General features: G+C 68.8%; 44 protein-coding genes, 1 tRNA gene and 2 pseudogenes (1 of these 47 running past the window's edge). 36 read left to right on the top strand and 11 right to left on the bottom strand.

The features are described from left to right. The 4 genes from tmk to ACFU5F_RS23600 all read left to right on the top strand — a co-directional run. Nucleotides 1–527, top strand: the 3' end of a protein-coding gene (gene tmk / locus ACFU5F_RS23615; RefSeq protein ID WP_383890572.1) for a dTMP kinase. Its footprint begins 2,854 nt before the window's first position; only the last 527 of its 3,381 coding nucleotides appear in the window; the start codon falls outside the window, past its left edge; its stop codon occupies nucleotides 525–527. A 112-nt stretch (nucleotides 528–639) separates the two neighbouring features. After that, nucleotides 640–1,845, top strand: coding sequence for a DNA polymerase III subunit delta' (locus ACFU5F_RS23610; protein ID WP_383890569.1), 1,206 nt, complete (start codon nucleotides 640–642; stop codon nucleotides 1,843–1,845). Nucleotides 1,846–1,986: 141 nt separating this feature from the next. After that, nucleotides 1,987–3,573, top strand: a complete 1,587-nt coding sequence (locus ACFU5F_RS23605) for an alpha/beta hydrolase (protein WP_383890566.1) — start codon at nucleotides 1,987–1,989, stop codon at nucleotides 3,571–3,573. 123 nt (nucleotides 3,574–3,696) lie between these two features. Continuing rightward, nucleotides 3,697–3,770, top strand: a tRNA-Thr gene (locus ACFU5F_RS23600). 128 nt (nucleotides 3,771–3,898) lie between these two features. Here ACFU5F_RS23600 and ACFU5F_RS23595 read toward each other — a convergent pair. Together ACFU5F_RS23595 and ACFU5F_RS23590 are read right to left on the bottom strand one after the other, a co-directional pair. Further along, a complete protein-coding gene (locus ACFU5F_RS23595) occupies nucleotides 3,899–5,503 on the bottom strand; it encodes a tyrosine-type recombinase/integrase (protein WP_383890564.1) in 1,605 nt (534 codons plus the stop codon). Further along, nucleotides 5,500–6,180, bottom strand: coding sequence for a helix-turn-helix domain-containing protein (locus ACFU5F_RS23590; protein ID WP_383890561.1), 681 nt, complete (start codon nucleotides 6,178–6,180; stop codon nucleotides 5,500–5,502). Before ACFU5F_RS23590 ends, ACFU5F_RS23595 begins: the two co-directional genes overlap by 4 nt. A 94-nt stretch (nucleotides 6,181–6,274) precedes the next feature. On the opposite strand from ACFU5F_RS23590, the gene ACFU5F_RS23585 reads away from it, so the two are divergent. The 5 genes from ACFU5F_RS23585 (at nucleotide 6,275) to ACFU5F_RS23565 (ending at nucleotide 11,883) form a co-directional block, all read left to right on the top strand. Continuing rightward, nucleotides 6,275–6,505, top strand: coding sequence for a hypothetical protein (locus ACFU5F_RS23585; protein ID WP_383890558.1), 231 nt, complete (start codon nucleotides 6,275–6,277; stop codon nucleotides 6,503–6,505). 227 nt (nucleotides 6,506–6,732) lie between these two features. Then, nucleotides 6,733–8,016 (top strand): DUF3631 domain-containing protein, encoded by a 1,284-nt coding sequence (locus ACFU5F_RS23580; RefSeq protein WP_383890555.1) that lies wholly within the window; start codon nucleotides 6,733–6,735, stop codon nucleotides 8,014–8,016. 391 nt (nucleotides 8,017–8,407) lie between these two features. Then, entirely contained in the window at nucleotides 8,408–9,265 is an 858-nt protein-coding gene (locus ACFU5F_RS23575; protein ID WP_383890553.1) for a DUF2637 domain-containing protein, read from the top strand. Between the two features lie 345 nt (nucleotides 9,266–9,610). Further along, on the top strand, nucleotides 9,611–10,171 hold the full coding sequence (locus tag ACFU5F_RS23570) for a MobC family plasmid mobilization relaxosome protein (RefSeq protein WP_383890551.1): 561 nt from the start codon (nucleotides 9,611–9,613) through the stop codon (nucleotides 10,169–10,171). After that, the gene (locus ACFU5F_RS23565; RefSeq protein WP_383890548.1) at nucleotides 10,168–11,883 is read left to right on the top strand and encodes a relaxase/mobilization nuclease domain-containing protein; all 1,716 of its coding nucleotides are present in this window, start codon (nucleotides 10,168–10,170) and stop codon (nucleotides 11,881–11,883) included. Before ACFU5F_RS23570 ends, ACFU5F_RS23565 begins: the two co-directional genes overlap by 4 nt. Before the next feature lie 199 nt (nucleotides 11,884–12,082). Here the strand turns inward: ACFU5F_RS23565 and ACFU5F_RS23560 are convergent, their stop codons facing one another. From ACFU5F_RS23560 to ACFU5F_RS23545, 4 genes are read right to left on the bottom strand one after another with little or no spacing between them, the layout of a single operon-like run. After that, nucleotides 12,083–12,265 (bottom strand): DUF397 domain-containing protein, encoded by a 183-nt coding sequence (locus tag ACFU5F_RS23560; RefSeq protein ID WP_383890545.1) that lies wholly within the window; start codon nucleotides 12,263–12,265, stop codon nucleotides 12,083–12,085. Between the two features lie 9 nt (nucleotides 12,266–12,274). Beyond that, entirely contained in the window at nucleotides 12,275–13,129 is an 855-nt protein-coding gene (locus tag ACFU5F_RS23555; protein ID WP_162948188.1) for a helix-turn-helix transcriptional regulator, read from the bottom strand. 7 nt (nucleotides 13,130–13,136) lie between these two features. Further along, nucleotides 13,137–13,661 carry a DUF6879 family protein gene (locus ACFU5F_RS23550; RefSeq protein WP_383890542.1) on the bottom strand — a complete coding sequence of 175 codons (525 nt, stop codon included), beginning with the start codon at nucleotides 13,659–13,661 and terminating at the stop codon, nucleotides 13,137–13,139. Then, nucleotides 13,633–14,040 carry a hypothetical protein gene (locus ACFU5F_RS23545; RefSeq protein WP_383890539.1) on the bottom strand — a complete coding sequence of 136 codons (408 nt, stop codon included), beginning with the start codon at nucleotides 14,038–14,040 and terminating at the stop codon, nucleotides 13,633–13,635. The genes ACFU5F_RS23550 and ACFU5F_RS23545 overlap by 29 nt, the downstream gene beginning before the upstream one ends. A gap of 363 nt (nucleotides 14,041–14,403) precedes the next feature. Here ACFU5F_RS23545 and ACFU5F_RS23540 point away from each other — a divergent pair, with 363 nt between their 5' ends. Together ACFU5F_RS23540 and ACFU5F_RS23535 are read left to right on the top strand one after the other, a co-directional pair. Then, the gene (locus ACFU5F_RS23540) at nucleotides 14,404–15,129 is read left to right on the top strand and encodes an ATP-binding protein (RefSeq protein WP_383890537.1); all 726 of its coding nucleotides are present in this window, start codon (nucleotides 14,404–14,406) and stop codon (nucleotides 15,127–15,129) included. 289 nt (nucleotides 15,130–15,418) lie between these two features. After that, nucleotides 15,419–15,835, top strand: coding sequence for a hypothetical protein (locus ACFU5F_RS23535; RefSeq protein ID WP_383890534.1), 417 nt, complete (start codon nucleotides 15,419–15,421; stop codon nucleotides 15,833–15,835). Here ACFU5F_RS23535 and ACFU5F_RS23530 read toward each other — a convergent pair. The 3 genes from ACFU5F_RS23530 to ACFU5F_RS23520 are packed head-to-tail and all read right to left on the bottom strand — an operon-like array spanning nucleotide 15,818 to nucleotide 17,603. Then, nucleotides 15,818–16,162: a glycosyltransferase family A protein gene (locus ACFU5F_RS23530; RefSeq protein WP_383890531.1), complete on the bottom strand. Its 345-nt coding sequence runs from the start codon at nucleotides 16,160–16,162 to the stop codon at nucleotides 15,818–15,820. The genes ACFU5F_RS23535 and ACFU5F_RS23530 overlap by 18 nt on opposite strands. Then, a complete protein-coding gene (locus tag ACFU5F_RS23525) occupies nucleotides 16,150–16,320 on the bottom strand; it encodes a glycosyltransferase (RefSeq protein WP_383890528.1) in 171 nt (56 codons plus the stop codon). The genes ACFU5F_RS23530 and ACFU5F_RS23525 overlap by 13 nt, the downstream gene beginning before the upstream one ends. 8 nt (nucleotides 16,321–16,328) lie before the next feature. Continuing rightward, nucleotides 16,329–17,603 (bottom strand): hypothetical protein, encoded by a 1,275-nt coding sequence (locus ACFU5F_RS23520; RefSeq protein ID WP_383890526.1) that lies wholly within the window; start codon nucleotides 17,601–17,603, stop codon nucleotides 16,329–16,331. A gap of 530 nt (nucleotides 17,604–18,133) precedes the next feature. Between ACFU5F_RS23520 and ACFU5F_RS23515 the strand changes: the two are divergent. Continuing rightward, a pseudogene (locus ACFU5F_RS23515) lies at nucleotides 18,134–18,418 on the top strand (transposase family protein); the annotation flags it as partial. Between the two features lie 281 nt (nucleotides 18,419–18,699). Here the strand turns inward: ACFU5F_RS23515 and ACFU5F_RS23510 are convergent. Next, nucleotides 18,700–19,452: pseudogene (locus ACFU5F_RS23510) on the bottom strand (transposase family protein); the annotation flags it as partial. A gap of 357 nt (nucleotides 19,453–19,809) precedes the next feature. Between ACFU5F_RS23510 and ACFU5F_RS23505 the strand changes: the two are divergent. From ACFU5F_RS23505 to ACFU5F_RS23475, 7 genes are all read left to right on the top strand, one after another. After that, nucleotides 19,810–21,654: an AMP-binding protein gene (locus ACFU5F_RS23505; protein ID WP_383890523.1), complete on the top strand. Its 1,845-nt coding sequence runs from the start codon at nucleotides 19,810–19,812 to the stop codon at nucleotides 21,652–21,654. 52 nt (nucleotides 21,655–21,706) lie between these two features. Next, nucleotides 21,707–28,828, top strand: a complete 7,122-nt coding sequence (locus ACFU5F_RS23500; RefSeq protein WP_383890520.1) for a condensation domain-containing protein — start codon at nucleotides 21,707–21,709, stop codon at nucleotides 28,826–28,828. Continuing rightward, nucleotides 28,825–32,484, top strand: a complete 3,660-nt coding sequence (locus ACFU5F_RS23495) for a beta-ketoacyl synthase N-terminal-like domain-containing protein (RefSeq protein WP_383890518.1) — start codon at nucleotides 28,825–28,827, stop codon at nucleotides 32,482–32,484. The genes ACFU5F_RS23500 and ACFU5F_RS23495 overlap by 4 nt, the downstream gene beginning before the upstream one ends. A 5-nt stretch (nucleotides 32,485–32,489) precedes the next feature. Continuing rightward, complete coding sequence (gene hppD, locus ACFU5F_RS23490) at nucleotides 32,490–33,530, top strand: 4-hydroxyphenylpyruvate dioxygenase (RefSeq protein ID WP_383890515.1); 1,041 nt, start codon at nucleotides 32,490–32,492, stop codon at nucleotides 33,528–33,530. Then, nucleotides 33,527–34,546: a methyltransferase gene (locus ACFU5F_RS23485; RefSeq protein ID WP_383890513.1), complete on the top strand. Its 1,020-nt coding sequence runs from the start codon at nucleotides 33,527–33,529 to the stop codon at nucleotides 34,544–34,546. Before hppD ends, ACFU5F_RS23485 begins: the two co-directional genes overlap by 4 nt. Next, nucleotides 34,543–35,793, top strand: coding sequence for an MFS transporter (locus tag ACFU5F_RS23480; RefSeq protein ID WP_383890510.1), 1,251 nt, complete (start codon nucleotides 34,543–34,545; stop codon nucleotides 35,791–35,793). The genes ACFU5F_RS23485 and ACFU5F_RS23480 overlap by 4 nt, the downstream gene beginning before the upstream one ends. A gap of 145 nt (nucleotides 35,794–35,938) precedes the next feature. Then, nucleotides 35,939–37,261, top strand: a complete 1,323-nt coding sequence (locus ACFU5F_RS23475; RefSeq protein WP_383890507.1) for a transposase — start codon at nucleotides 35,939–35,941, stop codon at nucleotides 37,259–37,261. Between the two features lie 907 nt (nucleotides 37,262–38,168). On the opposite strand, the gene ACFU5F_RS23470 is transcribed toward ACFU5F_RS23475, so the two are convergent. Beyond that, nucleotides 38,169–38,861: a LuxR C-terminal-related transcriptional regulator gene (locus ACFU5F_RS23470; RefSeq protein ID WP_383890504.1), complete on the bottom strand. Its 693-nt coding sequence runs from the start codon at nucleotides 38,859–38,861 to the stop codon at nucleotides 38,169–38,171. Nucleotides 38,862–39,317: 456 nt separating this feature from the next. On the opposite strand from ACFU5F_RS23470, the gene ACFU5F_RS23465 reads away from it, so the two are divergent. From ACFU5F_RS23465 to ACFU5F_RS23385, 17 genes are all read left to right on the top strand, one after another. After that, nucleotides 39,318–40,451: a sensor histidine kinase gene (locus tag ACFU5F_RS23465; protein WP_383890501.1), complete on the top strand. Its 1,134-nt coding sequence runs from the start codon at nucleotides 39,318–39,320 to the stop codon at nucleotides 40,449–40,451. Between the two features lie 101 nt (nucleotides 40,452–40,552). Beyond that, nucleotides 40,553–41,455 carry an ABC transporter ATP-binding protein gene (locus ACFU5F_RS23460; protein ID WP_383890498.1) on the top strand — a complete coding sequence of 301 codons (903 nt, stop codon included), beginning with the start codon at nucleotides 40,553–40,555 and terminating at the stop codon, nucleotides 41,453–41,455. Next, complete coding sequence (locus ACFU5F_RS23455) at nucleotides 41,448–42,200, top strand: ABC transporter permease (RefSeq protein WP_383890496.1); 753 nt, start codon at nucleotides 41,448–41,450, stop codon at nucleotides 42,198–42,200. The genes ACFU5F_RS23460 and ACFU5F_RS23455 overlap by 8 nt, the downstream gene beginning before the upstream one ends. Nucleotides 42,201–42,317: 117 nt before the next feature. Beyond that, nucleotides 42,318–42,446: an aborycin family tricyclic lasso peptide gene (locus tag ACFU5F_RS23450; protein ID WP_272173227.1), complete on the top strand. Its 129-nt coding sequence runs from the start codon at nucleotides 42,318–42,320 to the stop codon at nucleotides 42,444–42,446. A gap of 56 nt (nucleotides 42,447–42,502) precedes the next feature. Further along, complete coding sequence (locus ACFU5F_RS23445; RefSeq protein WP_383890493.1) at nucleotides 42,503–44,326, top strand: lasso peptide isopeptide bond-forming cyclase; 1,824 nt, start codon at nucleotides 42,503–42,505, stop codon at nucleotides 44,324–44,326. Then, complete coding sequence (locus tag ACFU5F_RS23440) at nucleotides 44,323–44,586, top strand: lasso peptide biosynthesis PqqD family chaperone (protein WP_383890490.1); 264 nt, start codon at nucleotides 44,323–44,325, stop codon at nucleotides 44,584–44,586. Before ACFU5F_RS23445 ends, ACFU5F_RS23440 begins: the two co-directional genes overlap by 4 nt. Next, on the top strand, nucleotides 44,583–45,014 hold the full coding sequence (locus ACFU5F_RS23435) for a lasso peptide biosynthesis B2 protein (protein WP_383890487.1): 432 nt from the start codon (nucleotides 44,583–44,585) through the stop codon (nucleotides 45,012–45,014). The genes ACFU5F_RS23440 and ACFU5F_RS23435 overlap by 4 nt, the downstream gene beginning before the upstream one ends. Continuing rightward, nucleotides 45,011–45,976: an ATP-binding cassette domain-containing protein gene (locus ACFU5F_RS23430; protein WP_383890485.1), complete on the top strand. Its 966-nt coding sequence runs from the start codon at nucleotides 45,011–45,013 to the stop codon at nucleotides 45,974–45,976. The genes ACFU5F_RS23435 and ACFU5F_RS23430 overlap by 4 nt, the downstream gene beginning before the upstream one ends. Next, nucleotides 45,973–46,848: an ABC transporter permease gene (locus ACFU5F_RS23425; protein WP_383890483.1), complete on the top strand. Its 876-nt coding sequence runs from the start codon at nucleotides 45,973–45,975 to the stop codon at nucleotides 46,846–46,848. Before ACFU5F_RS23430 ends, ACFU5F_RS23425 begins: the two co-directional genes overlap by 4 nt. Before the next feature lie 62 nt (nucleotides 46,849–46,910). Continuing rightward, on the top strand, nucleotides 46,911–47,354 hold the full coding sequence (locus ACFU5F_RS23420) for a MauE/DoxX family redox-associated membrane protein (protein ID WP_383890481.1): 444 nt from the start codon (nucleotides 46,911–46,913) through the stop codon (nucleotides 47,352–47,354). Nucleotides 47,355–47,371: 17 nt separating this feature from the next. After that, nucleotides 47,372–48,094 carry a DsbA family protein gene (locus ACFU5F_RS23415; protein ID WP_383890479.1) on the top strand — a complete coding sequence of 241 codons (723 nt, stop codon included), beginning with the start codon at nucleotides 47,372–47,374 and terminating at the stop codon, nucleotides 48,092–48,094. After that, on the top strand, nucleotides 48,091–49,428 hold the full coding sequence (mslH, locus tag ACFU5F_RS23410) for a lasso peptide C-terminal Trp epimerase (protein WP_383890476.1): 1,338 nt from the start codon (nucleotides 48,091–48,093) through the stop codon (nucleotides 49,426–49,428). The genes ACFU5F_RS23415 and mslH overlap by 4 nt, the downstream gene beginning before the upstream one ends. Before the next feature lie 70 nt (nucleotides 49,429–49,498). Continuing rightward, nucleotides 49,499–50,176 carry a response regulator gene (locus ACFU5F_RS23405; RefSeq protein ID WP_383890474.1) on the top strand — a complete coding sequence of 226 codons (678 nt, stop codon included), beginning with the start codon at nucleotides 49,499–49,501 and terminating at the stop codon, nucleotides 50,174–50,176. Between the two features lie 1,102 nt (nucleotides 50,177–51,278). Then, entirely contained in the window at nucleotides 51,279–52,532 is a 1,254-nt protein-coding gene (locus ACFU5F_RS23400; protein WP_383890471.1) for a glycosyltransferase family 2 protein, read from the top strand. A 47-nt stretch (nucleotides 52,533–52,579) separates the two neighbouring features. Beyond that, nucleotides 52,580–54,463 (top strand): right-handed parallel beta-helix repeat-containing protein, encoded by a 1,884-nt coding sequence (locus ACFU5F_RS23395; protein ID WP_383890468.1) that lies wholly within the window; start codon nucleotides 52,580–52,582, stop codon nucleotides 54,461–54,463. A 32-nt stretch (nucleotides 54,464–54,495) separates the two neighbouring features. After that, nucleotides 54,496–55,929: a right-handed parallel beta-helix repeat-containing protein gene (locus tag ACFU5F_RS23390; protein ID WP_383890466.1), complete on the top strand. Its 1,434-nt coding sequence runs from the start codon at nucleotides 54,496–54,498 to the stop codon at nucleotides 55,927–55,929. Nucleotides 55,930–55,987: 58 nt separating this feature from the next. Continuing rightward, nucleotides 55,988–57,334, top strand: coding sequence for a UDP-glucose dehydrogenase family protein (locus ACFU5F_RS23385; RefSeq protein ID WP_383890464.1), 1,347 nt, complete (start codon nucleotides 55,988–55,990; stop codon nucleotides 57,332–57,334). Nucleotides 57,335–57,671: the final 337 nt, after the last annotated feature.

Genomic DNA, 57,671 nt, shown 5'->3' with positions numbered 1-57,671 from the left:
ACGCGTCGGGCGGGCCCGTGGACGAGACGGCGGTACTGCCTCCGGTGCGCGGGGACGGTCCGGGTGGGGCCGGTTCGCCGCGGCCGGTCGGGTCTTCGCGTACGGCGGGTTCTGCGGGTTCTGCGGGCGCTGCGGGTTCGTCCGGTGGGGCGGACTCCGAGACGACGGCGAAGCTGCCGAAGCCGCCGGTGCCGCCCTCGGCTGCGGCCGCGGATGACGAGACCGCGGTGCTGCCGCCGGTGCCCTCGGGTGCGGCGGACGAGACGGCTGTGCTGCCGCCGGTGCGGGACGACCGGGTGCCGCCGGGGTACTTCCGGGACGAGCGGCCCGCGCCCGACGGGGCGGAGGGGCGTACGCGCGAGCTTCCGCAGGTCGACGAGGAGGGGGCGCCGCGGCGACGCCCCCGGTCGGACTGGGCCGAGGAGACGCCGCTGGACGATCTGCCCACGCTGGCGGACGAACTGCTCGGGTCGCACGACGAGGACGACACCGACGAGGGACGGGGCTGGCGGCGCCGGCGCCGGTGAGCCGAGCCGACGGGCCCCTGGACCCCGGCCCCGGGTGACGGCGAATCGGGCTGTCGGTGGGGTCGCGCACAATGGGGCGCGAAGCGGTGGCGTAGACGGAGGGCGGTGGGTCATGGCCGTGTGGGACGACCTGGTGGGGCAGGAGCGACTGAGCGCGCAGCTGGACGCCGCCGCCCGGGACGCGGACGCGATCGTCACGGCGGCGACGACGGGCACCGTGCCTCCGGAGGCGTCGAAGATGACGCACGCGTGGCTGTTCACCGGGCCTCCGGGCTCCGGCCGGACGACGGCGGCACGGGCGTTCGCGGCGGCGCTGCAGTGCGTGAGCCCCGACCGGGCTCTCGGGGGGAGCCCCGGGTGCGGGTTCTGCGACGGCTGCCATACGGCACTGGTGGGGACGCACGCCGATGTCAGTACCGTCGCGGCGGTGGGCACGCAGATCCTGGCCGACGACATGCGGGACACGGTGCGGAAGTCGTACACCTCGCCGGCCAACGGGCGCTGGCAGGTGATCCTCGTCGAGGACGCCGAGCGGTTGAACGAGAAGTCGGCGAACGCGGTGCTCAAGGCCGTGGAGGAGCCCGCCCCCCGGACCGTGTGGATGCTGTGCGCGCCCTCGCTGGAGGACGTGCTGCCGACCATTCGCTCGCGGTGCCGGCACGTCGGACTGCTCACCCCGTCGGTGGACGCGGTGGCGGACATGCTCGTGCGGCGGGAGGGCATCGAGCCGGAGGCGGCCGCGGTGGCCGCCCGGGCCACCCAGGGACACATCGAGCGTGCCCGTCGGCTGGCCACGGACCCGAGGGCGAGGGAGCGGCGGGCCGCCGTGCTGAAGCTGCCGTTGCGGGTCGAGGACATCGGAGGGTGCCTCAAGGCCGCGCAGGAGCTGGTGGACGCCGCGTCGGAGGAGTCCAAGCAGCTGGCCGAGGAGGTCGACACCAAGGAGACCGAGGAGCTGAAGGCGGCGCTCGGCGCCTCGCAGGGCGGGCGTATGCCGCGCGGCACGGCGGGGGTGATGAAGGATCTGGAGGACAAGCAGAAGCGGCGGCGTACGCGGGCGCAGCGGGACAGCCTGGATCTCGCGCTGACGGAGCTGACCGGGTTCTACCGGGACGTGCTGGCCCTGCAGTTGGGGTCGCGGGTCGCGCTCGCCAACGTCGAGGTGCGGGACAGCCTGGAGCGGATGGCGCGCGGCGGCACACCGGAGGCGACGCTGCGGCGGATCGACGCGATCGCGGCCTGCCGGGAGGCGCTGGAGAGGAACGTGTCGCCGCTGCTCGCCGTGGAGGCGATGACGATGGCGCTGCGGGCCGGGTGACATCGGGGGCGGGGCTGGGCGTGGCGGCGCGGCGCGCCGGGCCGGGCCGCGTCGACGTGCGTTCGGTTGACTGCGTCACTCGTACGAGGCGCATTCGTTGCCATTCGTGATCAATTGAGCGGTTCTGGTTACCCTCGCGAGATGCACACCAGGCGTACTTCCCGGCCGAACCGGTCCCTGCGGGCCGGCGGCGCGTTGCTCGCTGCCGCCGCGCTGCTCGTCGCGGGCTGCTCCTCCGGCGGTTCCCGTACGGCGGCCACGGTGGCGGACGCGGGGCCGGGCCTCGGCGCGCAGCTCCGGGAGACCCCGCCGCTACCGGCCTCGTACCACCGGCAGAAGCTGCGCTGGCGCGACTGCGAGGTCCCCGGGTTCCAGTGCGCCACGATGAAGGCGCCCCTCGACTACGCGAAGCCGGCCGAGGGCGACGTCAGGCTGGCCGTCTCGCGGCGCAAGGCGACGGGCCCCGGTGAGCGGCTCGGCTCGCTGCTGGTCAACCCCGGCGGGCCGGGCGGCTCGGCGGTCGGGTACGTGCAGGGGTACGCGGGCATCGGCTATCCGGCCGAGGTGCGGGCGCGCTACGACATGGTGGCGGTGGATCCGCGCGGCGTCGCCGGCAGCGAGCCGGTGGAATGCCTCACCGGGCGCCAGATGGACACGTACACGCAGACGGACCTCACCCCGGACAGCAGGGGCGAGACCGGCAAGCTGGTCGCGGCGTACAAGCGGTTCGCGGAAGGCTGCGGGCAGCGGGCGCCGCGGCTGCTGCGGCACGTCTCCACGGTCGAGGCGGCCCGGGACATGGACATCCTGCGGGCCGTGCTGGGCGACGAGAAGCTGACCTATGTGGGCGCCTCGTACGGGACGTTCCTCGGGGCGACGTACGCGGAGCTGTTCCCCGAGCGTGTGGGACGGCTGGTGCTGGACGGCGCGCTCGACCCCTCCCTGCCCGCCCGCCGGCTGAATCAGGAGCAGACGGCCGGGTTCGACACGGCATTCCAGGCGTTCGCGAAGGACTGCGTGGGGCGGAAGGACTGTGTGCTGGGGCGGACGCCGGCGCAGGTCGGCGAGAACCTGCGCGCGTTCTTCGCACGGCTGGACGCACGGCCGCTGCGCACCGGTGACGCCGACGGCCGACGGCTCGGCGAGTCCCTGGCCACGACGGGCGTGATCGCGGCGATGTACGACGAGGGTGCCTGGCCGAGGCTGCGCCAGGCGCTCACCGAGGCGGTCCGAAAGGGGGACGGCGCCGGTCTGCTCGCCCTTTCGGACAGCTACTTCGAGCGCGGCCCCGACGGTACCTACTCCAATCTGATGTTCGCCAACGCGGCCGTGAACTGCCTCGATCTTCCCGCCGCCTACAACAGCCCCGAGGAGGTCGAACGCGCCCTCCCGGAGTTCCGGAAGGCGTCCCCGGTGTTCGGCCGGGCCCTCGCGTGGTCCTCCCTGAACTGTGCGTACTGGCCGGTGCGGGCGACGGGCGGACCGCACCGTATCGAGGCGAAGGGCGCCGCCCCGATCGTCGTCGTCGGCACCACCCGGGACCCGGCCACCCCCTATCGCTGGGCCCGGGGCCTCGCCTCCCAGCTCTCCTCCGCCCGCCTGCTCACCTATGACGGCGACGGCCACACCGCCTACGGCCGAGGCAGCGCCTGCATCGACTCCGCGATCAACGCCTACCTGCTCCGCGGCACGCCCCCCACGGACGGAAAGCGCTGCTCAGCGGCCTGACCACCGGCCACTGCGAGGGCTCGCCCGGGCCTGCCGCGTGGTGCTCCGAGCCCTGGTTCGGAGCACCCGGGAAACTGTGTAGACTTACCGACGTTGCTGATCGCACCATAGTGCGGACAGCGCGCCGCCTTAGCTCAGATGGCCAGAGCAACGCACTCGTAATGCGTAGGTCTCGGGTTCGAATCCCGAAGGCGGCTCCGGCAAAGGCCAGGTCACATAGCCCGTGACCTGGCCTTTTGTGTTGCTCGGGGCATGACGTGTCACACGGCCGGGGTGCCGCGAGATGGCTTGCGTGAGCGATGCGTGAGCGGAGCGGTCAGGCGCCCTACTTCCTGGGCTTCTTCCGCTTGCCCTTCTTCTTGGCCCTGGCCTCGGTTTTCGCCTTGCCTGCCGCCTTCTTGGCGGCCTTGCGGGCCGCCTCCTCCGCCTCGGTCTTGCGCTGCAGCGGAACCAGCTTGGCGGTGGCCTCGGCCGCGTTCTTGCCGACCTGCGGCAGAACGCTCTGGTAAATGTCCCGCGTAATGCGGGTGTCGCTGTGCCCGAGCGTGTCCGACACGATCTTCACGTCGATGCCGGCGGCGAGCATGAGCGTGGCCGCCCCGTGCCGGAGGTCGTGCAGCCGGATCGGCGGGAGCCCGGAGGCGGCGACGAGGCGCTCGAAGAGGTCGGTCACCTTCCCGGGATGGAGCCAGGAGCCGTCTTCCTGGGTGAAGACCATGCCGGTCTCGACCCAGGCCGTTCCCCACTCCTCGCGGTCCGCGTCCTGCTGTTCGCGGTGCCGCTTCAGGACGTTGACGGTGTCGTCGTCGAGCGCGACCACGCGGAAGCCGCTGTCCGTCTTGGGTTCGGAGCTCTCGACCTCCCACCCGTCCTGGACGAGCTGGGCGGAGACAGTCAGGGAGTGGTCATCGAGGTTGGTCTCCGACCAGGGCTGGGCGCATGCCTCGCCCCGCCGCAGGCCGCGGAAGGCGATCAGGTGCCACATCGCGTACAGCCGGTCCTCCGCGAGGAAGTCGAGGAACGCGCCGGTCTGTTCGGGCGTCCAGACCATGACGGGGGAGGGCTTCTCGCCCGTCTGTTCCCACCTGGCGACCCGTGCGTCGGTCCACACCAGCGCCTTCGGCTTGCGCACGGGGTCGAGTTCGACGTGGGCCGCGGGGTTGAAGGTGAGGATCTGCTGGCCGATCGCGTCGTTCAACGCGGACCGCAGCGTGGCCTTGATGCGCAGCCGGGTAGCCGGACCGGTCACACGCCGGAACGGCGGCATGGCATCGATCGCCGTCTTCATCACCTTGCGGTGGGCGCGGTTGTCCAGGCCCTTCCACGGCACGGTGGCCAACTCCTCGACCGCGGCACGGCGCTGGGCGTTCTGCTCCAGGATCTCGGCGTTGGCGTCGGAGATGGCCGTGAACATGTCGCTGAGATGGCTCACGCGCAGGCGGTCGAGGCGGTGGTGGCCGATCCGAGGCTTCAAGTGGAAGCGGATATCGGTCTCGTAGCGGCTGAGTCCCGACTTGCGGATGCGCTTGCCGTCGAGCCACCGGTCGAGCCACTCGCCGACGGTCAGGCGGCCGATCAGGTCCTGACCGGACTTCAGGCGTCGGCGAGTCTCCTCGACATCCGGCAGCGGCGACTTCTCGTCGCCGACCTCCTCCAGCATGGCGGCGATCAGCGCCATGCCCTCGGGGTCGTCGGTGTCGGCGAGGCCGAGCAGCGCGCGTATGTGGTCGAGGTCGGCCTGGGCGGCCTTGAGGGACTCGTAGCCAGCGCGGCTGAAGGAGCGGCGAGTGCCGTCGGCGCGGGGTGGGAGCTCCTGGCGTATGGAGTACGAGCCGTGCCTGCGGCTGGAGAGCTTCGGGCACTGCTTGCCGAGCGGCTTACCGGTGTGTGGGTCGCGGCAGTAGCAGCGGCGGTGGGTGGAACCCTTCAAAGATCATTCTCCTCATCGGTGTTGCCGACGGGTGGGTCGACGTCGGCGAGTTCTGGTGGCAGGCGCGGTGGTGTGCCGCCGTCTTCGTGGATGAAGGCGCGGGCGCTGCGGAGCCGGTACTTGGCTTCCAACGCCCTTTCGGCGTAGTCGGCTTGGGCGAGTGCGGCTTCCTCGCGTTCGGCCTGGTTGGGTGCCGTCTCGGCCTTCCAGCGCTCGTGTTTCTCGCCCTTCAGAGCGGCCAGGGCGGCGCGCTGGTAGCGGACGTGGGCGCGGAAGTTGCGGAGCATGTCGTCTTCCATGCCGAAGTCCTCTCTGTCGCCGGTGAACCAGCGCATGGCATCCCATGTGGGGTCGGAGTGCTGCAGGGGAAGGCGCTGGACTCGGTCGACGTAGCCGACGGGGTAGAGCAGGCAGATGGGGTAGGTCCGCAGGGCTTCGGCGAGGACAAGGACGTCGACCAGGGGCAGGTTGGCGCGGCGGCCGGATTCCATGTTGGCGATCACATTGCGCGGGATCGGATGGCCGATCTCCTCGCAGCGGTCGGCCAGGTCCTGGGCGCTCATGCGCAGCTCCTTCCTGCGTCTGCGGACCTCGGCGGCCACCGTGGCCATCACCTGATCCACCCACTCCGGGACGTCGTCCTCGTCATCTCCAGGATCAAAACCGTGCTGTGTCATGGAGACATATTAGCTTCCCGATGATGGTTAGTGATCGCCTGGAGCCGGACGTGATGCCGCGTTCGCCGAGGGCTCACTCATGGACGGAGCATTTATGCGCGACAATGAGAGCGCGGAGCAGGCCAAGGGCATGACGCGGGAGGAGCTGCTGGCCCTGCCCGCCGCCGTTGACCTGGACACCGGCAACCGGGCGCTGGGCCTGGGGCGGAGCAAGGGTTACGAGCTGGCCAAGCGCGGCCAGTACCCGTGCAAGGTCCTGCGGCTGGGCAAGGCGTACCGCGTCGTGACCGCCGACCTGTTGAACCTGCTCGGCCTGGCCGCATGACCGCCCGAGCCCATAGCAGACGCTTCTGCGCTGAGCTGACACAGAAACGCTGGACTGTGTCGGGGCGTGGACGTACTGTCCGTGTTCCCTCGCCCCGGCCAAGGAAGCGAGAAAGCCCCCGGCGCGCCAACGCCGGAGGCTCCGCACACTCCACTGCCCGCATTCCAACGAACGACCTGCGTGAGTCGGGCCTGCATGCCCGACGTCACCGGATAAGGAGCTGCCCTGTGCAACCTACGACACCCGAGCCGCATTCCACACCCGGCAAAGCCGCATGGCCGACGGTCGCGGTGCCCGGCCGACCCGGCCACGCGCCCGAAGCCGGCCCGGAGGCCGATGAGCGGGCGCCGGATACGGTTCCGGTGGATCAGCCCGCCGAGGAGGCGGTGCCGGACCCGGAGTCGACGTACGGCTCTGAGCTGCTGAACGAACTGCGTGCCCACATAGCCCAGTTCGTTATCCTGCCCTCCCCGCAGGCGCTGGACGCGGTCACGCTGTGGGTGGCGGCGACCCACCTGCAGCCCGCGTGGCAGCACGCCCCGCGCCTGGCGGTGGTGGGGCCGGCGAAGCGGTGCGGCAAGTCACGGCTGCTGGACGTGCTGACCGAGACGGTCCACGAGCCGATGCTCACCATCAACACCACCCCAGCGGCGGTCTTCCGCTCCATCACCGACGAACCGCCCACCCTGCTGGTGGATGAGGCGGACACTATCTTCGGCACGCCGAAGCAGGCGGAGAAGAACGAGGAGATGCGTGGCCTCCTCAACGCAGGCCACCAGCGCAACCGGTATGTCACCCGGGTCGTCGGCAACGACCACACCCCGCACCGGTTCGCCACCTTCGCCATGGCTGCCCTCGCGGGGATCGGCGACCTGCCCGACACGATCATGGACCGGTCGGTCGTCATCCGGATGCGGCGCCGGGCCGAGGGCGAGAGCGTCAAGCCCTTCCGCTCCCGCCGCGACATCCCAGGACTCCACGATCTGCGGGACTGTATCGCCGCCTGGGCTCGGCCGCTGCTGGACGAGGCGGCGGATCTGGAGCCGGACATGCCGGTGGAGGACCGGGCCGCCGACACCTGGGAGCCCTTGATCATCGTCGCCGACCTGGCCGCCGGGTCCTGGCCCCGCCGGGCTCGCGAGGCGTGTGCGGGGATGGTGGCTGCGGAGGTCGAGGCGGAGGAGGACCAGCTCGGCGAGGCCCGGATCCTCGCCGACATCCGCCGGGTCTTCGTCGCCCAGCGCGAGGTCGACAGCCTCTCCACGGACGAGCTGCTGCACCTCCTGCGGCAGAACGCCGAGAGCCCGTGGGCGGAATGGGGGCGCAGCGGGCTGAGCGCCCGCGAACTGGCGGCGATGCTGCGCCGGTACGACATCAAGCCCGGCAACGTCCGTCTCGCCGACGGAACCCAGCGCAAGGGCTACATGCGCAACAAGTTCCTCGACGCCTGGCGGCGCTACTGCCCCACCGTTCACTCAGTGAACGCCGAGCCAGCCCCCTCCTCGGGCTGAGCACCGCCTCCCCCGGTGACCGTCCCAGCCGTCCCTGCCGTGATCCCGCAGGTCAAACGGCATACGACCGGGACGGATACCGGGGGGCAAGACGGCAACGCGATCATGAAGACCGCGCTGCCACCCACCGGACGCTGCCCCGATCCGTCTTGTGCCGTCCCGGGCGTCCTCGCCGTATCGCCGCAGGTCACAGCGCATGCGACCGAGACGGCAAGACGGACCCGATCCGTCCACGGCCACCGAACCGCAGCCCCGCCGCCCGTGCGTGCCCCAGACACGCCAGCGCTGCCGGGACGGGACACCGACCCTCCTGCCGTACCGGCCCTGACCTGCGCTTGCAACGGCCAAGACGGCAAAGACGGACCACGCCACCACCTCAGGAGAACCCCGCTTGACCACCCTCACCACACCCACCCACCAGGACCAGCGCCCTGACGAAGGGCAGCCGATGACGACCAAGCAGGCGGCCGAGCGGTACGCGCTCATCGCGGCGGGAGCCGTCATCGTGGCCCTCACCGCCGGCGGGTTCTGGCTGTCCTACGCACACCTCGCCGAGGTCGCCGGACAGCACGGCCTCAAGAGCTCCCCGGTCCGCCAGTGGGCCTGGCCCGCGACCCTGGACGCCTTCATCGTCGCGGGCGAACTGCTCATGCTCCGCGCGGGCCTGCGCCGGGTGACCGACGGCTGGGCCATCGCCCTCACCGCCACCGGATCGGTCGGCTCCATCGCGCTCAACGTGGCCGGGGTCAACGGCACAGGCAACGCCAGCGCCGTGCCCCTCCTCGACTACGTGGTCGCCGCGGTTCCCCCAACCGCCGCGCTACTGGCCTTCGGCGTCCTGATGCGGCAGATCCACCAACTGGTCGACCACCTGGACGCCGCGCCCGTCCAGGCGCCGGAACCACCGGTCACCGCGCCCGCCAAGCTCGCCGAGCCCGCCGAGCCACGGGCCGAGCCGGTCGGGCTCGCTGAGCGTCTGGCCGCCGGTTCCGTCCAGCCGACCGAACCACCGCCCGAGGTTTCGGAGAGCAAGCCGCGCGGTGGCCGTCCGCCCAAGGCCACGCTCACAGAACTCGTGGCGATCGGCCGGATCGCCCTCGCTGAGCACGGCACACTCAGCCGCTCCCTTCTCCGGAAGGCCGTCAAGGACAGGGACCTGACGATCGGCAGTCAGCGGCAGACCGAGGTGATGGAGATCCTCCGGCCCGAAATCGAAGCCGCCGCCAAGACCGGTCCGAACAGCGGCTGACCGGAAACCCAGGGGGGTGACCGGAACCCCTTCCGGTCACCCCGGCCAGCCGACCACCGCACCGCTCGCCGCCCGCTTATCCACACCTGTGGATGGCGCACTGGCCACCAATACTCCGCCAGTCCTTCCCTCAGTCCTTCCCGCCGACCCGCCCCTTCCGGAGAACCGCCCGTGACGCACGACCCGCACCGCTCCGACCATGCTCCCGACGAGCCGCTGCCGCTGACGAAGTCCCCTACGCTGATGGGGCGTTTGCGCCGCGCGTTCGGACGGGCTGCCCCTGGCGGAGCCAGTAGTACCCCGAGTCCGACTCAAGGCCGGACTTCGGGGATCTCCGCCCCGGGGGTGGCGGAGACGGCCCAGCACCAGGGGGCGCCGGACCAGGGGGTCAGGGCCGAGGGCGGCCCCGACCCGGACACGCTTCACTCCGTCCAGCGAGCCGTCCTGCGCCCCGCAGACGCCGCAGCCATCACCGCCGGCGAGCCTGCCGTGCAGAGCGTGCAGCCCACGATCCGCCGCTTCACCGGCACCAAGCGCAACGACCGTGTCGGCCCGCTGCGCTTCACCGGCGACCAGCGAGCCCGTCTCCAGCAGGCCGCTGCCGAGCACGGCTACAAGGGCGACTCCGGCTTCGCCGCCGACATCGTCCTCGCCTTCGTCACTGGCCGGTTCACGGCCAACCTGCCCCTGTCCGAGGACCGCCGCCGCACCCACATCTTCCGCACTCAGGTCCTGCGCCAGCTCAACCGGATCGGTGTCAACGTCAACCAGATCGCCCGCGCCCTCAACAGCGACCACACCCCACCCGACATCCGCCAGCGCCTCACCGAACTCCACCACCTGCTGGAGCTGATCGCCGAAGCCCTGCGCCGGCCCGCCGACCCGGAGGAGGCCGGGACAGCGTGATCGCCGCCATCAAGCCCGCCGGGACCAACACCCGCGGCCTGCTCGCCTACCTCTACGGCCCCGGCGACCACGACGAGCACCTCGACCCGCACATCGTGGCCGGCTTCGCGAGGCTCGGCATGCCCGACCCCGGCCGCGACGAGAACGCCACCCTCACCGCACTCGCCCACTACCTCGATGAGCCGGTCTCCTTGCGTAACAGCGAGTTCGGCAAGCCGGTCACCGACCACGTCTGGCACTGCCCCGTGCGTGCCGCCCCCGAGGACCGCTACCTCTCCGACGCCGAGTGGGACGAGATCGCCCAGCGCATCGTCCAGGCCGCCGGCATCGCTCCGGCCGGTGACGACCTGGCCTGCCGCTGGATCGCCGTACGCCACGCCGACGACCACATCCACATCCTCGCCACCACCGTCCGCGAAGACGGACGCCGCCCCAAACTCCACGACAGCGGCATCCGCGTCGGCGACGCCTGCCGCGAGATCGAGAAGGACTACGGGCTGCGCCGCCTGAAGAAGGGCGACCGCACCGGCACCCGCCGCCCCACCCAGGCCGAGATGCACAAAGCCGAACGACTCGGCTGGGAACAGCCCAGCCTCCAGTGGCTCCAGGACCACATCCGCGCCGCCATCCCCCACTCGACCAACGCCGAGGAATTCATCGCCTACCTCGAAGCCAGCGGCATCGAAGTCCAGGTCCGGCGCGGCCCGTCAGGAGACCTCCTAGGATACGCAGCCGGCCGCCCCGGCGACGTCAACGAGGCCGGCGAGCAGATCTACCACCCCGGAAGCAAGATCTCCCCCGACCTCTCCCTGCCCAAAATCAAGGCCCGCCTCGAATCCAGCCGGCCCGAAGAACACCCCACCGCCCGCCGCAACCACCCGAACACCCCGTGGCACCAAGCCACCGACGCCCTCGACACCCTCCACACCGACCTCGCCGACGACACACACGCCCAGGCCGACATCACGGCCCTCGGAGAACTGCTGGAAGCCACCGCCCAGAAGGCACCCGCCCATCTGCGCGCCGAACTCCGGGCCGCGGCGAAGGCGTTCGCCCGAGCCCAGCGGTCCCAGGTCCGGGCGGAAGACCGTGCTGCCCACGCCCTGCGCAGCGCGGCCCGCGACATCGTCCACACCGCCACCGGCCCCGAAGGCAGCGCACTGGCCGCACTCATCGCAGCCCTCGTCTGGGCCACCATCGTCGCCGGACGCTGGCACGAAGCCAAGCACCACGCCCACCAGGCCGACGCCGCCCGCCAGGCCGTCCAGCACCTCCAGACAGCCGCCGACCTGGCCCTCACCCCGACACTCGCCGAACTCACAGCCCGGCCACCCAGGGATCAAGCCCGCCGCGTTCTGGCCAGCGACGTACGAGCAGCCGTCCCCGACCACGCCGAGCGAATCCTCGCCGACCCGGCCTGGCCCGCGCTCGCCACCGTCCTCGCCGACGCCGAAGCCCGCGGCCACCAACCCCACCAGCTCCTCAAGGAAGCCGCTGCCCAGCGCGAGCTGACCACCGCACGACAGCCCGCCCGCGTACTTATCACCCGCATCCAGCACACCGGCCGAAACCCAGCGCCGAACCGCCGTGCCGAAGCCGCCCGCCTGCAGTCGACCATGGCAGGCTCGGTCCCCGCTCAGCAGACCGGAAACGGTCGGATCCCGGCGGTGACTTCGTCACCTACCGAACAGCAGCACCGACAGCGCCGGTAGGCACCAAGCGCAGTGTGCCCATCCGGCATGGCTAAATCAGACGGATGGCCTCGCCGTTCGCGGCGGCGAGGCCATCAGTTCCTACGGATTGGCTCAGCCGCACATCTTCGGCTTCGCGCGGAACGGCAGCGGGCGCGCCGGGCGGGTGGAAGACTTACGCACCTGCTCGCCTCAGAGAGCCGGCCGAACACCGCCAGCACTATCCCTGCTTGGCGTACTCCACGAATGCCGTCCAGGCCGTTCGCTGGACGGCAATGAGCCCTCGGTCGCGGGCCTTCGTGTCCCGAACCATCACGTGCTGCGCGTCGTTGTCGGCCACTTCAACGCAGTTCTCCGTCCCGGTGTAGGAGCTGGTACGCCAGTTCGGGGCCACGGGCTGCATGGTGTTCTCCTAGTCGCTCGGCATCTGATCGAAGTGGTGGATCGCCGTGAGGATGAGGTCTCGGACTGCGGTTCCATAGACCGCTGACTGCTGCAAGAGGGCGAACGCCTTGGTGTACAGCTCGATTTCGCGGGGCTGGGTGACGGAGAACTCCGCCGAGTAGGTCTCGACGAGGACGAGCTTGTCGTCGAACATCGAGAAGGAGTTGCCGGGCCAGATGCCCAGGGGTGCGGAGCGGGGGATGATGCCCAGGCTCAGCCGGGGGAGCCGCATGACCGCAAGCAGGCGGTCGAGCTGCCCCTTCATCACCTCGGGGCCACCGAAGTTGGTGTAGAGGGCCTGTTCGCCGAGGACCACGTTGAAGATCCGGTTGCCCCGGTACAGGTACTGCTGCCGTTCGAGTCGCTTGGCGGTGGCGGCTTCCGCGTCGTCGGGGATCTCGTAGTAGTCGACGACCTGTCTGAACGTCTCGGCCGCGTAGTCCGCCGTCTGGATCGTTCCCCACACGAGCGTCGGGTGCCAGATGCGGAAGACCTTGGTCTTGGCGTAGACCGGCAGGGCCTTGCGCTGGCGTCGTTCCGCCCCTGTCTGCAGCTGTCGGCGCCACTCGAGCCACAGCTCGTCGATGTGGCGCACCGTGGCTATCAAGTCATCAACGACCTCTTGCCTGTTGGTCTTGATGCACCAGACCCGGATGTCGTCTTCGCTGGGGTTCTGCTTGCCGTTCTCCAGCCGGGAGACCTTGGACTCGGCCCAACCTGTGGCCACGGCGAATGCCCGGCCGCTCGCGAACCCGGCGTCCTTCCGGAATCCGCGCAGCCGGGCACCCAGTGCCTCTCGTGCTTCTTGAGCTTGGTTATTCACTGATGGGTCAGGGCTTGTACTCGGCGTGTGGGATGGCGGCGGTCCAGAGCAGGTCACGCACGCGGACGCACTCGGCCACGGTGTCCGGGTCCTCGATGATTTCCGACCCCAGCACTCGGCCCTCGGGGTCGAAGTGGCCGACGGCGAGGAGACGGTCGTCGTACAGCCACCAGTCGTTGCCGCCGACGGGGAAGTCGATGCCTTCGGGCAGACGGTGCCGCGGAAGCCATCGGATGTCCTCGCCGGCTTCCTGGTTGAGGTGGGTCAACGAGTGTTCCCAGCCGACGTATTGGGAGTGCGGCTCGGTGATGACCCGGACGCGCCTGACGGTCTTCCCTTCGCTCGTGACGCGCTTCATGAGCGTCATCCAGGGGTCGAGCCACGCGTAGTCGTCCGGCTCACCCCTCTGCCACCGTGCGTAGGGCGTGTCCTCGATGGGAGACCCGTAGTCGTCCCTCAGCTCCAGATGGAAGGCATCGCGTTCGAAGCTGTTGAACAGCTCGTCACGCTGGGCTGGGGTGATCAGGTCCACTGTTCTCCTCCAGTAGGGCCGTGATCGAGGACTTGGGGACCTCGATGCAGGTCTCATAGTCGGGCATCCGCATCTGACTCAACGCCTCGGGATTGGTCATCTCCGGGCCGTGCAGGATGCACGTGTCCTGTTCCGTGACGAGCATGATCGGGGAGGTGAAGCTCTTGATCTCGCCGGTTGCGTGTCCGTCCTTCGTCAGGTGCTCGAACAGCTCCGGCGGAACCTCGATCACCGTCTGGCCTTCGGGCACGTCGAGCCGCATGAGCAAGTCGTTCGCGAACACCTTCCAGCCTTGGATGACGTAGCTGTCCTGGTCACTGGCGTACAGGGTGGGGCTGTCTCCGGGGGTGGAGTTCTTGCCAAGGAACCGTAGCTTCACGGCTGCTCTCCCGTCCGCTGCCTTGCGCCGGTTTGCGCGAGACGACGATGGTCCGCGAGGTACTCAACCCCGTCAATCGACTTGCTGCAAACTCGCGCAATCTTCTTGGGGGTTGAGAGACAGCCGTCCTACGGTCGTCTCCAAACCCGAGCAACCAAGGGAAGCCGGCGGACGCGCCTGAGGTGCGGCGCCGAGAGCAACCTTCCTGCCCGTGACGTGCGGAGGACAGTGATGGCTCTTGCCTTGCAGAGTGCAACCGCTCCCGAGGCGACGCGCGGGAGATTACGGAGCGCTTCCGGCGGCACAGCCAGTGCTGTTCCGCCGCAGGGAAGGGTTCCGCAGGTACACGGTCCGGGGAGAGACATGGACCAGCCAGCTCGCTTCGTCGTCTCCTGCACCCGCGCACCGCAGCGAGTAGGGCAACTGCGCCGGATCAGTGCCGCTCACCTCCGGCTGTGGGAGATCGGCTCCTGCATCGACACAGCCAACCTGCTCATCAGCGAATTGGTCACCAACGCCGTCCGGTACGGCGAGACGGAGGACGTCAGCATCTCCGTCTCGTACTGGCGGGGCGAGGTCCGCATCGAGGTGGCTGACGGAACTCCGGGCCGACCGCAGGTGAAGAGACCGGCCGCCGACGAGGAGAGCGGTCGCGGCCTGCTGATCGTCGAAGCCCTCGCCGAGGACTGGGGGACCAGCGAGGACGGCACACTCACGTGGTGCACCATCGCCGTACCGGAACCGGTGGTGCCCAAGTCGGGGTTCTGGTGCGAGTGGCACCAGGAGGACGGCAGGCAACTCTCGCTCGCGGCCATGCCCACGCCGGACCGCGCGATCCGCTGGGCTCGCATCCAGATGCGCGTCATCGCCTCAGCCATCGACGCGTCGGTGGCCGGTTACGTCTGGGACTGGCTGTCCGACGGATGGCGCGAGCCCGCCGAAGCCCTCAAGAACGGCGAGGAGTTCACACTCCCCCTCTCGGCCGGCCCGTACAAGTTCGTGTGGCACGCCCGTCCGGTGCGCTTCGTGCCCCTGGTCGGCGGAACCCCCCTGCCCCACCTCGCGGACGAGGAGCCGGAATGGGACTGAAGCCCGCCGAGCTGTGGAGCCGGTTCGACTGGCAAGGCGGGAGCCGCTTCAGGTGCGAGCGGACCGGACTTCCCGTGACGGAGATCGGCGACATCACCGTGGCAGGCGAGACCTTCGCCCTCCAAGCCTGCCAGTGGTGCGTGTTCAGGCTCGAACAGCTCCACTACACGATGAGTGAGCGAGCCGTCCGCCGCCCGCGCCCCCGGACATCCGCGCCCGCACCCCCTCGCCCCACTGGCGGGACACCCCGATCGGCTACGAGGAGACCCGGCGCGGACACGGCCGCAGTGTGCGCCGCACCATGCAGGTCCTGCCCGCACCCGCCCATCTCCCCTTCCCGCACGTCAAGCAGGTCTTCCTGCTCGAACGCTACGTCAGCGACCTGCACGGCAGGCTCATCAGCGCCGTAGCGGTCCTGGGCGTCACCAGCCTGACCGCCCAGCGGGCAGGAGCCCGCGCACTGTCACACCTGTGCTCGGGCCAGTGGTCCATCGAAACCCTGCACTTCATCCGCGACACCCTCTACGCCGAGGACGCCTCCCGCGCGCACGCTGGCACCGGCCCACGAGTTATGGCCACCCTGCGCAACCTCGCCATCGGCGCCCACCGGCTCGCCGGCCACACCGGAATCACCGAAGCCACCCGCTGGGCCGGCCGCCATATGAACCGCCCCTTCAGCATCCTCGGACTACCTCATGGATCTTGAAACGGCCGTGTCCCTGCTGTAGAGGCAGCCGACGCCGATGTAGTTGCGCACCAGCATGCGGGCGTACTGATCGCCAGACTCTGGCAGACGCTCCGCAATGACACGTGGAATGTCCTCAGTCTCTCCCTCGACCAGCATCAGCCGCCGTGGCGCGACAAGCCCCGGCCGATGCGTGTACACCTTGATCATGGACGCGACAGCCCCGGGCAATAGCATGTCATCGCAGTCGAGTTGGAGGACGAGATCGGTGCCCGCGGCTTCGACGGCGAGATGCCGTGCGTGCCATCTTCCCTTGGGCTCGCTCTTTATCACCGTCAGCGGCAGCACGCGTCCCGGCGTCTTGCCCGTTCACAGGTGTCGTCCTCCGACCCGTCGTCGACGACGACCACCTGATCGACCGGTACGGTCTGGGTCACGATCGACGCCAGGGCCTTGTCGATATGGTCGGTACCGTTACGGACGGGGATGATGACCGCAACTGCCATGGGCCGCGTCAGTCCTTTCTGGAAGCCTTGAGAACCGTTTTACGAATACCAGAGAGCAGATCTGTGACCCCCTGCTCGGAGAGCAGGTTGGTCTCCAACTGCAGTGCGACGCCTCCGGTTCTGACACAGGGATCGACAGCCAGATCGAGAGTGGCGTCCTCCGAATGGCGGACCGCCTCGGGCGCGACGGCCGGAGTGTCCGGGAATACAGGGATATCCGATGGGGGACTTGAGGAATCCTCTTCTGGCATTTCGGACAGTACGCGCCTGTCATTGAACTGCATGATCAGAGGGTTTCCGGTCCGCCAGCCTGCTGCCCGGCTGTCCATGAGGCTCACGTGGATTTCCGGAGAGAGCTGGGAATTCCAGTATGCGGTCATCGAAAAGTCCCTCATCTCGGCCGCTAGTTGCTCGAAGCTTCTCCTGCTTGGTTCGTTCCGGCAGGGGAGCAGAGTGGTCGACTTGAGGCGCGTCACAGATCTCATACGCAAGGGATCGAATCGGTTGGCGCTGTGTAGCATGATGAGGAAGTCGTTGAGATCGAGAGCCTTCGAAGATTCCAGCGCGAAAGCGGCAAGCAGGAGTGTCGACGTACTGACGGAATATCTTTTTGACAGACTTGAGAGTGCTGCTTGAGCCTCCAGGCCGAGGGAAACCCCACCGTGCCGCACGGAGCCATCGGTGAACATAGCCTTTTTTTGCTGCGGGCGTGCACCTGTGACCTGCCCGACAGTTGCGGCCCGGTAGGCGATAGCAGCCTCTTCTCGCCGTTTTCCGTGGGTGGACTGCTCCCAAGTGAACTGGTCGAGTTGCTGAAATACCTGGGCGGTATCCGCTTTTTCCTCATTCGGGTGTCGGGCCTCCCGCAGAAGTTCCCGCAGGAGGTTCTCGTATCCCCAGCCGTCGACGGCCATACGTGACACAACCACAACGACTTGCCTTACGCCCTCGGCGTCCGCGGAAAAGCCTACCCGGATCGGAGGCTCGGTCCGGGTGTCGATGCTACTGCGGGTGAGCATGGCCAGCAGCCTGTTGCCACCGCTCGGGGCCTGTGGTCCTGGGGCGGTGTCTACGAGTGCATGGATCACCACATCGGCCTGGACGTTCTGAGAGGGGGGCATTCCGTGGTCCATGACGTACAGCGTCCGCAGCGATTCGTGTCGCCGCACCACTCTGCGCACCGCCTCTGTACACGCCTCCAGGCTGAACCCAGGTATGGCTATTACCGCCTGGAGGTCCAGGTTTTCTTCCTCTCCTGTGGGCGTGATCCGTCGGTAGTTCAAGATGTCACGCTGGGCCCATGTGAGACCTCCCGATCGAGCGCTGCCCCCAGAGACGCGTAATCTCAGACGTCGAATATTGCCCCCGGTCATCCGATCCCAAACCTTTCAGCTGTAAAGAGCAGGCAAACGTAAGGCGTGATGTGCAGGAAAAAAATCAGATGCGTGAAAAGCGAGAGCTTTACATGTCCTGGATGAGCTGCACAAGTGTGCCTTCGGTTACCAGCAAAGTAGGCCGATGCGCCCGACAGGCGCAACACCCCCTGTCGAAAGTTTCGAAACTTTGAGTCGGCCTTGCGCGGCACGGCCGTTTCAAGATCGCGGGCTGGCGGCTGAGTTGAGGTGCGCGGGCGGCGTGTTGCCCTGCTGACGAGGGCGGAGCTCCAGTAGAACGAGGGTTCTCACGCCAACTCGTCCGTGCTGGAGCTCCGTTGCTGACTGAGTCTGCCATCCCACAGAACACATGTGGTTCATTCGCTGCCCTGGTGTCGTCGTTGGAGGAGTTGCCGCCGGTCGCGGTGGACCGGCAGGGCATGACGGACCTGTTGGAACGGCTGCGTGAGGTCGGGGACGGGCGCCGGGACCAGGGGCGGCTGTATCCGGTGGCGGCGGTGCTCGCCCTGGCGGCTTCGTCGGTCGTGGCGGGCATACGGTCGTTCGCCGCGATCGGCAGCTGGGTCGCGGACGTGCCGCCCGACTGGTGCCAGGACCTTTACCGCCGCTGCGAAGCCGCGCGGATCGTGGCCGGCCCGCCGTCGGCCAGCACGATCTGGAGGGTGCTGACTGGCGCGGATGCCGAGGCACTGGACGCCGCCGTCGGCGCGTGGCTGGCTGACCAGGCGGCCCTGGAAAAACCACCGGCAGACGAGGACGACGAGGAAGGCGAGGAGACAACGGCGCTGTCGGCCTGGGCGGTCGACGGCAAGGCCGTCCGCGGCGCGAAGGACACCGACGGCAAGGCCCTGCGCCTGCTCGTGGCCATGGAACACGGACGCCAACTCGTCCTGGGACAAGTGCAGATGGACACCAAGAGCAACGAGATCCCGATGTTCCGCGAACTGCTGGAGCCGCTGCCCGTGGAAGGAGTGGTGATCACCGCGGATGCCTTATGCCGACGTCGGCATAAGTCATCCGCGGTAACGACCGCCCCCGCGAGATCCGCGTCGTCGATCTGGTCGAGCAGGGGTTGGAACTCGGGGATCTCGTTGGTCTTCGCGCCGATCTCGCGGGAGGCGAGGGTGATGCCGTCGCCATGCCGGACGGCGGAGAGCACGAAGACCCGGCTGCCGTCCGGGCGCCTCGCGCCGCGCAGGCACTTGCCGTCCACCGCGATCGCCCGCCGCCGGGAGCGCACCGGTTCGGCGCGGGCGGCCGCCCGGTGGGCGCGGCGCTGTTCGCGTTCGATGCCGCCGTCGGGCATGAGCGGCTCGGGAGAGTGGGACACCGTGGACAGCAGGGGCCGCAGGTGGTCGTAGCCGGCCGCGCTGACCTCACCGGGATCGAGCCGCCCCAGAACGGTGCGCAAGGTCTTCTCGCTCGGGATCCGGTAGCGGCCGCGCAACGGATGGTAGGGCAGACCGAAAGCGGCCAGTTCCTCCGGCGTCGCACGTCGGCACCACTCCGCCGCCGCGGTGATGGAGTCATGGCCCGCCGGGGTCATCGCACAGACCACCAGGGCCAGCAGCGAGGAGACCCGGTAGCGCACCCCGCACGCCCCGCGAGGATCGGTGACCGACTCGAACTCGGCAACCAGGCCGCGGACTTGGCCTCGCGCAGCATCCGAGCCGAGGGCCTCCAGGCGGGGCGCCGGAGAGACGGGAACGACGGCAGGGGATGATGGAGGAACGAACACGGCACCTTCGTGGATCTTGCAGCGTAGAGAACTCCATGATCCACAGGTGCCGTGTTCATCTGCTTCCGGGGCCCGCCAGCATGATCAACCTGCCCAGGCCGGGGCGATCCGGGCAAACGCCGGGGCCCTGCCGGCTCGCCGGCCACACCGGAATCACCGAAGCCACCCGCTGGGCCGGCCGCCATATGAACCGCCCCTTCAGCATTCTCGGACTACCTCATGGATCTTGAAACGGCCGTGGCCTTGCGCGGTTCGTCTGCCGTGTGTTGTCATGGTCGAAATCCATGATCGGCAACGCGTGGGCAATTAACGCCTTCGTCAATTTTCTATGTTTAATCCGCTGCAAGGAGAGGGGTGATGGTGGCTTTATTGGATCGACTCGCCGTCGAGGAGGGGGAGCCGCCCGTCGGCGCCGAACTGCTTGAGATGGCTGTCATGGCGTCAGCGGCCGACGGCAATGGGGTCACCCATCGCGGGGAAACGGTCCCGTATTCCATACTCATGGACATCGCGATGGAAGTGGCCCAGTCCCTCAGAGCGCAACGCGTGGCCAAGGGAAGCGTAGTGGGCATCAGTGCCCCACCCGGGCCCGCGCTTGTCACGGCGGTCTTGGCAGCGATCTCCGCGGGAATGTGCTATGTCTACATCGACCCGGAATGGCCGGAGTCGCATCGTCTCAGAACACTCGAACTGTCCGGTGCCGTGGTGCTTTTGGAGCAGTCCGGTCATACGCGGCGTCTGCCGGAGTTCCTTGCTGTGCGGATGCTGACGGACCCGGCCCGGCGGACCGGCGAGGCAGCCCATGCGCAGGCCGCTGGCGCAGCCTGCCTCATCAGCACGTCAGGCACGACCGGGACGCCGCGGCTGGTCGGTATGACACCGCAGGCGATCGCCCATCTCGTGCGGGGCAGCGATCTGATTCGGCTACGCCGGGACGACAGGTTGCTGATGCTCGCTCACCCCGGGTTCGGAGCCTTCCTCTGGGAGTTGTGGGCGGCCCTCGACGGCGGTGCCGACCTGGTGATACCGGACGAGCGAAGGATGTCGCTGGCCAGCCTGGCCGACATTGTCGAGCGATCCGGCGCCACCGTCGTCCACCTCACCGCCGGGCTCTTCCGGCAGTTCGTCCCGCGGCATGTCTCCGCCCTCTCCGAGACGCGCCTGGTGATGTGCGGCGGCGACACCGTACCGCCGGAGCAGTTCAGTATCGCCCGTGCCGCTCTCGGCGGCGAGTTGGTGGCCTGCTACGGATGCACGGAGAACACGGTCTTCACCACGCTCTACCGAGCAGACGACGAGATCGCCCCCATGTCGCCGATTCCGCTGGGAGAGCCGCTGCGCGGAACCGAAGTCCGTGTCCTCACCGACGAGTTGAGGCCGGTGCGTCCCGGTGAGACCGGCGAACTGTACGTCTCCGGAGAGGGACTCGCCGCTGGATACGTCAACGACGCTGCTGCGACCGCCGAGCGCTTCATCATGCTGCCGGCGTCCACAGGCGTCGCAGGCGTGCGCGCATACCGTACAGGCGACTTCGCCCGCTGCCGCGATGACGGCTCCTACGTCCTCGTGGGACGCCGTGACCGACAGGTTCAGATCCGCGGATTCCGGGTCGAACTGAGTGAGGTCGAGCACCTGTGCAGATCGCTGGAGACTGTCGACGACGCTCATGCCATGTACCTGCGTGAAGAAGCGGACGATGAACTGGTCGTGCTGCTGACTGTCACGGCAGGTGCCACAGCCGACGCCGCGGACATCCTGCTCGATGTCCGCAAGCACGTGCCCGACTTCATGGTGCCTGGCAGGGCCGTCGTCGTCGATGCACTACCCCTGACCGACAGGGGCAAGATCGACCGCAAACAGGCTGCCGAACTCGCACGACCGCCGAGGTTCACGGGCTCCACCACGGCGGACTCGGCACCGGATGCTGCCGGAGGCAGCGCAACCGCCGGCCTTGAGGCGGACCAGCAGGTTGTCCTCGAGAGGGTCAGGGCGATCTGGGCAGACGTTCTGAAACTCACTGCCGTGGATCCGGACACGCACTTCACCGACCTCGGTGGCCACTCACTCCGGGCCACTCAGGTGCTGTCCCGTGTCACCGACGCGTTCGGTATCGCGGTGCCGCTCCGTCAGTTCTACGAGGATGCGACGGTGCGCGGCCTCACCGCACAGATTGAAGCGGCGTTGCGGAAGCGACGGGACTGACGTCTTCGAGAAGCGGGCCAAAGGCCTTCGACGATTCGGAGGGACGGGAACAGTGACGGCCGACTCAGTATCCGGAACCGAGGCGCCCGGGTGGATCAGGTCTGCCCAGGCCACGCCGAATCAGGCGCAGTTGTATCTCCTGCAAAGTCTGTTACCGGACAACCCCTTCTACAACGTGGCCATCAGCGTTCGCATACGCGGGCCGCTCGACGGGAGCCGTCTGAGCGACTGCCTCGGCGTTCTGGTCGACCGACATGAAGCGCTGCGCACCGGATTCCGTCTCGACGACGAGGGCTCGGTCGTCCAATGGGTCGGAGCGTCCCAGGGCTGGTCGGTCGAGCGCGTGCATGCCGACTCGGACGCGCGAGTGCGGGAGTTCGCCGAGGACGCCGCGCGTCGGGTGTTCGATCTGACACATCCGCCGCTGATCCGTGCAATCCTGATACGTCGAGGCGTCGCGGATCACACATTGATCCTGGTGTTTCACCACATTGTCATCGACGCCTGGTCGGTCGGCATTCTCTTCGACGAGTTGTCCGCCCTGTACGGTGCCGAAGGACAGCCCTCCGCAATTCAGCTCCCGCCGACGGTCTCTCCGCTGGACACAGTCACGGACGCCGGCCCCGCCACAGATCCCGCCGGCCTCCTCGAATACTGGGCCGGTCAGCTCACACCCCCGCCCGGAAATGCGGAGGTGGCTGGGCAGGATCGTTTCGTCGGAGCGGCCGGTGCCCTCCACACCTTTCATGTCCCGGAAGGGCTCGCGCTCTCGGTGCGCCGTGAGGCTGCCCGGAGGCGGTGCTCGTCGTTCATCATCATGCTGTCGGCCTTGCGCGTGGCACTGGGCCGCCGTACGTCGCAGGACGACCTGACCATAGGCTGCCCGATCGCTGGCAGAACGGATCAGCGTCTGGAGCAGGCCGTCGGCTTCTTCGCCAACACCCTGCCGATACGTACTGTGTTCCCGCCGGACGCCGGCCCGGACAGCGTCGTGGAGGCCGTGCGGGCAGCTGCGCTGGATGCTTTCGATCACCAGGCGGTGCCGTTGGCGAGCATCGTCTCGCACATCAGCCCGACGCGGGACATGCGCCGGAACCCGCTGTTCGACGTCACCTGCCAGCAACAGAACGCAGCGGACCAGCGACTCGCCCTCCCCGGTGCCGTATGCGAGTTCAGGCACGTGGACAAGGGAACTACCCAATTCACGCTGAGTCTCGACATCTACGACGATGGACAGCGATTCGAATGCACCTTTGAGTACGCCACGGAAGCACTGGATCTAGGCGCCGTTCATGAGATCGAGCGCGCGTTCCTCGATGCACTGCAAGAGGTGTGCGGAGTGGCGCCCGCCTCCGCAACCCCATTGACGGACAAGGGCGTCAGCGCTGTGGATCCCTCCCCAGCCGCCCACACGCCACGATCCAGGGGACGGGTACCCGAAGCCCTTCGTCATGCCCTGGCTCAGGATCCCGCACGGTCGGCCCTTGTCGCAGGCGGTAGGACCTGGAACTGTGCCGAATTGCTCGCCGAGGTCGACGAAGCCATGGCGGAACTGGCCGCTGCGGGTGCCCAGCCCGGCCGGAATGTAGTCGTTGCTTCTCCCCGGTCGGCCGACGGGGTCGTGCGGATGCTCGCGATCTTCCTTCTGGGCGCCGCCTACTGCCCACTCGACGAGCGCATGACCGCCGAAGGGCTCGACTCCGTGGTCCGAGGGCTCTGCCCCGCCGCGATTGTCGGCAGCGACGCCGATATCTGGCAGGACTTGGTCCGATCCCTGCCCTCAGCTGCCGGGCGGAACAACCATGGCGAGGCGGCCGAAGACACGGCTTACATCGTCCACACCTCCGGTTCAACCGGCGCACCCAAGCAAGTAGCCGTCTCCTACCGTGCTTTCGCCGCCTACCTCGACGCGGTGCGCCATGCATTCCGGCTGGGACCGGACGACCGAGTTCTGCACTTCGCGGCGACCGGCTTCGACGTGGCCGTCGAAGAGGTGGTGCCCACGTTGCTCGCCGGTGGCACTGTCGTGGTCGCCCCTCCGGAGCTCGCAGCCGAACCGGAAGGATTCATCTCCTTCGTCCGCGGCCATGGCATTACGGTGGCCAACCTTCCGTCCTCCTTCTGGCATCGGATGGCCGAGGAACTGCGTCCGCGTGCCGATGTCGCACCGGGCTCCGCGCTGCCACTGCGTCTGGTGGTACTCGGCAGCGAGCCACTGCGTCCCGCCTCTGTGCTTCGCTGGCGAAACCTCGGCTACGACGGCGTCCAACTGCTGCACGCCTATGGCGTCTCGGAAGGCACCGTGACCGTGGCCGTTCGCGATCTGACGGACTTCGCCATTACGAACGAAACGGAACGGCTGCCCATCGGCCGACCACTCGGTCACGTCGAGTTGCTCGTGCTCGACGAGGACGAGCAACCCGTGGCACCCGGTGAACCGGGACGTCTTGTGCTGGGCGGAGCGGCCGTCTCCTGGCCGGCATCGCAGCCTGGCTCGCTCCTTCGCACAGGAGACGCGGCACGGGTACTTCCTGACGGGGACGTGGTGTTGCTCGGGCGGATCGACCGGAAATTCAAGCGCCGCGGTGTCCTGGTCGACCCGGACGGCATTGAGCGGGCGCTGACCGCGCATCCCCAGGTGGCCGACGCTCTGGTCGTCCCCCGCGCCGATGGTGAGCTCGTCGCCGTACTGGAGGTGCCCGACGTAGACCGGCGGAACAGACGAGTCGGCGACGCCGCCCGAGTGCGCGACTGGTCGGCAGTCCACGACGACGAGGCGGTCAACGACTACGACGCCGACGGTGACCCGCTGCTCAACATCAGCGGATGGACCAGTGCGATCCACCGGACTCAGCTGTCGGCACGTGTGATGAGGAGCTGGGCGGACAACGCTGTCGCGGGAATCCGGCGTTTCCGGCCCCGACGCGTTCTTGAGATCGGCTGCGGCACCGGAATGCTCCTGCTCCAGTTGGCAGCCGACTGCGAGCGCTACGTGGGGCTCGACGTGTCCAAGTCGGCTCTCGATCACGTCGAGCGGACGATCAGGGACCTGCGTCCCGATCTCGCCCATGTGGAGCTCTTCCTCGGCAGTGCCGACGAACTGAGGCGCCTGGGTGTACAGGGTCGCTTCGACGCGGTCGTCATCCACTCCGTGGCCCAGTACTTCCCTTCCGTTGAGTATCTGGAAACTCTCCTGGACGCGCTGGCACCGCTGTTCGCCGAACGTGCCGTGGTTCATGTCGGTGACGTGCGCAATCCAGACCTCGTCCGGGCGTTGTACCGGGAACAGGTACTCGCCGACACCACTCCACGGGACGACGTGGAGTTGATCGCGGAGATCGAGACGCTGGTCAACCGTGAGGAGGAGCTGCTGATTCCTCCTCGCTGGTTCGCTTCCGCCGGCCGCGGGACGTCCGCCCCCGTCGGCGCGGAGACGTTCGCTCGTCCCCCCTGGCCCGAGGGCGAGCTGAACCGTTACCGGTTCGACGCACGCCTCTTCTACGGCGATTGGGAGCAGGCGGGGACCCCGGTGATCTGTCCTCCGGATGAGGCAGAGCTCGAGCGCGCCCTTGCCGCGGCACACGACCTGGTCGTCATACCCAACCGACCGCTTCCCCAACTCGGCTCAGTCTTGAGGAAATTGACACGTGATTACGCCGAGTCGGGGCTTGCTTCGCTTCTTCCGCCGGCGTCGGGCGGGCCCGTCGATGAGGTCGGCGTGTGGCGTGAGTGGTACGTGACCGCTGCACAGCACGGATACCAGGTGCTGCTGCCCTATGCCGAAGACAGCAGCCGGGTGGATGTGACCTTCGTCCGGCGTGACGCGCGCAGCGCCTCGAGCGGGGCGCTCCTGACGGAGGCGGGGTTCTTCTCACCCTGCACCGCATGGACCGCCGGCAACCGTCGGCCGAACGATCCATTGCGCCGCGAATCACTGACGGCACTGCTGGACGAGGTGGTCGGGGCCGCGGCAGCGGTACTGACAGCCGAGTCGGTGCCGACCTCCTCTCTGGTGCTCGAACGGTTTCCCCGATCCTCCGATGGCCAGCTGGCGCGCCGTCCGCTCGCGGGACTTGCGGCGCGAGGCGCCGTTACCCTCCGGTCCGACGATCCGGGGCACGGGCGACCGGACGATCCAGTGGCGGAGGCATGGTGTGCCTTGCTCGGGCAGTCCGGCGCCCGGGACACCGACAACTTCTTCGCCTGCGGCGGCGACTCAATCCTCGCTCTTCGACTCGTCGCTCGACTCGGGGCACTCGGGTACTCCATCGGTCCTGCCCTGCTCTTCCGCAACCAGACGCTCGGCGCGCTCCGGGACGCCCTGAGTGCCTCGGAACACGCCGTTCCCCGCAGTACAGACCCGGAACCGTCCGGCAGGCCCGAACCGGACCAGGAGGAAAGGAACCCGGCTGACTGGGCATCGACACCGATGGCTCAATGGTTCCGCGAGCAGAACTTTCCCGATCCCGCGCACTACCAGCAGGCCGTGCTGCTGAGCCCGGCGGCCGGATGCGACACGGTGCGTCTGTGCGAGGGGCTCAAGACGGTCCTGAGAGCGCACGGTGCTCCGGAACCACGCGTGATCAACGCGGACGACGGGGACGAGGCATGGCAGCACGCCGTGGAATCCGCACGTCAAGAGATCTCGGATCAGGATCCAACCGTGTTCCGGGTCGTCACGGGACACGACGCGACCGGCCGGGAACGAGTCGCGTTGTTCGCCCATCATCTGATCGTCGATGCGGTTTCCTGGAACATGTTGCTGGACGGGCTCGACTCCTGGCTGCACCGCCCGCACACCGCTGAGCCGCCCGGCCGTACCGTGCGGCAATGGGTGGTACGGCTACGCTCCGCTGTACGCGAGGCGCCCAGGGAACATGAGATGTGGCGTCGGCAGCTGGCCTCACCGGTGCACCCACTGTTTGCGAAGCCGACCAACGGCGACGGGCGCCTGAGATGGTTCACCGAAACCGTTCCCCGCGTACGTCCCGGTCGCACCGGCCGTACGGACGGTGCCGAGGCTTTGCTTCTCGCCGCCGTGGGTCAGGCCCTGACACGCTGGAAATCGGTCCCCGCGGTGATGGTGGACCGCGAGGTCCACGGCCGGGACGCGCTCGACGACAACGCCTCCAACCTGCTCGGCTGGCTGGCCGCGACCCATCCCGTGCTACTCGGCGAACGGTCGACCGCCGAGGACGTGCGGCACACCTTGCGCGACCTGGCGTCCGACGGCACCCGCTTCCTCGCCCACCGCTTCCTGGGCCAGGAACCGCTGCCGCCCAGTCCCGCGGAAGTCTGTTTCACGTACCTCGGCAGGCGGTCACGAGGGGGCTACGACCACTTCACCGTGGCCGATGCCGACGTGGCCTCCGAGCTGCTGGGCGAAGACGTCGCCGAGACCAACGTGTCCGCGTACGCCCTCGACCTGGTGGTGGAGGGCAATCCCTGGACCGAGGAGCTTGCAATCCGCTACGCCGTCGACAGCAGCCGCGTATCCGATGAGGAGGCGAGGGAACTCGGGCGTCTGCTGGTGTCCGCCGTGACCCGCCAGGTCAGGGACGAGCACTCGGTGGAAGACCTGAAGGTCACGCCGACCCAGGCAGCCATGGTGCTCCACACCGCGGCACGGCCCGATTCCCTGGTCGGGGTAGAGCACACGGTGATCACCCTCGGCGGACGGCTCGATCCAGAGCGCTTCCGGTCGGCGGTCGAGGCGGAGACGCAGCGCCATGAACTGCTGCGCTCCAGTTTTCACCTGGACAGCGGAGAACCGCGTCGCCGAGTGGATCCCCGGGTTCCTCCCCAGGTGTACATCGAGGACCTCACTGGTCTGCCCACACGTGAGCAGTTGCGCAGAATCGACAGGTACGCCAACGAGGATCTGGAGGCGGGCTTCGATCTGAGTCGTCCGCCGGCAGTGCGCTGGGGTCTCTTTCTCCGCTCAGCCGAACTGACCAGCCTGGTCTGGACACATCATCACGCGGTTCTGGACGGCGCCGGATCCTGGGCGCTGCTCGCGGCCGTTCTGGAACGGACCGGCACGGGGCCCACAGAGCCGGCCCGGGAGCCGCAGCGCCTCCCGTCCGCACAGCAAGTGCCGCAGCAGGCCCGTCACGACACCGCCGCCGAAAGACACTGGGCCTCCCGGGCCGGCAAGGGGGCACGTCCACTCCTCCTGTTCGGGGATCGCCCGCTGCCGAGCGCCATCGGGCGCGAGCTGGATGTCGTCAGACGCAACCTCGACACGGAGACCCTCGGCATTCTGCGCCACGCCGCGGCGGAGCACGGGATCACCGTGGGCACGATCTGCCTGGCGGCATGGTCTCTGGTGCTGATGGCCGCCTCGGGAAGGCACAACGCGGTGGTCGGCACCAGCGTGAGCCACGAACCTGAGACCGACGGGGACGGTCCAGTGGTGGGCATGCACGTGACCACGGTGCCGATGTTCTGCCGTATCGAACCCGGACACTCCGTGGCCGACTGGCTCGGCGAGTTCCAGTACGAGGTCGCGGACGGCCAGTACTTCGGGTATGTCGGCGAGACAGCGATACGCCGGTACATGGGCCTACGCGGCCGCCTGTACGACAACCACTTCGTCTTCCAGAACTACGCCAGACCTGAGCACTCCGCGGAACCCCACGCGATCCGCGTCCTCTCCGCACGGACGGTCACGCGCACTGGACAGCCGATGACCCTGGTGGTCGACGACTCCGGGCCCACGGTGTCGGTCGAGCTGGTCTTCGACCGCACTGTGGTAGGGCGCCCCACAGCGGCCACGCTGCTGACCCGCTTTGTGGAGAACCTGGGCAGACTGGCGACGGAGCCGAGGGCCTCCGCCGCAGAACTGATCGGGCCCCGAATCGCGCTCCCCGAGGCCGAAGAGGCGGCACCCCAGGAGCCTGACGCCACCGAGGACACGCGCGAGTCGAAAGTACGCAAGATACTGGCGGATCTGCTGGGCGTGCCGGATGTGCACCCAGACGCGAACTTCTTCGACATCGGCGCTCGGTCCATCCTGCTCGTCGAGGCGCGTCAAAGGCTCACCGCTGAACTGGGCCTGGCCTTCCCCATCACGCACTTCTTCGAGTTCCCCACCGTGCGTGCTCTGGTCGAGGCGCTGGAGAGCGAGTCGAACCCGATGCAGAACCGCGAATCCAGGAGGGCTGACGTGTGACGGACAAGATTGCCATTGTCGGGATGGCCTGCCGTGTGCCCGGCGCCGACACCCCAGAGGAACTGTGGGAGAACCTGCTGGCCGGCCGGGACGAGATGACCGCCGTCACACCCGAGGCGGCCATCGCGGCGGGCGCCGACGCGACCAAGGTGCATCGGCCCGACTATGTTCTCGGCACCCATGGTGTCGGAACCACCTACAAGGAGTTCGATGCCAAGCTGTTCGGGCTGACCGACCGTGAAGCCGCCCTGCTGGATCCTCAGCACCGCTTGTTCGCGGAAGTGGCCTGGGAAGCGCTAGAACGCGCGGGCTGTGCCGGGCACCCGGACGACGGACCCATCGGGGTCTTCGCGAGTGCCGGCATGAACATGTATATGACACTCCTGCTGAGAGAACTGGGGCACGAGACAGCCGCCGACGATCCGACCGTCTGGCTGCTCAACGACCCGGACTTCCTCGCCACCCGGCTGTCGTACGCCTTGGACCTACGAGGGCCGAGTCTGTCCGCACAGTCCGCCTGCTCCGGTTCTCTGGTCAGCGTCCATCTGGCGTGCCGGGCACTGCTCGCGGGGGAGTGCCGGATCGCAGTGGCCGGCGGCAGCGCCCTCGACCTGCTGGCCGAGCGCGGATACCTCTACCAGCAGGGCGGCATCGGCTCGGTTGACGGCCGCTGCCGGCCGTTCGACAGCCAGGCGTCCGGATCGGCACGGGGCGACGGGGCCGCCGCGGTGGTCCTGAAACGGCTCTCGGACGCGATCGCCGACCGGGACGAGGTCATGGCGCTCGTCCTGGGCAGCGCGGTCAACAACGACGGACACCAGAAGGCCGGCTTCACCGCCCCCAGCGTGCACGGTCACGCCTCGGTGATCCGAGACGCCCTGCGTGCGGCCGGTCTGTCCCCAGGCGACATCGAATTCGTCGAGGCACACGGAACCGGGACCGCCATCGGTGATCCCGTCGAGATCAGAGCGCTGGAACGCGTCTTCGGCGCCGACGCACGCAGCGAACCCTGCCGCATCGGGTCCATCAAGGCCAATCTGGGCCACCTGGACGCGGCTGCGGGCGTCGTGGGTCTGATCAAGGCCGCGCTTGTCGCCTCGCGGCGCAGTATCCCGCCGCAGGCCAACTTCGACTCCCCGTGCGACGCCCTCGCCGCGTCCACCGCCATCGAGGTGAGCGCCAAGACTGTACGGCTCCCGGAAAGCACACCCGTACGAGGCGGTGTGTCCTCCCTCGGGTTCGGCGGCACCAACGCACATGTCGTGGTGAGCAGTCCTCCCGACACGTTGCCGTTGGAGCGCACAAACGGTGGCCCCGTGCTGTTGCCGATATCGGCCATGAGCGGCTGGTCCCTGCGCGAACAGTGCCGACGACTGGCGGACCACCTCGACCGGAACGGTGACGGGGTCTGCCTCGACGACGTCGGATACGTTCTCCAGACCGGGCGGCGCCAACTTCCCCGCCGCTGCTATGTGATCGCGAACACCCCTCAGGCCGCCGTCACCGCCCTCGCCGACCTCGCGGAGGAACCGCAGGGTGCCACGGACGTCCTGCCCGCGCAGCTGGCCTTCGCGTGGCATCCGGCCATGGCCGACGGGTGGAACGTTCAGGAGGCGGTCGCCGCGCTTGACGGGCTACGAGCGCCCTACGACATGGCTCGTACGGAAGCCGGACTGCCCGAGGACTGGGCCTTTGGATACGCCTGGGCCCACCTGCTGCACCGGCTCGGAATCGAGCCGACGGCTGGCTCGGCGGAAGCGCGGTTGGTCTTGAGCGCCGTGGCAGGGAGCCTTGAACTGGCTGAACTCGCCGATGCGGCCAGGAGGGCCGAGGTGACCACGGCCGGCCCTTACTCGCTCGGCGGGAGAAGCCCGGCCGAGCGGGTGCTCGCTTCGATCGCTGATGCGTGGGCAGCCGGCCACGACGTCGACTGGCGGCAGCTGCACACGCGGCTGCGCCAGAAGACGGCACTGCCCACGTACCCCTTCGACCGGCTCCGGCACTGGCCGCTCACCGGATCCCGGACCAGCGAGCTGGCCACGTCGACGGCGACCGGACGTCCGCACACGATCCGGTGGACGGTCGCGCCGAAGTCCCAGGAGCCGCCCGCGACGCTCGGCGGCAGCTGCACGGTGGTGGGCCCGGCAGGGGCCATCCGTGACGCCGTGGAGCGTGCGGTCAGGCCGCTTTTCCCGAACGGGACGGAGACCTGCGACCGACTCGACACGCTCGAGGACCTGCCCGGAGCGGACGCCAGCGATCCGTCGACCGTGATCGATCTGACTACGCTGGTGGCTACGTCCGACGAGCGCTCCGAATACGTCCGGCTGTGCCGACTGCTTGGTACGGCTTCCGCCAGCCGCCCGGTGCGCTTCGTCTACGTCACGGCCGAGGGGTTCGCGGCAACCGAGGCCGACTGTCCCTCTCCCGCGCGTTCACTGGCGCTTGGTCCGCTGCTCACACTGCCCCGGGAGTCGAGGGGGACGGCGGTGACCATGCTCGACCTGCCTCGCGGGGTTGACGCGGTGGCTGTGGCCGAGGCCGTGCGGGACGAAGTGCCCTTGGTCCGGCCTCTGGTGGCCCGGCGGTCGGGTACTCGGCTGATCCCCGAGTACGTTGCGGACCTCACCCCTCCGTCACGGCCGCCCGCGCGCCTACGGTGGCTCATCACCGGTGGTCTCGGCGGGGTGGGCAGGGCGCTGGCGGAGGAGATCCTGACCACCCGCCTGAACGATGTTGTCGTCCTCACCGGGCGGAAACTCCCCGAGGACGGCGTGAGCATCGGCGGATGCCGTAGTCGACTCCTGGACGTGGCCGACATGGGGAACAGCCACAGCACAAGGCTGTGGCTGCGGAAGACCGACGTCTGCGACGCGGCGGAGGTGCAGGCCCTTCGGGACGCATGCCAACAGGTCCTGGAGGGTGTCGACATCGTCCTGCACGCGGCGGGCGCAGCCACGGGTCAGCGGCTGGACCAGTGGGATCCGGCCGTGTCGGACGAAGTCCTCGGCGCCAAGCGCGACGGCACGATCCGGCTGCTCGACAGCTTTGGCGACGGCAGCTGGCTGGTGCTGTTCTCGTCCTTGACGTCTGTCAAGCCGTACACCGCAGCAGCGGATTACACGGCAGCCAACGCCTATCTGAACATGGTGCCCATGGCTCAGCAGGCGGGGGGTCCCTCCGTCCTCACCGTGGCCTGGCCGACCTGGCGGGATCTCGGCATGTCCAAAGGCGTCCCCACCGGCATCACCGCGGCCGATGGGCTGCGGCTGATCCTCGACTCCCATCGGAGGACCGGAACAATCCTGCTTGACACCGCGGACGACCCGTTGACGCCACAGGCCCGCACGGATGACTCCGTCCGGCCGGCCCCGGTTCTCGACGACCGGACGGTGGAGTCGCTGGTGCGTCAACTGTGGGACGAAGTCCTCGGGTTCGAGGTGGCCGACCCTGCCGCCAACTTGTTCGATGCAGGCGCCGACTCGTTCAGCATGCTGCGCTTCCTCACGCTGCTGGAGGAGCGCCTCGAGATCGAGTTCTCCCTGGACGATCTGTTCGAACATCTCACGATCGGCGGACAGACGTCCTTCATCACAAGTCGCCTGTCCATGCGACAGAGCTCTCGTTCAGGCACATCGGACTCAGCGGAAGGCTGACCAACGTGACGGTGCAGACAAGCGCCACGACAGGCCACGACTCGATCCGGCGACTGGGCTACCTCGACCTCGTGGCCGCGGATGCCGCTCAGGCCGTGGCCACCCTCACCCAACGCTACGGCTTCACTCCCGCAGGCGAGAGCGACAGCGCCCGCCGAGGTGAGGTGACCCACGTCCTCCGCCGAGGCAAGGCAGTGCTCCTGGTCAGCAGCGCCCAAGAACCCGGCGCCCACGCGGACACGTTCGTGGCGGAGCATGGATCCGGCGTGCGCGACATAGCGTTCCTCGTCCACGACGCCGACCGTGCCTGGAAGAAGGCGCTCGCCCATGGCGCCGTGCCGGGCAGCGACGGCAAGTTCCGTCATTCCATCAGCGTCTTCGGGGCGTACGAGCACACTTTCGTCGAGAGCCCGCTGTTCGAGGAGACGCCGCCGGGCGCCACGAAAGAGCGCCGCGGGCATGTGGACCACCTGGCGCTCGCCGTGCCGTACGGGAAGCTCGACGAATGGACCGACTTCTACGTCGAGGTGCTGTCGTTCGAAGTCCTCATGAAGGAGACGACCGACACGGGGCGGTCCAGTATGCGCAGCACGGTCGTCCGTGAGCCGGGTTCCGGCGTGACCTTCACTCTGGTCGAGCCAGGAGCAGCCGAGGGAGACGATCAGATCAGCGAATTCCTCCGCCGCAACGCAGGGCCCGGCATACAGCACATCGCTTTCGGGACCAGGGACATAGTCGCCAGTGTGGACGACTGGACCGGCAGGGGAGCGCGGTTCCTCGCCGTTCCGGGCCGCTATTACGACACCTTGTCGAGACGAGTTCCCGCCCTGCGGGCCGAGGTCGACCGTCTGCGGAGCCGCTCGATCCTCGCCGACAAGGACGAGAAGGGGGAACTGCTGCAGATCTTCACTGCACCGGTCTTCGAACGCCCCACGCTATTCTTCGAGCTGATCGAGCGGAGGAGGCAGAGCTCCGGATTCGGGGCGGGCAATATCAAAGCCCTCTTCCAGGCGGTCGAGGACGAACAGCAGAGGCGGAACCAGTGACGGCGTCCACCGAGAGGGCCGCCTCCCAGGCGGACGTCCTCTGGCTGACCCAGCTGCACGATGTCTCGCTCTCCCGAATGCTCTATGCCGTCACCCGGCTGGGGGTGCCCGACCTCCTGGGCCGCGGTGAGGACCACGAGGCAGCGGAACTTGCCGACCGGCTTGGGGTCGACGCCGACTCCCTGAACCGGATTCTGCGGGCACTGGCGGCAGCGGGAATCCTCGAGCGCACGGCCGGGACCCGGTATCGCAACACGCCCACCAGCCTGTTGCTGTGTACCAACGGCGGCCAACTGGCCGACGAGGTCCAGCTCCAGGCCGAGTACCTGGCGTTCGGCGACATCGAGGACGTGGTACGCACGGGGCGGCCAGCCATGGCGGAACAGGGCGGCTTCTACCAGACACTGGACCGCAACGAGGACTGGGCGAACACCTTCCGACGCGCCTGCCAGAGCCGTTCGGGGCGCACGTTCAGCGCCGTGCTGCGTTCCCATGACTGGGGGCGCAGCCGTCGGATCCTGGACATCGGCGGTGGCGTCGGTCATCACCTGGAGACGGTTCTAGTCGGCCACCCCGGCAAGACGGGCACACTGATAGACCGTGCGGCCGGGATCGCCCTGGCCCGTGAGCGCGAGTGGCAGCCCGGCGTACGCGACCGGGTCGAGTTCGCCGCCCTCGACTACATGGCGGATCCCATGCCGTCCGCCGACTCCGCTCTGCTGGTCAATGTCCTGCACAACCTTCCCGACCATCAGGTACGTGAACTGCTGGCCGGGCTGCGGCAACGCTCCGCATGCGACCGGCTGGTCATCGGTGAATACGTACTACCCGAGTCCGCCGACGAACCGCACCCGGGACTCTTCGCCGATGTGTGGATGCTTGTCCTGGTCGGAGGCCGTGAGCGCCGCCGGTCCGAATTCGAGAACCTGCTCTCCGAGGCCGGCTGGAAACTCGTCGTCACGCGCGAGGACCCGGTCACACGAGGAGCCTTGATGGATTGCACGAGAGCGGAATGAGCCTGTTGAAATACAACGGAGCGGGCGCCCTGAAGCACCGCGATTTCCGGCTGCTGCTGGCCGGGGACGCCGTCAGCCAGTTCGGCAGCGCGATGTTCCCCATCGCGCTCGTCGGCCTGGTGGCTGAGCCGCACGGACCCGCCATCCTCGGCCTGTTGCTGGGAGTGCAGGGGATCGTGGTCTCACTTCTCGGGCTGCCGGCCGGCGCACTGATCAACAGATACAAGAAGAAACATGTTCTGATCGTGGCCCATACGGGCGAGCTGTTGGTGGTGCTCGGCTATGCCACGAACCCGCACTCGGTGAGCACTCTCCTCGTCCTGGCGACACTGAGCGGGGTGTTCTCCTCGGCGGTTAGACCCGCGGCGGGTTCGTTGCTGCCACTGCTGTTGCCGGCCGAGCACCTCCAGCAGGCCAACGCACTCAAAGGCATAGCCAATCGCGGTGCCGGCATCGCCGGACCCGCTGTGGCGGGTCTCCTTCTCACCCTGACGAGCGCGTCGGTCGTCTTCGTCATAGACGCGATGACCTTCCTGATGGTCATCGCGGCGCTGGCAGTGATCAGGGAGAAGCGACTGCCCCGGGACGAGACGGGCCCCCGTCACTTCCTGGCCGATCTGAAGGAAGGGCTGGCGGAGGTACGCCGACGCCCTTGGGTGGTCGCGATCATCGCCATCGCCACGGTGCAGGCTCCCCTGACCATCGCGCCGGGCTTCACCCTGCTGCCGATCGTCGCCGCCGCCGACTACAGCCCTTCCACCTACGGCCTGGCCATGTCATGCATGGCGGTCGGAGAGGTCGTCGGCGGCCTGCTGGCGACCAAGTGGACGCCCCGCAGGCCAGGTCTGGTATCCCTGGTCGGCGTGATGCCCTATCCGCTCGTGCTGCTGGCCCTTGCCGCCACGGCGCCCGTCGGAATCATCTTCACCGGATACGTCTTGATCGGCATCGGCTTCATGCTCTTCGGCGTGTACTGGTACACGGCGCTGCAGCGCGACATCCCCCCGGACCGTCTCGGAGTGGTATTCAGTATCGACCAGGTAGGCAGCTTCGGGCTCCAGCCGGTCGGCTACGCCGTGTCCGGAGCACTGGCGAACATGGTCGGCGCGAAACCCGTCCTGGTGGGCGCCGGCCTGTTCGGAGTCCTCACCACATTGATCCCGCTCGCGGTCCCCGGAGTGCCACGACTGGCCGACCAACCCTCGTCCAAGGGGCAATCGAGTGAGCTTGGCGTTCAGACTTCGTAACACGGTCACTCGACTTTCGCCGTTCTGACTAGCCGTCAGGCAGGTCGCTCGCGCGGGTGATGTGTGGCCGTCGACCCGACCGGGAGGCAGGCAGCAGAGAAGCATCGGCGGTGCTTACACCGCCTCCCGAAGAAGGGGTCCGCCGATGCTTCCGGATGCGACCGTACCCGCGTCCCTGCTCGCCGTGCTGGGTTCTTTGCGCGGCTGTTTCACATATCCCGGCTTCTCCAACTTCGCCGCGCTGGTCACCGGCTTGATCGCGAACACCGGCCGGGGCACCGTCACCGGGATGCTGCTGGGCGCGAACTTGACCCGGCACTGGTCCCACGACCGTGCGCACTCCTTCTTCACCCGCGCGAGCTGGGATGCACAGACGCTCGGTGCGGCGCTGTCCCACCTGGTGGTGCGCCACCTGGTCCCGGACGGTGCCCCGCTGACGGTCGCGGTGGACGACACGCTGTTCAAGCGCCGGGGGAAGAAGGTCTTCGGCGCGTGCTGGCAGCACGACGGCTCCGCCACCGGCCGCGACGGCATCGGCCACGGCACCTGCTTCGTCGTCCTCGGCCTCATCGTGGATCTGCCGTTCCTCACCCGGCCTGTGTGCCTGCCCATCGCCGCCCGGCTGCACCGCCCGAAGCAGGGACCGACCAAGGTCGAGCTGGCCGCCTCCATGATCCGCTTCCTGGCCGCCTGCCACTACGCCCGACACATCGACGTCGTCGCCGATGCCGCCTACCACGGACGTGCACTGCGTGACCTGCCCGGCCACGTCACGCTCACCACCCGGCTGCCGGCCTCCGCCGTCCTCTACAACCTCGCCCCGCCGCCCACCGGCCGCCGCGGACGGCCCCGCCTGAAGGGCGAACGCCTGGGCACCCCCGCCGAGCTGGCCGCCACGGCGGCGTTCACCCCGCAGGCCGTCACCCGCTACGGCCGCACCGAGCAGGTGTACCTGGCCGAGACCGTATGCCTGTGGTACGGCTCGTTGTACACCCGCACTGTCCGTGTCGTCCTGCTACGGGACGACGACACCGACACCGGCTACGACCTGGCCCTGGTCACCACCGACCTGACCGCCAAGGGCACCGACCTGGTGACCCGTTATGCCGCGCGGTGGTCGATCGAGGTGACCTTCGCCGAGGCACGCGAGATGCTCGGCGTCGGTCAGGCACGCAGCCGCACCCGGACGGTGGTCGAGCGCACCGTGCCGTTCGGCCTGTACTGCTACACCCTCACCGTCATCTGGTACACGCTGCACGGCCACCACCCCCAGGACGCGGCCGAGCACCGGGCGCGGGCCCCGTGGTACACCACCAAGGCGCACCCGGCGTTCTCCGACATGGTCGCCAAGCTCCGCCGGACGATCATCGCGGCCCGATTTATGCCCATCGACGCCGGTCAGCCCACGGATACCGAAATCCGCACCGTCCAGGAAGCATGGGCCACAGCCAGCGCAGACTTGGCATGACGGTTGGTCAGAACGACGAAATTCGAGCGGTCATGGGAGGGCCTTTTTAGCCAGGCGTTTGAAGTGGTGCGCGAGCGAGAGGGTCGGCTCGACGACGTAGAGGGGCCTGCCGAGGCCCTTGGGGAAACTGCTGGTCATCCAACGGGCGATGCGTGAGCGATGCGTGAGCGGACGGTGCGGCACAAGGTGGATTCAGCGGCAGGCACCGACGAGCCCGCAAGTCGCTGATCAGGGGAAACAGGATCCAACGTGATGGCGCGGCACCAGCCGCCACGACCCCGCGAGCCCTCGTAATGCGTAGGTCTCGGGTTCGAATCCCGAAGGCGGCTCTGTGGTGAACCCCAGGTCAATCCTTTGACCTGGGGTTTCTTGTTTCCGTTGACTTGAGATTCGGGCAAATCAGGCACTTTCGGCCTGTGTGTCGCCAATGTGCCGGTCATGGGTTCGCTCTCCGGCGTGACGGCTCGTCAGAGCCGCCTCGCCGCTCCTCGGGGAGGAGAGGGGTTGCGGGCGTCTTGGATTCGGTAGGTGGGCCGGAGTGTGGCGCGGGTGACTGCGTTGGTGGCGGACGCGGTGACGGTGCAGCGCCTGCCGGGTTGGCTGGTGCTCGACGGTGAACCGCTCGTCGTGCTCTCGGTGGCCGATGACGAACGCTTCCGCTCCCGCCCGCTCGGCCGACGGCCCCGTGGAACGCTGCTGACGAGTGGGCGACTTGACCAGATAGGCGGTGGCAGACCGACGGCACACCGAAGCTCTTTGGCGTGAAGGCGACTTGGAAAGGGCGCCACACGCAACGGAGCTTCGTTGCGTGTGGTCGCTCCTTCATCCAGCCTTGTCACGCTCCCGTGCCGCACACAGGTCGCTGCGACATCGCCGTCGCCCCGTGTGCGGGTGTGGAGCCATGGGGTCAGATGCCCTGCGGAGCCGGCACTCCCTTGTGCTCGCCGAGGCCGGCGTCGCGTGCCACCACCACCGCCGTGGCCCGGTCGTGCACCTCCAGTTTGGTGAAAATCCGCGAGACGTAGTTGCGTACTGTCTTTTCGGCCAGGAAAAGTCGCCGGGCGATCTGCTGGTTGCCCAGTCCGCGCGCGAGTAATTCCAATATCTCCAGTTCCCGGCTGGTCAGATCGGAAAATTCCGTCAGGTCCGGTCCGCTCTGCATCTTGGAGAAGTACCGGCTGAGTCGGGAAGCGATGGTCGGACTGAATGTGGCGCCACCCTCGGCGACTATTCTAATGGCATGGAGCAGTTCCTCGGACGACCTGATTCGCGTGAGGTATCCATTGACGCCGACCCGTAGAGCGGCGACGATGACGTCGTCTTCATCCTGCTGTGACACCACGATTATCTTGGATCGCGACTTCTTGCGGTGATAGTGCGAGACGATCTGCTGTACGGTCTCGCAGATGGTCCTTTTCGAGGACGGCTCGCCGAGTATGACGACGTCCGGCTGTAACTCGGTGTCTTCGAGGCAGCGTATGACGTCGGAGCTTCCTACGGCCCGTCCCGTGAGGACGAATCTCTCGTCCTGCTCGATGATGGCTTCCAGTCCCGCAAAGGTAATCGGACTTTCGCTGATGACGAACAGGTTAGTTTTCATGGATAAACGCGACCCCCGTGTCTGGTTTCCATGTCGAACAAAGAGCGCAGGAGCAGCATGCCTTTGGCGACTGCAATGAATGGGAGGCGGTGCCATCATTCGTGGTCACATGAAATCAAGGGTGCTATTGCATACTCCTGGTGCCGAGTATGCGTAGATGATCGACGGGGATGCAAGGGCGCCTCTTAAATGGAAGGATGCGGTTCCGCTTAAGGGGCGATTGTCGGCCCAGAGGCACCATGTGGCCGGTGGCCCGCGCGCGGGAGCGTCGGCCGACGTGCCGGGAAGGGCTGTGGCCGGTTCAGTTCACGGTGTTCGGGCGCCCGCCGGATAAGGGTGACGTGGCGATTCAAAGTCACAGCGAACTCTCAGCAAGGGTGAATCCGTCTCGCCGTAGAGCGGTAATCACGCCATTGCGTTGGACACACCGTGAACCGACCGAATACGTTCAACGGCATGGGTGATCTCCCACGACGGCGCTTGATCATGCTCGACGTGTCGGCCGCACTCGGGTTCGCACTGCTCCCGCAGGTGACCGTGCTGCGGCCGGACCTCGCCGACGGGGTGAGCGGCAGCACCGTGTGGCTGCTCTCTCTGAGCACCGCGCTTCCGCTGGTCGTCCGACGGCTCTGGCCCGTGCCGGTCTTCGGGTTCGTCCTGGCCGCCACCTGCGTGGCGCTGGCCGTCGGCGTCGGACCGATCCCGTTTCTCGCCACCGCGTACGCCTTGTACGTGGTGGCCACGACGAGGCGACAACGGCCGGGGCTGTCCGCGGCCTTCATCACCGGCCTTTGCGCGGTGGGCGCCGTTCTGCTCACGGCGACGGGAGGACAGAGCTACCAGGGCGGGACCAGGGTCGTGCAGGTCCTGTTCGGGCTGCTCGTCCTCGGCGCCACCTGGGCGGCGGGATCGGCCGTCAGGGAACGGCGGGAGAGCACGAGGCGCGCTATCGAGCACGCTGCCGAGCAGGCGAAGGTCGAGGAGCGCCTCCGTATCGCCCGCGACATCCACGACGTCGTCACCCACAGCGTGGGCCTGATCGCGATCAAGGCAGGAGTCGCCAACCACGTTGTCGTCACCCACCCGGAGGAAGCACAAGAGGCCCTCAAGGTGATCGAGGACGTCAGCCGCAGAGCGTTGAGCGACATGCGGGCCACCATCAGAGTGCTGCGCCGGGAGCCGGACGGCGGCGCCCAGGACCTCCGGCCGGCGCTCGGGCTGTCGGACCTGCCCACCCTGGTCCGCACGGCCGAGGCGGCCGGCGTACGTGTCGACCTGCGGTCCATGTGTCCGGAGGAACCCCCGGACGGGGTCGCGCTGTCCGCGTTCCGGATCGTGCAGGAGGCGCTGACCAACGTCGTCAAGCATGCCGCGCCGACCGGTTGCCGGGTCCATCTCACGGCAGAGCAGGGCACGTTGACGATAGATGTCACGGACGACGGTCCGGGGGCGGGACACCGGCCGCCCGTGCCCGGCGGCGGAATGGGCCTCGTCGGGATGAAGGAACGGACCGCCGCGCACGGGGGCACGCTCAGCGCTGGGCCCGCCCCGGGCAGAGGTTTCCGGGTCCTGGCCACGCTGCCGTACTGACCCGGACTCATCCGCAGGTATGGGTTCGGCGCGCGAAGGCCGTCCGGCAGTCCAGCCCCGGGACCGATGCGGTCGGCGGGACGCCCGACGAGACTCACCGTGTGATTGACGTCCAGAACCTGACCAAGCGGTACGGGCAGCACACCGTCGTCGACGGTCTCACCTTCATGGTGCGGCCGGGAACCGTCACCGGCTTCCTGGGCCCCAACGGAGCCGGGAAGTCCACGACGCTGCGGATGGTGCTCGGCCTCACCCGCCCCGACACCGGATCCGCGACGGTGGAAGGCCGCGCCTATCACGAACTGACGTACCCCGCCCGGCATGTCGGTGCCCTGCTGGAGACGTCGGCCCCGCACCGCGGCATGACCGCCGCCAGCCATCTGCTGTGGCTCGCGCAGAGCAACCGGATCGCCCGGAAACGAGTCGGCGAGGTCCTGGAGACGGTCGGCCTCACGGCGGCGGCGCGGCGGCGGATCGGCACGTTCTCCCTCGGTATGGGCCAACGGCTCGGCCTGGCCGCGGCCCTGCTGGGCGATCCGCCGGTCCTGGTGCTCGACGAGCCGGTCAACGGCCTCGACGCGGAGGGCATCCGGTGGCTGCGCGAACTGCTGCGCTCCATGGCCGCTGAGGGCCGGACCGTGCTCGTCTCCAGCCATCTGATGACCGAGATGTCCATGGTCGCGGACCGACTGGTCGTCATCAACCGCGGGCAACTCCTCGCGGAGACCGGTATGTCGGAGTTCATCCAGCGCCACGGCCGGACCTACGTACGGGTGCGGACCCCGGAGCCCCTACGGCTCAACAGTGAGCTGGAGAAGAAGGGAGCCGCGTTGAGGCTCGCACCGGACGGCAGCCTGGAGGTCGACGGCATGCCGGCGGCCGAGATCAGCCGGCTGGCCGCGGCGAGCGGGCTCCCGCTCGAAGAGCTGAGCACCCACACGGCATCCCTTGAGGACACCTTCCTCAAGCTCACCGACAGCGAAGGAAGCAACACCCATGTCTGAGACGGCCGCGGCCATCCGGGCCGAGTTCACCAAGGTGCGCGGAATCCGCGGCACGTTTGTCGCACTGCTCCTGTTCGTCCCCGTCAGCGTCTTCATCGCCGCCCTCGGCGGCTGGTCCGCGAAGGGCGCGATCGAGTCCGACAGCCCCGGGCTCCGTTCCGACTTCACCCCCGAGCAGGCCGGCCTGGACGGCATCCTCTACGGCCAGCTCGCCCTGCTCGTGTTCGGCGTCCTCATCGTCTCCAGCGAGTACGCCTCGGGCATGATGCGCGTCTCGCTGCTCGCCGTGCCCCGGCGAGGCCGGCTCTACGCGGCGAAGATGACCGTCACCGCCCTCGCCGCCGCGGCTGTAGCGGCCCCCGTCATCGTCGTCAGTTACCTGGTCACACAGGTCGCCCTCGGCTCCCACGGCTCCTCGATCGACGCGAACGGCGTCCCGCGCGCCCTGGCCGGCGCGGTGGTCTACCTGATGCTGATGAGCCTGTTCGCGGCAGGTGTGGCCGCGACGGCCCGCAGCGCCGTCCTGCCCCTGGCCGTACTGCTCCCGATGGTGCTCGCCGGAACCCAGATCCTCTCCGTCATCGGAGCGACGAAGGAGGTGGCCCGGTACTTCCCCGACCAGGCGGGCATGCGGATGCTCACCGTCCACTCGCACGACGCGTACACCGGGTTCGCGGTGCTGCTCGTGTGGACGGCGGCGGCGCTGGCCGCCGGCTATCTCCGGCACCGGCGATGGGACGCGTGACGGGACGCGCATGAGGCATCTGTCCCATGCCTGTGGGACATGCCGCCTCATAGGTTCCCAGACAGGTCACGGGCCGAACTGGTCGGCCCGAGCGACCCGACCATCTGGGAGGAAACCATGTCCGCGATCTACGAGCCCCCCGCCCTCCAGGAGATCGGCGACTTCGACGAGCTCACCAAGTGCCTCGGCGTCGGTAGCTGTGACGACTTCGCCGGCTGTGGTTACGCCATCGTCTGCTTCTGGTGATCACACCGGTGCCGGTGCGCTTCGGCGCACCGGCACCGCCCGGGGAACGAGGCGACATGGAATTCACAGTTCTTCCGGACTGCCCCGCCGCTGACCGGTCGGCCGCGGAGCTGAGGGCGACACAGCGGATCGACCACGCGTCGGGACGGCCCTGGATCGTCGGCACCTGGCCCGAGGACGAGGTCACTCTGGTCGAAGCGGGCATGCGCCGGATGGTGCTCCTCGGCCGCACCCGGCTGGACCGGGCGGCAACGACGGCCGCACTCGGCCGGATGCGCTCCCTGCACGACGTGGACACGCTCGCGTCCCGGCTGCCGGGACTCTTCCATCTGGCGGTCTCGATGGACGGCAGGACCCGCGTCCAGGGGTCCGTGGCCGGCGTACGACAGATCTTCACCACCGAGGTCCACAGGGTGACGGTCGCGGCGAGCGGCATGGAACCGCTGCTGCGCCTCACCGGTGCGGGCCTCGACGAGACGGTGCTGGCCGCCCGGCTGCTGGCGCCCGGCGGAGCACCCTGGCCGCTCTCCCTGCGTACCGTCCGTCGGGGCATCGACACGCTCGCCACCGGGCACTGGCTAGAACTGGACACCGACGGCCGGTCACGGCAGAGACGCTGGTGGCGGCTGCCGGAGGCGTCCCTGTCGCTCGCGCAGGGCGCGGAAGCCGTCCGCTCGGCGCTGTCCGAGGCGATCGCCACCCGGGTACGCCCGGACCGGACGATCAGCGCCGACCTGTCCGGCGGCCTGGACTCGACCTCGCTGTGCTTCCTCGCCGACGAGGCGGGCGCCGACCTGGTCACCTATCACGTCATGCCGCTCGACCACGCCAACGAGGACACCGCCTGGGCCCGCAAGGCAGCCGCAATGCTCCCGCAGGCCCGGCACCACATGCTGTCCGCGGACCGTGCCGAGAATCTGTTCGACGTCGGATACACCGCCGACCACACGCACCTGGCCCCGGAAGGTCCCTCGACCTGGGCCTCCGGGCTCGCGCACGTCCGGGACCTGGCGAAACGGGCCACGTCGCAGGGCTCGTCCCTGCACCTGACCGGCTTCGGCGGGGACGAGCTGTTCGGCCGGATGCCTGCCTGCGCCTGGTCCCTCGCCCGCGCGAACCCGGGCAGCGGGCTGAAGCTGGTGAACCGCTACCGGCTCGCCAACCGCTGGTCACTGGGCGCGACCGTACGGGCCCTCGCGGACCGGTCGACGTTCGCGCAGAACCTCACCGCGGTCGCCGCCCGGATCAGCACTCCGCCCGCACGGCTCGACGAACCCGACTTCGGCTGGGTGTTCGCGCCCCGCATGCCCGCCTGGGCGACACCGGACGCCACGGCCGCCGTACGGGAGCTGTTCACCACGGCCGCCACCGAGACACCGGAACCGCTGGACGCCGACCGGGCCCACCACCAGGCGCTGGCTTCGATCGTCTTCGAGGGGAAGACGGTCCGGCAGGTCAACACGGTCGTCGCCGACACGGGCACTGTCTGGGACGCGCCCTTCCTCGACGACCGCGTACTGGAGGCAGCGCTGTCCACCCGGATCGACCAGCGCCTGGCGGCCGGACGGTTCAAGCCCCTGCTGACCTCCGCCGTACGGGGCATCGTGCCCGCCGACATCCTCGACCGCCGTGACAAGGGCGAGTTCAGCGCCGAGGCGTTCCGGGGCCTCGAACGCAACCGGGCCCGGCTCCTGGAGCTCTGCGAGGATTCGCAACTCGCCCGGCTCGGGCTCATCGACCCGGCGGCGTTCCGGTCCGCTGTGCTCAACCCCGGGCCGATGTCCCATCACCTCCACCCGATCGAGACCACCGTGGCGTGCGAGAGCTGGCTCCGGACGCACTCCCAGCCACACCCCCACGACACGGGAGAACGCACGTGAAGCTGAGCCTTGCCCGCGACGTCACCCTCACCTCCGTGGAGACCGGCGCAGTCCTGCTCGACGGGCGCCGGGGCCGCTACTGGCAGTTGAACCAGTCCGGCTCCGCCATCCTGCGCAGACTCCTCGAAGGAGCGACCCCCGACGCCACCGCCGCGAGCCTGTCCGAGGTCGCCCCGGTCAGCGAGGAGCAGGCGCACAAGGACGTGATGGCCCTCATCGAGTCGCTGAGCGCGGCCAACCTCCTGGAGGTGGCGCGGTGACCACCCCCGCCGTCGCGGAACAGGCCCCGCGGCTCCCGCTGCACCGGCAGCTCGCGCCCAGATGCGCGGCCGGCGCGGCCCGTCTGCTGGTCAGGCTGTCTCCGGCCCGGCTGCAACGGGTGCTGCGCGTGATCAGCAAGGGCACCCGGCCCGCCGCGTACGGCGAGGTGGCGCGCGCCCGGCGTTCGGTCGTCTCCGTCAGCACCCGCTGCGCGGGCCTCGGTTGCCTCCAGCGCTCCGTGGCCACCCTCCTGCTCGTCCGGGCCCGGGGCAGGTGGACCGACTGGTGCACCGGGTTCCGCATCCAGCCCTTCGGCGCGCATGCCTGGGTCGAGGTCGACGGACGGCCCGTGGACGAGCCGGGCGAGTTGAGCGTGTTCCGGACCGTCCTGGCGGTGCGGTGCCCCGACCGGAGGAGCCGCTCATGACGGCGATCCGAGCCGAGGGCCTCTACGCGTACTACGGCACCTCGCCGGCGGTCAACGGCCTGAACCTGGAGGTGCCCGAAGGCGTCACGTTCGGCTTCCTGGGCCCGAACGGCGCCGGCAAGACGACCACGATCAGCATGCTGACCACGCTGCTCAAACCCACGGCGGGCCGGGCGGAAGTGGCGGGCTTCGACGTGGCGACCCGGCCCGCCGAGGTCCGCCGCCGGATCGGCATCGTCTTTCAGGAGTCGACGCTCGACATGGACCTCACCGCGGCCGAGAACCTCCGTTTCCAGGCCGACCTGTGCGGGCTCGGCCGGCGCGAGGCACGGACCGCGATCGCCGCGATGCTCGACATGATGGAACTGTCCGAGCGCGGCGACATCCCCGTACAGCGGTTCTCCACCGGCCTTCGGCGCCGTCTGGAGATCGCCCGCGGTCTGCTCGGCTCGCCCCGCGTCCTCTTCCTCGACGAACCGACCACCGGCCTCGATTCGCAGACCCGCGCGGCCGTCTGGGAGCACCTGGACAGACTGCGGCGGGAGCAGGGGATCACGGTCTTCTTCACCACGCACCAGCTGGAGGAGGCCGAGCACTGCGACCGGATCGCGATCATCGACCGGGGCAAGGTGATCACCGAGGGCACGCCTGCGGAGCTGAAGTCCATCATCGGCGCCGACCTCGTCGTCCTGCGCACGGAGGACGACTCCAGCGCCGTGCAAGCGCTGTCCGACCGCTTCGGCCTGACGGCGGAACCCGGACCGGACGGACTGCGCCTGAGGGTGTCGAACGGTGCCACCCTCGTTCCGCGCCTCTGCACCGAACTGGGGCCGAGCGTCCGCTCGGTGACCGTCACCTCACCGACGCTCGACGACGTCTTCCTGCACCACACCGGGTCCGCCATCAGGGAGAACGCGCCGAACGCGCGCACACTCAGCAACATCGGGGAGGGACGACGATGAGCCGGACCGACACGGCGCCGCTCGCACCCACGGACAGGACCACCACCCCCGACAGCCCGCCCGCCGACCGGCGGAGCAACGCATTCAGGCCGTACGCGCTGCTCTGGCGCCGCGAGATGACACGGCTGCGGCACAACCCGGTACGCCTCGCGATGGGCCTGGTGACGCCGTTGCTGTTTCTCGTGGTCCTGGGCACCGGCCTCGACGCCGCGTCCTCCACCCTCGGCAAGGCCCAGCTGAACGACTACCGGGCCTATCTGTTCCCCGGCGTGCTGGTCATGTCCGTACAGGCCCCGGCGATCGCGGTGGGCATCTCCCTCGTGTGGGACCGCAGGCTCGGCGTGCTCCGCCAGATGCTCGTCTCGCCGTTCCCACGCTCCAGCATCGTGCTCGGTCTCGCGCTCGGCGGGGCCACCACGGGCGGGATCTACGGCCTCATGGTCCTGTCGGTCGGGGGCATCGCGAGCATCAGCTACACCCCGATGCTCCTGCTGGTGCTCCTGGAGATGCTGCTCGTCTCGCTGATGTTCACGGCGTTCGGGCTGCTCGCGGCGGTCACGATCAAGCAGGTCGACACCTTCCAGATCGTGGTGAACCTCAGCATGATGCCGCTGATGTTCTTCTCCGGCGCGATGTTCCCGCCGAACGGTCTGCCGGGCTGGCTCGACGCCGTGGTCAAGCTGAACCCGCTCACGTACGGCGTCGACGCGGTCCGCCGCACCCTGCCGGGCCCCGACAGCCTTACCTCGGAACAGACCCGTCTGCTGCTCGGCGACTGGAACCCGCCGGTGCTCGCGGAGCTGGGCCTGCTGGCCGCCATCACGGCCGTGGCGCTGAGCCTGGCCACCTACCGGTTCTCCCGTACGCCGTGAGGGGGAGGGGAGTTCACGCGGTGCATGCCATGAAGGCAGGGGTGCGCAGGTCTTGGGTGGGCATGGCCGCACGGCTCCTCCTGGCGGCGGTCCTGGGCTACGCGGGCCTGGTGAAGATACGGGATCTCACGGAGTCCGGCCGCACGGTCGCCCTCTACCGGATCGTCCCCGACGACTCCGCCCAACTCGTCGGTGGCGTCCTGCCGTTCATCGAGCTGGCGCTCGCCCTGCTCCTGATCGTCGGGCTGGCGACCAGGGCGGTGGCGGTCGCCACCGCGGCCCTGATGGCCATGTACATAGCCGCCATCACCTCGGTATGGGCAAGGGGGCTGTCCATCGACTGCGGCTGCTTCAGCAGTGGGGGCACGCTGACGAGCGGTGCCGAACGCGGCTACGTCATCGACATCGCACGCGACCTGGTCTTCCTCGGCGCGGCAGCCTTCCTGGTCCGGAATCCACGAACCCGGTACGCGCTGGACCGCTGGGTCCTGGACATGAAGGAGTGAGTCAAGGAGTGACGGACATGCAGCCGACCGACGCCATGGTTCGGGAGATGGTGCGGAAGCGGCACCGCCGGCGACGCACCCTGCTGGTGTCGCTCGTGGCCGCCGTCGTGGTGGTCGCCGCCGCGCTCGTCGGCGCCGGTCTCGTCCGGGCGAACAACACCGAGCCCGGCGAGGCACCGGCCCGGGTCCCCGCCGAGGCGACCGACGACAAGGCGGGGCTGGCCGCCTCGACGGGCGCGATACGGATCGACCTCTACCTCGACTACCTCTGCCCCGAATGCCGCAACACGGAGAAGGCCCTGGCCGCCGAACTGGAGACCCTGAAGGCGGCCGGAGACGTCAGCGTCGTCTACCACCCGGTCACCTTCCTCGACGGCCGCAGCAGCCCCGAGGGTTACTCGACCCGGGCGGCGTCGGCGGCGGCCTGCGCGGCGGACCAGGGCAGATTCGAGGAGTACTCCGCGGTGCTGTTCGACCAGCAGCCCCCGGAGGGCGGGCCGGGGCTCAGCGAGGCCCAGCTGATTGCTGCCGGAGAGGAAGCCGGCATCACCGACGAGGGCTTCGCGAAGTGCGTCCAGGAGGCCCGGTACACCCCCTGGGTGACGTACGTCTCCGATGCCGCCGCGTCCCGGAAGGTCGCGCTGACCCCGACGGTCATGGTCGACGGCGACCGCATCGAGGTCACCGGACCGGACGCGGCGGCCTCGCTGACCCGCGCGGTGCGGGAGGCCAGGGGATGACACGGCTGACGGTGGCGCTTTCCGGCGACTGCATGGCGACCAGGGGAGCGCTGATCACGTCCGACCCCGCGGCAGAGGAACTCCGGGAGGTGCTGCGGGCGGCGGACTTCGCCTTCACCAACCTGGAGGTCGTCCCCGCGACCGGACACGGGCACCCCGTACACAACGCGGCGAGCGGCGGCTGCCTGATCGCGGACCCCGCGGTGATCGACGAGATCGGGGCGATGGGCTTCACGGTGCTCGGCTGCGCGAACAACCATGCGCTGGACCTGGGCGTGAACGGCGTACTCGGCACCACGGACCTCCTGAACGCGAAGAGAATCCCCTTCGCGGGGATCGGCGCCGACCTCACCGCCGCACGGCGACCGGTCTACGTCGACCGTCCCGGCGGCAGCCTGGCCCTGATCTCGTGCAGTACGACGTTCCTTCCCGGGCACGAGGCGGCACCCCCCTCACCGGACCTGCCGGGCCGTCCGGGCCTGAACCCCTTGCGGCACCGAGCGACGCTGAAGGTGACACCCGCTCAACTGGACCTGCTCAGGGAGATCGACGGCGAGACAGGGCTGAGGGCCCGCCGGGCCGAGGCTCGCACGCTGCTCGGCTTCGACCCCGCGATGCCCTCACCCGACCGGCTCACCCTGTTCGGCACCCGTTTCCAGGCCGCGGACGCCCCGGGCTTCACCACCACATGCGATCCGAAGGACCTGGACGAGATCTCCCGGTGGGTGACCGAGGCCCGACGCCGAGCGGACCTGGTCATGGTCAGCGTGCACTCCCACGAGCCGGGCCCGACCCCGCGAACGCCGGGCGAGTTCCTGCGCGAATTCGCCCACCGGGTGATCGACGAGGGAGCCGACATGGTGGTCGGACACGGCCCGCACCTCCTCCGGGGCGTCGAGCTCTACCGCAACAAACCGATCTTCTACAGCCTGGGCAACATCGTCAGCCAGATCGACCTCGCGGACCGGATTCCCGCGGAGGACTACGCGAAGGTCACCACGGCCGAACATCCCACCCCGGGCCGCTACTTCGCCGAACTGAGCGCCCACGGCCGCCGCCTCTTCGGCCCGCACCGTCAGTACTGGGAGTCGCTGGTACCGGTGCTCACCTTCGACGACGGCAAGCTGATCGAGGCCCGTCTCCACCCGATAGAACTCGGCTTCGGCCACCCGGTCCACCGCAGGGGCCGCCCGCGCATGGCGGCTCCGGCCGTAGCGAAGGAGATCCTGACGGACTTCGCCGGACTGGCGGAGCTCTACGGAGCGACGGTCGCCGTCGGGGACACGGGGACGGGGGAGCTGGTGGTCAAAGAGCAGCAGGAGAACGGCAGTTGAGCGGCCAGAACTGTTAACATCGCACAGCTCGACAGCCGATGGACAGTATGCAGGGGACGAGGAAAACGGAATGGCGGAGGCGGCGGTCCGGGTCCTGATCGCTGACGACCAGGCCCTGCTGCGCGGCAGCTTCCGCCTCCTCATCGACTCGACCCCCGGAATGAAGGCGATAGCCGAGGCGGAAGACGGCGCCAGAGCGGTGGAACTCGCCCGCGCACTCAAACCGGACGTCGTCCTGATGGACCTCCGCATGCCGGTCATGGACGGTATCGCGGCCACCCGGGAGATCTGCTCCGACCAGACGCTGACGGGTGTGCGTGTCCTGGCCCTGACGATGTTCGACATGGACGAGTACGTCTACCCGGCTCTGCAGGCCGGCGCGAGCGGCTTCATGCTGAAGGACGTCTCACCGTCGGACCTGATCGCCGGCATCCGGGTCATCGCCACGGGCGAGGGCGTGCTGGCCCCCACGGTCACCCGCCGCCTGATCGCGAACTTCTCCCGGACCGACGAAACGACACGGGCGGCCCCGCGGCTGGTCGGCCTCACCAAGCGGGAGCAGGAGGTGCTCGTGCTGATCGCGAACGGCTTGTCGAACGCGGAGATCTCGGGGCAACTGGTGATCAGCCTGCCGACGGTGAAGACCCACGTGAGCAGCCTTCTGGCGAAGCTGCATGCGCGTGATCGTGCTCAGCTGGTCATCATCGCGTACGAGAGCGGGCTGGCGGAGCGGGGAATGCCGACGTGAGGGTCGGGCGGAGAAGGCTGCTGGCCGGGGCCGGACCCGACCTGGAGGGCATGGATCAGCGCGCGTTCACCAGGTGGCTTGCCAGTCGATGACGTAAGGCAGGCAGAGGAAGAACGCGAAGTCTCGCGATGTGGTGACGCTGACTCGCGCGCCGTACGCCGTTGATGGGGAGATGAGCGCCCGACCTGCCGTAACAGAGCCGATTGCGGGGGGAGTTGTCTCGCATCGGGTCGATCCTTGACATGTGGTGCTTTGCCCTGTGTGCCCTGCGATGTGCGACAGGGGCCGGATGTTGCTGTCGGCGTCCGTGAAGTCGATGCGCCAGTTGCAGAGACCGCCGCCGCTCAGCACTCCGACGAAGACGCAGTCGGTACCGGCATCACGGGAACTGGCCCGATCGCTCCGGCCTGTGCACCCGTGGGCGTGGTGAGGGCGAGTGTTCCTGCGGTGACCAGGGTCGTGGTGCGGTGACGTGTGATGGGCGCGCGTGGGCTGACCGCAGGCAGCGCTCGGCGTGGTCCGGATTTGCTCCGCGGACTCACGGCAGGGGTTCGCCCTTCGGGCTGCCCGTCGGATCGCGGGGGTTCGTGTCCGGCGGGTCTGGTCCACGTCCCCGTTGTTGATGCCGCCGTGGCGCAGGGGGTGTTGGTGGCTCAGGTGACGGTCTGGTGAGGTGGGTGTGGCGTGTGTTCGCTTGAGCGATTATCATACGGGTGATGTGTGTCACATTCGCTTTGTTAGTGCGAAGAGTTTGGGGTGCAGGGGGCAAAGTGTCCTAGGAAGGTCGGTTCCTGTTCGGGGATGTCCTCAAGTGCTTTGCTGATGAAGATACTTGGCGATGCGTGGGGACGGTCGGACCGACCGGATGCGGGGGCGGGGCGGCGTGTGCTGTTCGCTGATGCAGATTCACTCTGTGGAGCTTTGGTGACTTCGGCAGGTGAACTCTGTGTTTCTCGTGTGTCGAGAGGGGCCGATCCGGCCCTAGATTTCCCCGCGTAGACCGCGAACGTCGCACATTTCGTCCACGCGTTTGGACAAGGCTCCGGCTGGGGGTTCTGGGTTCGTGTCGGATTTCTTCGACGATGTCTGGTCATGGATAGTCATGGCGACCGCCGAGACATCGTGGCGTGAGTTGATGCCCCTGGGCATCGCCGGCGCCTTCGTCTGGGGCCTGTGGCTCTATCGGGCCGTGCTCTCGCGGTTCGCCAAGCCCGTGGTCAACAACTACCGGACCACCGTGTCCGTGGTGGTGCCCGCCTACCGGGAGGACGCCGGCATCCTGCTGGACTGCCTCGACACCTGGCTGGAGCAGGACCCCACCGAGGTCATCATCGTCCCGGACGTGGAGGACACGGAGGTCCTGCACCGGCTGTCGCAGGTGCGGGACCCGCGGGTCCGGGTGCTGGCGTTCGAGCACCGCGGCAAGCGGTCGGCGCTGGGAGTGGGGATCCGCGCCGCGACGAGCGAGCTCGTGGTGCTCGTGGACTCGGACACCCGTTGGGAGCCGGGGCTGCTGGCCGCCGTTCAGATGCCCTTCGTCGACCCCGAGGTCGGCGGTGTCGGCACCCAGCAGAACGTCTACCAGCGCAGGACCAGCGTCTGGCGGCGTATCGCCGACTGGCTGGTCAACCTCCGCTACTACGACTACGTCCCGGCCATGGGCCGCGCCGGAGCCGTGGCCTGCCTGTCCGGCCGTACGGCGGCCTACCGCCGGGTCGCGATCGAGCCCGTGCTGGAGAACCTGGAGAACGAGTTCTTCCTCGGCCGGCGCTGTGTCGCCGGTGACGACGGGCGGCTGACCTGGCTGGTGCTGGCCTCCGGTTACAAGACCGTGCACCAGTCCTCCGCGCGGGCGATATCGATGTTCCCCTCCTCGTTCCGCGCCTTCGTCAAGCAGCGCGTGCGCTGGAGCCGGAACTCCTACCGCTGCTACCTGACCGCCCTCTACAAGGGCTGGCTCTGGCGGGTCCCCCTGGTCACCAAGATCACCGTGCTGCAGATCCTGCTGACACCCGTGACCATGGGCATGGCGCTCGGCTACCTGCTGTTCAGCCGCCTGGAGCTGACCGGCCGGGGCGTGTTCCTCGTCCTGGTCTGGCTGCTCGTCGGGCGTGGCATCCGCGGCTACTCGCATCTGCGCAAGCACCCGCAGGAGCTGCTGCTGCTGCCGCTGCTCGCCCTCGTCGTCATCATGATCTCGCTGCCGATCAAGCTGTACGCGTTCCTCACGATGAACAAGCAGGGCTGGCTGACCCGTACCAGCGACCGTATCGGTGGAGAGGGACAGGACTCCGCCTCCCTGGGGAGCTCTACGCGGGTCACCGCGTCCACGTGGCCGGAGGTTCAGCAGTCATGACGCGTCACCCGCTTTCCGCCGTCCGGCGGACACTCAGGGGCGCTGTCGTGCTGCCCCTTGCCGCCGGTCTGATACTCGCTTCGTCGGCCGCCTCCCCGGCCGCCGACGGCAACGACAAACCGCGGGTCAACGCCGCCGACGCGGAGAACGAGACCGCGCTCGTGGCCGCCGAGGACCACCGCCTCGACCAGGTCCGCGCGGTGGCCGCCGTCGCCCCCCTGAAGGGCGGTGAGTGGAAGGCGCCGTACCGGCTGGACACCGGCGACGGCTACACCCTGGTCCTCACCGAGCGCAGCAACGCCTACACCGTCTCCGATCTGCTCGAACTGGCTCCGCAGACGTTCGTCCGCCAGCCCGACGGCGCCTACCTCCTGACCGAGAACATCTATCTCAACGCGGGCGCCAAGCTGAAGCTGTCCAACCCGGGCGGACTGACGCTGCGGATGGCCAGCAGCAACAAGGGCTTCGTCAGCATCGTCTCCTTCGGCGGCCGGCTCACCCTGGAGGGCACCCCGCAGGCGCCCCTGCGGATCACCAGCTGGAACGACAAGAAGAACAAGCCGGACAAGGACGTACGGGACGGCCGGGCCTACATCCGCGCCATCGGCGGCCAGTTCTCCATGAAGTACGCCAAGGTCGGCGACCTCGGCTTCTGGAGCGGGCGCACCGGCGGCCTGAGCCTCACCGGCACCGACCGCCCCGACACCGGCAACATCAAGGACTCGACGGTGTCGCCGGGGACGAAGGCGGGCAGCGGCGGCGTCGTGGCGCAGCCCTCCGGCTCGCTGGCCACGCCGGACACCCGGTTCTCCGTGCCGAGCCTCTCCTACGTCTCCGCGGAGATCGGCCACTCCACCCTCACGGGCAACGCCTTCGGGCTGTTCCTCTCCGGCGCCAACGGCGTCAGCATCAGCGACAGCACGGTCCGGCGGAGCCTCGAACACGGCGTGGTCCTGCACCGGTTCGTCACCAACGCCGTGGTCGAGCGGACCGTCTCCAAGGAGAACGGCGGCGACGGGTTCGTGCTGGCCCGGGCCACCGAGCAGGTCCGGGTCAGCGGTTCCACCGCCGAAAGCAACGGCGGCAACGGGTTCACGCTCAGCGGTCGGCCGCTCGCCAGCGGCCCCTCCGCGTCCGGCGAGTCCATCAGCAGCTACGGCTCCAACTCCGTGTCCGACAGCATCGCCACCGACAACGGCCACTACGGCATCGAGATCTTCGGCGGCAAGGACGTCGGGGTGCAGAACAACCGGGTCGAGGGCGGCGACATGGGCATCGTGGCCCGTAAGGACGCCACCAAGGTGGCCATCACCGGGAACCGGCTGACCGGCCAGTCACGGCAGGGCATCTCGGTGCGCGACGGAGTCACCGCCGCGACGATCACCGGCAACATCGTCGAAGGCACCGAGACCGGCATCTACGTCCGGGACTCGGTCGGCGAGATCCGCGGCAACACGATCCAGGACGGCACCAACCACGGGATCACCATGGTCGGCGGGGTCTCGGAGTCGGTCATCACGTACAACGTCATCTCCGGGGTCGGCCCGAGCGCCGTGGACACCACCCGGGCCCACGGGGACATCGCCGTCCGGCAGAACCAGACGTTCGCCTGGCACGACACCAGCTCGTTCTGGGTCAAGTTCCGGCACTACGCGAGCCCGATGACGCTGCTCTGGACGTTCATCCTGCTGCTCATCCTGTTCTCGGCCGTGCTGGGCCGCCGCCAGAGCCGCAAGGGGAACCGTCGCGGCGGACGGCGCCTGGGCGTACACCCCTACGAGGACAAGAAGTCGGTGACCAACAGCGCCTCCGTCGTCGAGGTGCCGCTCCGGCAGACGCCCGAGCGCAGCTGGTTCTCCAAGGACGAGGAGACCGCCGCCCTGCGCGTCCTGGCTCCCCAGTCCGTCCCAGCCGCCCGTCCGCCCCGCTGACGACGCGTTCCCGCCAACCGGAGTTGCCGTTCATGCCTTCCGAACCTCCCACGCCGAACGAACCGTCCGAGCCGAGCGAGCCGCCCACGTCGAGCGAGCCGTCCGAGCCGAGCGCGCCACTCACGTCGGGCGAGGCGCCCACGTCGAGCGAGCCGTCCGAGCCGAACGGGCCGCCCCGGCCGGGCGAGCCCGCCAGGCCGAGCGAACCGCCTCTGCCGAGCGAACCGCCCCGGCCGAGCGTGCCGCCTCAGTCGGGCGAGCCGACCAGACCGATCGCGCAGCCGGCCGGGCTGAGCGGACCGCCCGCCCCCGAGCGCGGGTCCGCCCGGCAGCCGGCCGTCTGGCTGGCGGGAGGTGCGTTCCTGCTTGCCCTTGCGGCGCTCATCGTGGCGGTCACGCGGGACGGCGGCGGCACGGAGCCCGAGGTGACGGCCGGGGCGACCACCGCCGGGCCCAGGGAGTCCGTGGTGTCACCGACCGCGGAGGAGCCCTCGACCCTGCCGACCCGCACGGCCGCTCCCGAACCGGCCCCGACCGAGCACGCCACCAGCGGCTCGGTGCCCGAGGCCGCGGTGACCTGCCCGGCCGCCTCCGTCAAGGTGAGCGACGCCACCACGCTCGAACAGGCCCTCGCCCAGGCGCGACCGGGCGACAGCATCGCCCTGGCCAACGGCGTCTACGCGGGCAACTTCACCGCCGAGGTCTCCGGCACCGCCGAGAAGCCGATCTTCCTGTGCGGCAGTGCCGGAGCGGTCGTCGACGGCGGTGACACGGACGACGGCTACGCCTTCCACCTGGACCGGGTCAGCAACTGGCGGCTGGTGGGCTTCACCGTCCGCAACGCCCAGAAGGGCGTGATGGCGGACGGCACGGTGGGCACCGTCATCCAGGGCCTCACCGTCGAACAGATCGGTGACGAGGCCATCCACCTGCGGAACTTCAGCTCGGACAACATGGTCCGGGACAACACCATCCGCGACACCGGGCTGCGCCGCGAGAAGTACGGCGAGGGCGTCTACATCGGCACGGCCAAGTCCAACTGGTGCACCGTCAGCGACTGCAAGACGGACGCCAGCGACCGCAACGTGGTGCTCGGCAACGACATCAGGGACACGACCGCCGAGTCCATCGACATCAAGGAGGGCACCAGCGACGGCAAGGTCATCGACAACACGTTCGACGGATCGAAGCTGAGCGGCTCCCACAACAACGACTCCTGGGTCGACGTGAAGGGCAACGGCTGGCTGCTCCAGGGCAACACCGGGAGCAACTCCCCGGAGGACGGTTTCCAGACCCACAAGCTCGTCAACGGCTGGGGCACCGGCAACATCTTCAAGGACAACACCGCGAACGTGGACGGGCCCGGCTTCGGCTTCCGCCTCACGTCCGACGGCAACAAAGTCACCTGCGACAACAAGGCGAAGGACGCCGGCGAGGGTCTCGCCAACGTCGACTGCGCCTCCTGACCGCCCCTGCCCCCGCCCTCTCGCTTCGACCTGTCCCGCAACATCCCTGGAGACCACCATGACCTGGTCGGACGACACCGACAGAACCGTGCCCCGCCTCACCGTCATAGGCACCGGCTACCTCGGCGCCACCCACGCCATCTGCATGGCCGTGCTGGGCTTCGACGTCCTCGGTGTGGACGTCGACCCCGTCAAGATCGACCGGCTGAACTCGGGCGAGGTGCCGTTCTTCGAGCCCGGCCTGCCCGAACTGCTCGCCAAGGCCCTCGACAGCGGCCGGCTGCGGTTCACCACGAGCTTCGCGGAGGCCGGGGAGTTCGGCGACGTCCACTTCGTCTGCGTGGGCACGCCCCAGCAGCGGGACTCGTACGCGGCGGACCTGACCTACGTCGACAGCGCGGTCGAGGAACTGTCCCGGCACCTGCGCCGGCGCACGCTCGTGGTCGGCAAGTCCACGGTCCCGGTCGGCACCGCCGCCCGGCTCACGGAGATCGTCCGGCGGACGGCCCCGGCCGGCGCGGACGTCGAACTCGCCTGGAACCCCGAGTTCCTGCGCGAGGGTTACGCCGTCGACGACACGATGCGGCCCGACCGGCTGGTCTTCGGCACCGAGTCGGCGTGGGCCGAGGAGCAGCTGCGTGCCGCCTTCGCCCCGGTGATCGCCCAGGGCACCCCGGTGGTCGTCACCGACCTTCCCACCGCCGAACTGGTCAAGGTCGCCGCCAACTCCTTCCTTGCCACCAAGATCTCGTACATCAACGCCATGGCGGAGGTCTGCGAGGCCACCGGTGCCGATGTGACGGGTCTCGCGGAGGCGCTGGCCTACGACGACCGCATCGGCGGCCGGTTCCTCAAGCCGGGCCTCGGCTTCGGCGGCGGCTGCCTGCCCAAGGACATCCGGGCCTTCAGCCACCGCGCCGAGGAGCTGGGAGTCGGTCAGGCCGTCTCGTTCCTGCGCGAGGTCGACGCCATCAACCAGCGCCGCCGGGCCCGCACGGTGGACCTGGTCCGCGAGCTGGCCGGCGGCGAGCTGGCCGGAGCCAAGGTGACCGCGCTCGGGGCGGCGTTCAAGCCCAACTCCGACGACATCCGTGACGCGCCCGCCCTGGACGTGGCCAGGACCCTGCACCAGGCCGGCGCGCAGGTCACCGTCGTCGACCCGGCGGCCGTCGAGAACGCCCGCCGCGCCTACCCGGACCTGCACTACGGCATGGACGTGCTCACCGCGGCCACCGGGGCCGACGTGGTGGTGCTGCTCACGGAGTGGGCCGAGTTCCGGGAGATCGACCCCGACGCCCTGGGCGCGGTCGTGGCCCGGCGCCGGATCGTCGACGGACGGCACGCCCTCGACCCGGCTCAGTGGCGGGCCGCGGGATGGGACTACCGGGCGCTGGGCCGGCCCTGACCGTCGGGTCCGGAAGCGGAGCCGGGCCGCGGGGGATGCGCATGGGGGACGCGCGTCGCGGTGGTTCCGATCCGGGCGCGCGTGCCGCTCGTGGTGCGCTTCGGGGACGTGCGTCGCGATGGGTCCGTTCAAGGGGCGCCTGTCGCCAGGTGGTGCGATCCGGGACATGCGTTGCCGGGACGCGCGATCCCGGCGGCGCTGTCGCGAGGAGTTGTACTCAAGGGGACGCGTGTCGCGCGGAGTTGTGCTGAAGCCGGCGCGCGTCGTCCGGAGGTGTGCTGAGGGGGCGCGCTTCCTGGTCGGGCGCGCCCCGGGGCGGGCTTCGTGGGACGCGCGC

It is taken from the genome of Streptomyces sp. NPDC057438 (assembly GCF_042802995.1).
Classification (GTDB): Bacteria; Actinomycetota; Actinomycetes; order Streptomycetales; family Streptomycetaceae; genus Streptomyces.
Note: the sequence above shows the minus strand (reverse complement) of the source record. Positions and strands in the feature narration are given on the sequence as shown.

Coding starts and splice junctions, on each gene's coding strand:
- ACFU5F_RS23420 (WP_383890481.1), top strand. CDS start 46,911: ATGGCCGCACGGCTCCTCCTGGCGGCGGTCCTGGGCTACGCGGGCCTG.
- ACFU5F_RS23470 (WP_383890504.1), bottom strand. CDS start 38,861: ATGAAAACTAACCTGTTCGTCATCAGCGAAAGTCCGATTACCTTTGCG.
- ACFU5F_RS23465 (WP_383890501.1), top strand. CDS start 39,318: ATGGGTGATCTCCCACGACGGCGCTTGATCATGCTCGACGTGTCGGCC.
- ACFU5F_RS23405 (WP_383890474.1), top strand. CDS start 49,499: ATGGCGGAGGCGGCGGTCCGGGTCCTGATCGCTGACGACCAGGCCCTG.
- ACFU5F_RS23445 (WP_383890493.1), top strand. CDS start 42,503: ATGGAATTCACAGTTCTTCCGGACTGCCCCGCCGCTGACCGGTCGGCC.
- ACFU5F_RS23390 (WP_383890466.1), top strand. CDS start 54,496: ATGCCTTCCGAACCTCCCACGCCGAACGAACCGTCCGAGCCGAGCGAG.
- ACFU5F_RS23610 (WP_383890569.1), top strand. CDS start 640: ATGGCCGTGTGGGACGACCTGGTGGGGCAGGAGCGACTGAGCGCGCAG.
- ACFU5F_RS23505 (WP_383890523.1), top strand. CDS start 19,810: ATGGTGGCTTTATTGGATCGACTCGCCGTCGAGGAGGGGGAGCCGCCC.
- ACFU5F_RS23430 (WP_383890485.1), top strand. CDS start 45,011: ATGACGGCGATCCGAGCCGAGGGCCTCTACGCGTACTACGGCACCTCG.
- ACFU5F_RS23385 (WP_383890464.1), top strand. CDS start 55,988: ATGACCTGGTCGGACGACACCGACAGAACCGTGCCCCGCCTCACCGTC.
- ACFU5F_RS23560 (WP_383890545.1), bottom strand. CDS start 12,265: ATGCAGCCCGTGGCCCCGAACTGGCGTACCAGCTCCTACACCGGGACG.
- ACFU5F_RS23400 (WP_383890471.1), top strand. CDS start 51,279: ATGGCGACCGCCGAGACATCGTGGCGTGAGTTGATGCCCCTGGGCATC.
- ACFU5F_RS23480 (WP_383890510.1), top strand. CDS start 34,543: ATGAGCCTGTTGAAATACAACGGAGCGGGCGCCCTGAAGCACCGCGAT.
- ACFU5F_RS23540 (WP_383890537.1), top strand. CDS start 14,404: ATGGACCAGCCAGCTCGCTTCGTCGTCTCCTGCACCCGCGCACCGCAG.
- ACFU5F_RS23590 (WP_383890561.1), bottom strand. CDS start 6,180: ATGACACAGCACGGTTTTGATCCTGGAGATGACGAGGACGACGTCCCG.
- ACFU5F_RS23450 (WP_272173227.1), top strand. CDS start 42,318: ATGTCCGCGATCTACGAGCCCCCCGCCCTCCAGGAGATCGGCGACTTC.
- ACFU5F_RS23605 (WP_383890566.1), top strand. CDS start 1,987: ATGCACACCAGGCGTACTTCCCGGCCGAACCGGTCCCTGCGGGCCGGC.
- ACFU5F_RS23455 (WP_383890496.1), top strand. CDS start 41,448: ATGTCTGAGACGGCCGCGGCCATCCGGGCCGAGTTCACCAAGGTGCGC.
- ACFU5F_RS23415 (WP_383890479.1), top strand. CDS start 47,372: ATGCAGCCGACCGACGCCATGGTTCGGGAGATGGTGCGGAAGCGGCAC.
- ACFU5F_RS23525 (WP_383890528.1), bottom strand. CDS start 16,320: ATGGCAGTTGCGGTCATCATCCCCGTCCGTAACGGTACCGACCATATC.
- ACFU5F_RS23425 (WP_383890483.1), top strand. CDS start 45,973: ATGAGCCGGACCGACACGGCGCCGCTCGCACCCACGGACAGGACCACC.
- ACFU5F_RS23585 (WP_383890558.1), top strand. CDS start 6,275: ATGCGCGACAATGAGAGCGCGGAGCAGGCCAAGGGCATGACGCGGGAG.
- ACFU5F_RS23475 (WP_383890507.1), top strand. CDS start 35,939: ATGCTTCCGGATGCGACCGTACCCGCGTCCCTGCTCGCCGTGCTGGGT.
- mslH (WP_383890476.1), top strand. CDS start 48,091: ATGACACGGCTGACGGTGGCGCTTTCCGGCGACTGCATGGCGACCAGG.